This is a genomic window from Niveispirillum sp. GW835-FHT14G11, assembly GCF_058793615.1.
Genome location: NZ_JBXAFZ010000012.1, coordinates 1 through 55,111, shown reverse-complemented (window position 1 = coordinate 55,111; position 55,111 = coordinate 1). Strand labels below are relative to the sequence as shown.

General features: G+C 65.9%; 56 protein-coding genes and 1 pseudogene (1 of these 57 cut by a window edge). 28 read left to right on the top strand and 29 right to left on the bottom strand.

Annotation, left to right across the window (positions count from 1 at the left end; genetic code table 11):
- On the bottom strand, positions 1–46 hold the 5' portion of the coding sequence (sdhD, locus tag AC1Q7F_RS21430; protein WP_492510575.1) for a succinate dehydrogenase, hydrophobic membrane anchor protein. It extends 350 nt beyond the left edge of the window; only the first 46 of its 396 coding nucleotides appear in the window; the start codon lies at positions 44–46; the stop codon falls past the left edge of the window.
- Between the two features lie 11 nt (positions 47–57).
- The gene (gene sdhC, locus AC1Q7F_RS21425) at positions 58–456 is read right to left on the bottom strand and encodes a succinate dehydrogenase, cytochrome b556 subunit (RefSeq protein ID WP_492510574.1); all 399 of its coding nucleotides are present in this window, start codon (positions 454–456) and stop codon (positions 58–60) included.
- A gap of 259 nt (positions 457–715) precedes the next feature.
- Here sdhC and AC1Q7F_RS21420 point away from each other — a divergent pair, with 259 nt between their 5' ends.
- Positions 716–1,474, top strand: coding sequence for a GNAT family N-acetyltransferase (locus AC1Q7F_RS21420; protein ID WP_492510573.1), 759 nt, complete (start codon positions 716–718; stop codon positions 1,472–1,474).
- Between the two features lie 89 nt (positions 1,475–1,563).
- On the opposite strand, the gene AC1Q7F_RS21415 is transcribed toward AC1Q7F_RS21420, so the two are convergent.
- From AC1Q7F_RS21415 to AC1Q7F_RS21390, 6 genes are all read right to left on the bottom strand, one after another.
- Complete coding sequence (locus AC1Q7F_RS21415) at positions 1,564–2,547, bottom strand: cobalamin biosynthesis protein CobD/CbiB (protein ID WP_492510572.1); 984 nt, start codon at positions 2,545–2,547, stop codon at positions 1,564–1,566.
- A 64-nt stretch (positions 2,548–2,611) separates the two neighbouring features.
- The gene (locus AC1Q7F_RS21410) at positions 2,612–3,901 is read right to left on the bottom strand and encodes a heme biosynthesis protein HemY (protein WP_492510571.1); all 1,290 of its coding nucleotides are present in this window, start codon (positions 3,899–3,901) and stop codon (positions 2,612–2,614) included.
- On the bottom strand, positions 3,901–5,049 hold the full coding sequence (locus tag AC1Q7F_RS21405) for a COG4223 family protein (RefSeq protein WP_492510570.1): 1,149 nt from the start codon (positions 5,047–5,049) through the stop codon (positions 3,901–3,903). Before AC1Q7F_RS21405 ends, AC1Q7F_RS21410 begins: the two co-directional genes overlap by 1 nt.
- Positions 5,050–5,052: 3 nt before the next feature.
- Positions 5,053–5,748 (bottom strand): uroporphyrinogen-III synthase, encoded by a 696-nt coding sequence (locus tag AC1Q7F_RS21400; protein WP_492510569.1) that lies wholly within the window; start codon positions 5,746–5,748, stop codon positions 5,053–5,055.
- Positions 5,745–6,695 carry a hydroxymethylbilane synthase gene (gene hemC, locus AC1Q7F_RS21395; protein WP_492510568.1) on the bottom strand — a complete coding sequence of 317 codons (951 nt, stop codon included), beginning with the start codon at positions 6,693–6,695 and terminating at the stop codon, positions 5,745–5,747. The genes AC1Q7F_RS21400 and hemC overlap by 4 nt, the downstream gene beginning before the upstream one ends.
- 50 nt (positions 6,696–6,745) lie before the next feature.
- Positions 6,746–7,369, bottom strand: a complete 624-nt coding sequence (locus tag AC1Q7F_RS21390; RefSeq protein WP_492510567.1) for a glutathione S-transferase family protein — start codon at positions 7,367–7,369, stop codon at positions 6,746–6,748.
- 150 nt (positions 7,370–7,519) lie between these two features.
- On the opposite strand from AC1Q7F_RS21390, the gene tsaD reads away from it, so the two are divergent.
- Positions 7,520–8,590, top strand: coding sequence for a tRNA (adenosine(37)-N6)-threonylcarbamoyltransferase complex transferase subunit TsaD (gene tsaD, locus AC1Q7F_RS21385; protein WP_492510798.1), 1,071 nt, complete (start codon positions 7,520–7,522; stop codon positions 8,588–8,590).
- A gap of 20 nt (positions 8,591–8,610) precedes the next feature.
- Here tsaD and gpmA read toward each other — a convergent pair whose 3' ends face one another.
- Together gpmA and AC1Q7F_RS21375 are read right to left on the bottom strand one after the other, a co-directional pair.
- Positions 8,611–9,300, bottom strand: a complete 690-nt coding sequence (gpmA, locus tag AC1Q7F_RS21380; protein WP_492510566.1) for a 2,3-diphosphoglycerate-dependent phosphoglycerate mutase — start codon at positions 9,298–9,300, stop codon at positions 8,611–8,613.
- A 139-nt stretch (positions 9,301–9,439) separates the two neighbouring features.
- Positions 9,440–10,468, bottom strand: a complete 1,029-nt coding sequence (locus AC1Q7F_RS21375; protein ID WP_492510565.1) for an aspartate-semialdehyde dehydrogenase — start codon at positions 10,466–10,468, stop codon at positions 9,440–9,442.
- 155 nt (positions 10,469–10,623) lie between these two features.
- Between AC1Q7F_RS21375 and AC1Q7F_RS21370 the strand changes: the two genes are divergently transcribed.
- The 5 genes from AC1Q7F_RS21370 to AC1Q7F_RS21350 all read left to right on the top strand — a co-directional run bounded on the left by AC1Q7F_RS21370 (position 10,624) and on the right by AC1Q7F_RS21350 (position 16,231).
- Positions 10,624–10,959 (top strand): Mpo1-like protein, encoded by a 336-nt coding sequence (locus tag AC1Q7F_RS21370; RefSeq protein WP_492510564.1) that lies wholly within the window; start codon positions 10,624–10,626, stop codon positions 10,957–10,959.
- A gap of 38 nt (positions 10,960–10,997) precedes the next feature.
- Positions 10,998–11,258 (top strand): hypothetical protein, encoded by a 261-nt coding sequence (locus AC1Q7F_RS21365; RefSeq protein ID WP_416575308.1) that lies wholly within the window; start codon positions 10,998–11,000, stop codon positions 11,256–11,258.
- A 181-nt stretch (positions 11,259–11,439) separates the two neighbouring features.
- Positions 11,440–12,729, top strand: coding sequence for a pentapeptide repeat-containing protein (locus tag AC1Q7F_RS21360; RefSeq protein ID WP_492510563.1), 1,290 nt, complete (start codon positions 11,440–11,442; stop codon positions 12,727–12,729).
- Positions 12,730–13,040: 311 nt separating this feature from the next.
- A complete protein-coding gene (locus AC1Q7F_RS21355; RefSeq protein WP_492510562.1) occupies positions 13,041–15,128 on the top strand; it encodes a TonB-dependent receptor in 2,088 nt (695 codons plus the stop codon).
- An 89-nt stretch (positions 15,129–15,217) separates the two neighbouring features.
- Positions 15,218–16,231, top strand: coding sequence for a hypothetical protein (locus AC1Q7F_RS21350; protein WP_492510561.1), 1,014 nt, complete (start codon positions 15,218–15,220; stop codon positions 16,229–16,231).
- Between the two features lie 70 nt (positions 16,232–16,301).
- Here AC1Q7F_RS21350 and AC1Q7F_RS21345 read toward each other — a convergent pair whose 3' ends face one another.
- Positions 16,302–16,706, bottom strand: coding sequence for a hypothetical protein (locus tag AC1Q7F_RS21345; RefSeq protein ID WP_492510560.1), 405 nt, complete (start codon positions 16,704–16,706; stop codon positions 16,302–16,304).
- Between the two features lie 82 nt (positions 16,707–16,788).
- Positions 16,789–17,649: a pyridoxal kinase PdxY gene (gene pdxY / locus AC1Q7F_RS21340; RefSeq protein WP_492510559.1), complete on the bottom strand. Its 861-nt coding sequence runs from the start codon at positions 17,647–17,649 to the stop codon at positions 16,789–16,791.
- 243 nt (positions 17,650–17,892) lie between these two features.
- Between pdxY and AC1Q7F_RS21335 the strand changes: the two genes are divergently transcribed.
- Positions 17,893–19,599 carry a methyl-accepting chemotaxis protein gene (locus AC1Q7F_RS21335; protein WP_492510558.1) on the top strand — a complete coding sequence of 569 codons (1,707 nt, stop codon included), beginning with the start codon at positions 17,893–17,895 and terminating at the stop codon, positions 19,597–19,599.
- A gap of 19 nt (positions 19,600–19,618) precedes the next feature.
- Here AC1Q7F_RS21335 and AC1Q7F_RS21330 read toward each other — a convergent pair whose 3' ends face one another.
- Positions 19,619–20,848, bottom strand: coding sequence for a DUF2336 domain-containing protein (locus AC1Q7F_RS21330; protein ID WP_492510557.1), 1,230 nt, complete (start codon positions 20,846–20,848; stop codon positions 19,619–19,621).
- A gap of 192 nt (positions 20,849–21,040) precedes the next feature.
- Between AC1Q7F_RS21330 and AC1Q7F_RS21325 the strand changes: the two genes are divergently transcribed.
- Positions 21,041–21,835 (top strand): substrate-binding periplasmic protein, encoded by a 795-nt coding sequence (locus AC1Q7F_RS21325; protein WP_492510556.1) that lies wholly within the window; start codon positions 21,041–21,043, stop codon positions 21,833–21,835.
- A 111-nt stretch (positions 21,836–21,946) separates the two neighbouring features.
- On the opposite strand, the gene AC1Q7F_RS21320 is transcribed toward AC1Q7F_RS21325, so the two are convergent.
- Positions 21,947–22,741, bottom strand: a complete 795-nt coding sequence (locus AC1Q7F_RS21320; RefSeq protein WP_492510555.1) for a substrate-binding periplasmic protein — start codon at positions 22,739–22,741, stop codon at positions 21,947–21,949.
- A gap of 161 nt (positions 22,742–22,902) precedes the next feature.
- Here AC1Q7F_RS21320 and zapE point away from each other — a divergent pair, with 161 nt between their 5' ends.
- Both zapE and AC1Q7F_RS21310 read left to right on the top strand, forming a co-directional pair.
- Positions 22,903–24,021, top strand: a complete 1,119-nt coding sequence (zapE, locus tag AC1Q7F_RS21315) for a cell division protein ZapE (RefSeq protein WP_492510554.1) — start codon at positions 22,903–22,905, stop codon at positions 24,019–24,021.
- 17 nt (positions 24,022–24,038) lie between these two features.
- Positions 24,039–24,257 carry a ribbon-helix-helix domain-containing protein gene (locus AC1Q7F_RS21310; RefSeq protein ID WP_492510553.1) on the top strand — a complete coding sequence of 73 codons (219 nt, stop codon included), beginning with the start codon at positions 24,039–24,041 and terminating at the stop codon, positions 24,255–24,257.
- On the opposite strand, the gene AC1Q7F_RS21305 is transcribed toward AC1Q7F_RS21310, so the two are convergent.
- The 4 genes from AC1Q7F_RS21305 to AC1Q7F_RS21290 are packed head-to-tail and all read right to left on the bottom strand — an operon-like array spanning position 24,247 to position 25,196.
- Complete coding sequence (locus AC1Q7F_RS21305) at positions 24,247–24,396, bottom strand: DUF1192 family protein (protein ID WP_492510552.1); 150 nt, start codon at positions 24,394–24,396, stop codon at positions 24,247–24,249. The genes AC1Q7F_RS21310 and AC1Q7F_RS21305 overlap by 11 nt on opposite strands.
- Positions 24,393–24,701, bottom strand: a complete 309-nt coding sequence (locus tag AC1Q7F_RS21300) for a type II toxin-antitoxin system RelE/ParE family toxin (RefSeq protein WP_492510551.1) — start codon at positions 24,699–24,701, stop codon at positions 24,393–24,395. Before AC1Q7F_RS21300 ends, AC1Q7F_RS21305 begins: the two co-directional genes overlap by 4 nt.
- Positions 24,702–24,707: 6 nt before the next feature.
- Positions 24,708–24,995: a hypothetical protein gene (locus tag AC1Q7F_RS21295; RefSeq protein ID WP_492510550.1), complete on the bottom strand. Its 288-nt coding sequence runs from the start codon at positions 24,993–24,995 to the stop codon at positions 24,708–24,710.
- 12 nt (positions 24,996–25,007) lie between these two features.
- Positions 25,008–25,196, bottom strand: coding sequence for a DUF1192 domain-containing protein (locus tag AC1Q7F_RS21290; protein WP_492510549.1), 189 nt, complete (start codon positions 25,194–25,196; stop codon positions 25,008–25,010).
- An 85-nt stretch (positions 25,197–25,281) separates the two neighbouring features.
- Between AC1Q7F_RS21290 and AC1Q7F_RS21285 the strand changes: the two genes are divergently transcribed.
- The 6 genes from AC1Q7F_RS21285 to AC1Q7F_RS21260 all read left to right on the top strand — a co-directional run bounded on the left by AC1Q7F_RS21285 (position 25,282) and on the right by AC1Q7F_RS21260 (position 31,775).
- Positions 25,282–26,277 (top strand): NAD(P)H-quinone oxidoreductase, encoded by a 996-nt coding sequence (locus AC1Q7F_RS21285; protein ID WP_492510548.1) that lies wholly within the window; start codon positions 25,282–25,284, stop codon positions 26,275–26,277.
- A 190-nt stretch (positions 26,278–26,467) separates the two neighbouring features.
- Complete coding sequence (locus AC1Q7F_RS21280) at positions 26,468–27,070, top strand: DUF1013 domain-containing protein (protein ID WP_492510547.1); 603 nt, start codon at positions 26,468–26,470, stop codon at positions 27,068–27,070.
- Positions 27,071–27,189: 119 nt separating this feature from the next.
- Positions 27,190–28,203, top strand: a complete 1,014-nt coding sequence (locus AC1Q7F_RS21275; protein ID WP_492510546.1) for a TIGR00266 family protein — start codon at positions 27,190–27,192, stop codon at positions 28,201–28,203.
- A 173-nt stretch (positions 28,204–28,376) separates the two neighbouring features.
- Positions 28,377–28,730: a hypothetical protein gene (locus AC1Q7F_RS21270; protein ID WP_492510545.1), complete on the top strand. Its 354-nt coding sequence runs from the start codon at positions 28,377–28,379 to the stop codon at positions 28,728–28,730.
- Positions 28,731–28,974: 244 nt separating this feature from the next.
- Positions 28,975–30,420: a M16 family metallopeptidase gene (locus tag AC1Q7F_RS21265; RefSeq protein ID WP_492510544.1), complete on the top strand. Its 1,446-nt coding sequence runs from the start codon at positions 28,975–28,977 to the stop codon at positions 30,418–30,420.
- Positions 30,420–31,775 (top strand): M16 family metallopeptidase, encoded by a 1,356-nt coding sequence (locus tag AC1Q7F_RS21260; RefSeq protein ID WP_492510543.1) that lies wholly within the window; start codon positions 30,420–30,422, stop codon positions 31,773–31,775. The genes AC1Q7F_RS21265 and AC1Q7F_RS21260 overlap by 1 nt, the downstream gene beginning before the upstream one ends.
- 206 nt (positions 31,776–31,981) lie before the next feature.
- Here AC1Q7F_RS21260 and purF read toward each other — a convergent pair whose 3' ends face one another.
- From purF to radA, 3 genes are read right to left on the bottom strand one after another with little or no spacing between them, the layout of a single operon-like run.
- The gene (gene purF / locus AC1Q7F_RS21255) at positions 31,982–33,433 is read right to left on the bottom strand and encodes an amidophosphoribosyltransferase (RefSeq protein WP_492510542.1); all 1,452 of its coding nucleotides are present in this window, start codon (positions 33,431–33,433) and stop codon (positions 31,982–31,984) included.
- A 53-nt stretch (positions 33,434–33,486) separates the two neighbouring features.
- Positions 33,487–34,209: a CvpA family protein gene (locus AC1Q7F_RS21250; protein WP_492510541.1), complete on the bottom strand. Its 723-nt coding sequence runs from the start codon at positions 34,207–34,209 to the stop codon at positions 33,487–33,489.
- 10 nt (positions 34,210–34,219) lie between these two features.
- Complete coding sequence (radA, locus tag AC1Q7F_RS21245) at positions 34,220–35,620, bottom strand: DNA repair protein RadA (protein ID WP_492510540.1); 1,401 nt, start codon at positions 35,618–35,620, stop codon at positions 34,220–34,222.
- Between the two features lie 274 nt (positions 35,621–35,894).
- On the opposite strand from radA, the gene AC1Q7F_RS21240 reads away from it, so the two are divergent.
- The gene (locus AC1Q7F_RS21240) at positions 35,895–37,136 is read left to right on the top strand and encodes a threonine ammonia-lyase (protein ID WP_492510539.1); all 1,242 of its coding nucleotides are present in this window, start codon (positions 35,895–35,897) and stop codon (positions 37,134–37,136) included.
- A 46-nt stretch (positions 37,137–37,182) separates the two neighbouring features.
- Here the strand turns inward: AC1Q7F_RS21240 and AC1Q7F_RS21235 are convergent, their stop codons facing one another.
- From AC1Q7F_RS21235 to AC1Q7F_RS21225, 3 genes are all read right to left on the bottom strand, one after another.
- Positions 37,183–37,731, bottom strand: coding sequence for a hypothetical protein (locus AC1Q7F_RS21235; protein WP_492510538.1), 549 nt, complete (start codon positions 37,729–37,731; stop codon positions 37,183–37,185).
- Between the two features lie 15 nt (positions 37,732–37,746).
- The gene (locus AC1Q7F_RS21230) at positions 37,747–38,199 is read right to left on the bottom strand and encodes a hypothetical protein (RefSeq protein ID WP_492510537.1); all 453 of its coding nucleotides are present in this window, start codon (positions 38,197–38,199) and stop codon (positions 37,747–37,749) included.
- 263 nt (positions 38,200–38,462) lie between these two features.
- Positions 38,463–38,876: a dihydroneopterin aldolase gene (locus AC1Q7F_RS21225; RefSeq protein ID WP_492510536.1), complete on the bottom strand. Its 414-nt coding sequence runs from the start codon at positions 38,874–38,876 to the stop codon at positions 38,463–38,465.
- A 224-nt stretch (positions 38,877–39,100) separates the two neighbouring features.
- On the opposite strand from AC1Q7F_RS21225, the gene AC1Q7F_RS21220 reads away from it, so the two are divergent.
- Positions 39,101–39,628, top strand: coding sequence for a hypothetical protein (locus AC1Q7F_RS21220; protein WP_492510535.1), 528 nt, complete (start codon positions 39,101–39,103; stop codon positions 39,626–39,628).
- 7 nt (positions 39,629–39,635) lie between these two features.
- Here the strand turns inward: AC1Q7F_RS21220 and AC1Q7F_RS21215 are convergent, their stop codons facing one another.
- Together AC1Q7F_RS21215 and AC1Q7F_RS21210 are read right to left on the bottom strand one after the other, a co-directional pair.
- Positions 39,636–41,660: a putative bifunctional diguanylate cyclase/phosphodiesterase gene (locus AC1Q7F_RS21215; protein ID WP_492510534.1), complete on the bottom strand. Its 2,025-nt coding sequence runs from the start codon at positions 41,658–41,660 to the stop codon at positions 39,636–39,638.
- 236 nt (positions 41,661–41,896) lie between these two features.
- A complete protein-coding gene (locus AC1Q7F_RS21210) occupies positions 41,897–42,088 on the bottom strand; it encodes a hypothetical protein (RefSeq protein ID WP_492510533.1) in 192 nt (63 codons plus the stop codon).
- Positions 42,089–42,375: 287 nt separating this feature from the next.
- Here AC1Q7F_RS21210 and pabB point away from each other — a divergent pair, with 287 nt between their 5' ends.
- Complete coding sequence (pabB, locus tag AC1Q7F_RS21205; protein ID WP_492510532.1) at positions 42,376–43,836, top strand: aminodeoxychorismate synthase component I; 1,461 nt, start codon at positions 42,376–42,378, stop codon at positions 43,834–43,836.
- The gene (locus tag AC1Q7F_RS21200) at positions 43,833–44,582 is read left to right on the top strand and encodes an aminotransferase class IV (RefSeq protein ID WP_492510531.1); all 750 of its coding nucleotides are present in this window, start codon (positions 43,833–43,835) and stop codon (positions 44,580–44,582) included. The genes pabB and AC1Q7F_RS21200 overlap by 4 nt, the downstream gene beginning before the upstream one ends.
- A 10-nt stretch (positions 44,583–44,592) precedes the next feature.
- Here the strand turns inward: AC1Q7F_RS21200 and AC1Q7F_RS21195 are convergent, their stop codons facing one another.
- Positions 44,593–44,940 (bottom strand): DUF2200 domain-containing protein, encoded by a 348-nt coding sequence (locus tag AC1Q7F_RS21195; RefSeq protein WP_492510530.1) that lies wholly within the window; start codon positions 44,938–44,940, stop codon positions 44,593–44,595.
- Positions 44,941–44,949: 9 nt separating this feature from the next.
- Complete coding sequence (locus AC1Q7F_RS21190; RefSeq protein ID WP_492510529.1) at positions 44,950–45,315, bottom strand: hypothetical protein; 366 nt, start codon at positions 45,313–45,315, stop codon at positions 44,950–44,952.
- A gap of 482 nt (positions 45,316–45,797) precedes the next feature.
- On the opposite strand from AC1Q7F_RS21190, the gene AC1Q7F_RS21185 reads away from it, so the two are divergent.
- The 5 genes and pseudogenes from AC1Q7F_RS21185 to AC1Q7F_RS21165 all read left to right on the top strand — a co-directional run bounded on the left by AC1Q7F_RS21185 (position 45,798) and on the right by AC1Q7F_RS21165 (position 50,325).
- Positions 45,798–46,520, top strand: coding sequence for a glutathione S-transferase family protein (locus AC1Q7F_RS21185; protein WP_492510528.1), 723 nt, complete (start codon positions 45,798–45,800; stop codon positions 46,518–46,520).
- On the top strand, positions 46,504–47,340 hold the full coding sequence (locus AC1Q7F_RS21180; RefSeq protein ID WP_492510527.1) for a MerR family transcriptional regulator: 837 nt from the start codon (positions 46,504–46,506) through the stop codon (positions 47,338–47,340). The genes AC1Q7F_RS21185 and AC1Q7F_RS21180 overlap by 17 nt, the downstream gene beginning before the upstream one ends.
- 142 nt (positions 47,341–47,482) lie before the next feature.
- Positions 47,483–47,659: pseudogene (locus AC1Q7F_RS21175) on the top strand (heavy metal-binding domain-containing protein); the annotation flags it as partial.
- Positions 47,660–48,589 (top strand): hypothetical protein, encoded by a 930-nt coding sequence (locus AC1Q7F_RS21170; RefSeq protein WP_492510804.1) that lies wholly within the window; start codon positions 47,660–47,662, stop codon positions 48,587–48,589.
- A 542-nt stretch (positions 48,590–49,131) separates the two neighbouring features.
- Positions 49,132–50,325, top strand: coding sequence for an ankyrin repeat domain-containing protein (locus tag AC1Q7F_RS21165; protein WP_492510526.1), 1,194 nt, complete (start codon positions 49,132–49,134; stop codon positions 50,323–50,325).
- Positions 50,326–50,340: 15 nt separating this feature from the next.
- On the opposite strand, the gene AC1Q7F_RS21160 is transcribed toward AC1Q7F_RS21165, so the two are convergent.
- The gene (locus AC1Q7F_RS21160) at positions 50,341–50,829 is read right to left on the bottom strand and encodes an Lrp/AsnC ligand binding domain-containing protein (protein ID WP_492510525.1); all 489 of its coding nucleotides are present in this window, start codon (positions 50,827–50,829) and stop codon (positions 50,341–50,343) included.
- A 132-nt stretch (positions 50,830–50,961) separates the two neighbouring features.
- Between AC1Q7F_RS21160 and putA the strand changes: the two genes are divergently transcribed.
- Positions 50,962–54,078, top strand: a complete 3,117-nt coding sequence (gene putA / locus AC1Q7F_RS21155) for a bifunctional proline dehydrogenase/L-glutamate gamma-semialdehyde dehydrogenase PutA (RefSeq protein ID WP_492510524.1) — start codon at positions 50,962–50,964, stop codon at positions 54,076–54,078.
- Positions 54,079–54,310: 232 nt separating this feature from the next.
- Positions 54,311–55,033 (top strand): response regulator, encoded by a 723-nt coding sequence (locus AC1Q7F_RS21150; protein WP_492510523.1) that lies wholly within the window; start codon positions 54,311–54,313, stop codon positions 55,031–55,033.
- Positions 55,034–55,111 lie beyond the last annotated feature (78 nt).

The window sequence follows — 55,111 nt, the reverse complement described above, 5'->3', positions numbered from 1 at the left end:
GGGCGCGGCCGATGGGCGTGCGGAAACTGTTGGTATCGTTGGCCATCATGTCCCCCGTCAGACCGCGAAAGCCACAACCCAGGTGGCCACGGTGGCGATGATCGCCGCCCCGATGACCAGCTTGGCGCTGCTATAGGACTGTTCCAGGGTCAGCATCCTGACGCCGTCCCAGATCAGGTGGCGGATGCCGTTGAACAGGTGATACCAGAGGGCCGCCGTCCAGCCGAACATCAGCAACAGGCCGATGGGCGAGGCGATGAAGCCGCTGGCCGTCTCATAAGCATCCGGACCGGCGGCGGCGGCAACGAGCCACCAGACCAGCAACAGCGTGCCGACCGTGAGGCCGATCCCGGTGATGCGGTGGACGATGGAGGTCAAGGCCGGCAGCGGCAGCCGGTAGACCTGCAGGTGGGGGGACAAGGGCCGTTGCCGTTTGGCCGCAGGCGTATCGGTCATCTCTCTTTCGTCCTTGGTGCGTGCCGGGGTTTGCCCGTGCTCCCGCCCCCGCCAGGGGTGGGGATACCCGGTGGACGGACCACCGGCGGCTTATGAGACAAAGAAATCGCCCGAGTGACTTACGCCGAACCCCCGTCCCCGTCAACGCTTCGGCACTGCGGCAAAGGGCGTGACCGCCCCCCGACCTTGGCATGGCGCCCTTGTTTTTCAGCATGGCAGCATGTTGTTCTTCCGCTTTCTGCCCAGGGACCGCCATTCCATGCTGTCGTATGATCGCATCCAGGACATTGCCTTGTTGGAGGATCTGTCGATGACCGCCTGGCCGGCGCCGCGACGCATCGTCCATGGCGGCTGGGCGCTGTACTTCGCAGCCGGCCACACGGGCCGGGCGAATTCCGCCAATGCCGTCGTGCCGCTGGCAACCATCGATGATGCCACGATCGACCTGTTCGAGGCGGAATATCGCCGCCAGGGGCTGGCGCCCATGTTCCGCCTGACGCCCCTGTCACCGCCCGACCTGGGGGGCCGGCTGGCGACGCGCGGGTACAAGATTGCCAGCGAAAGCAAGGTGCAGTTCCGGTCGCTGGACGGGTTGGCCGGGGCGGCGCCCGATGCGGCGGTGCGGGTGCAGGACAAGCTGGACCAGGCCTGGATGGATGCCTATCGTCGCATGGTGCCCGTGCCGGAGGCGGAGATGCCGGCGCTGCTGTCCATCCTGACCGGCATCGCCGTCCGTAAGCAATTTGCCACCCTGTGGCAGGACGGGCAGCCGGTGGCGGCCTGCCTGGCGGTGCTGGATCGCGGCTGGGCAGGATTCTACAAGGTTGCCTGTCGGCCCGACCGCCGCGGCCAGGGCCTGCCGCGGCGCCTGATGGCGGATATGATGGCCCGTGCCGCGGGCGAGGGGGTGGCGGGTGCCTATCTCCAGGTCGGGGCCGCCAACGCGTCGGCGCTGGCGCTCTATGCGCGGCTGGGGTTCCGGCACCTGTATGATTATGCCTATGCGAAGCAGTCGTAGGTCAGGTCGAGGGCGTCAGCCCGAGCCCTGACATTCTTTGGTACTGCCGCTTGTCAGGGCTCGCCTTCGCTCGACCTGACCTACGGCTCTTACGCCGCCAGCACCCCCGCCCCCACCACCAAGCCCGCCGCGATCAGGGCGGAAATGGCGTAGAGCGCCATGGCGGCCCGCAGGTCGCGGGGCATGGCGCGGGCGCGGCCATTGCCCAGCCAGGGTTCCTTGACCACCCTTTCCCCCTCCCGCCGCGGGCCGGCCACGGCCAGATCCAGCACGCCGGCGAAGGCGGCGACCGGCAGGGCGTCGGCACCCATCGGATGGCCCTTGGCCCCCCTGGCATCGCGCAGGCCGCGCAGGGCATTGGCGCGCGGCACGAAGCTGGCGGCCAGCAGCACGACCAGGGCGGCGATCAGGGCCGCAGGCAGGCCCAGGATGGAGGTCAGGCGGCGGGCCAGCGCCCCGAAATGGGCATGGCGCGGTGTGTCATGGCCGATGATGCGGGCGGTACCGTCCAGGGCTGCCCAGGCCAGCAGCCCGGCCAGCCCGAACAGGGTATAGAACAGGGCGGGCGCCACCACCCCATGGGTCAGGGCACGGGCCGCCCCCTCCACCCCGGCGCGGACGGCACCATGCTCGTCCAGGCTCCAGAGCTGCCGGTCGGTCAGGGGGCCGACGGCATTGCGCGCCGCCTCAATATCATGGCCTTCCAGCGCCGCCACGGTACGCCCCATAGCGCCCCAGGGCAGGCGCAGGGTCAGGCAGCGGACCAGCACCAGCAGTTCCACGAAGCCACCCGCCGGGATATGGCGCACCACCACCGACAGGCAGAAGCCCACCAGTGCCCCCAGGAACAGCAGCGCCAAGGCGATCACCGACCCGCGCGCCCGGCGCACCCCGTCCGTTCGGTCGATGCGGTTCAGGCGGCGGTCATAGCGGACCACGGCGCGGGCAGCCAGATCGGCCGGCCCCGGCAGGAAGCGGCGAAGCCAGGCGCTGTCGCCCACGCAGGCATCGACAACCAGCGCGATAACCAACAGCAGCAGGGCATCCACCCCGCCGGAATAGGGCAGCAGCATGGGGACTTCCACGCGGGACAAGGGTGGATAGGGTGTATCCGCCCGGGCGCGGCGGGGGAAGGGGTTACCGCCCCGCCTTCGGCCAGGTGATCGTGTCCACCGATTTGCACTGATCGCAGACCGCGTGCCAGTCGCCATGGGTGGTGCCGCAGGACGTGCAGCGCCAGCGGGGATCGGGGGTGGCAGACATGGCTTGGTTCAGGAAGGCCTGGACCTCCGGCCCTTCGCCCTTTTCCGCCCGCGCTACATCGGCCAGGCGGCGATAGACGCGGGTGGTGGGGGCCAGCTCGCGGGCTTTTTCCAGGTGGCTGCGCGCCACGCCCCACAGTTTGGCATTGATCGCCGCCTCGCCCAGGGCGAAATGCGCGTCGGCCTGACCGGGTTTCAGGGCCACCATCCCCTCATACCGCTTGACCAGCGACAGGGGATTCTGGTCAGCCGATGCCTCCCCCCAGGCCTTGGCCAGGTCGGGATGCGGCGACAGGCGCCAGGCCTGTTCCAGCACCTTGCCGGCCTTGGCATGTTTGCCGGCCTTGGCCAGCAGGCGGGCCAGCAAGGCGGCTGCCGGTACCCGCGCCGGGTCCAGATCGAAGGCGGCCTGGGCCGCCTGCAGGGCCGACTCGGGCCGGCCGGATGAGGTGGCCTGACGCGCCTCCTCGATCAGCAGGGCGGCGCGGCGATGGCCGGCATCACTTTTATCGATGGCCTTGGATTTCTGGGCCTTGACCAGGGCGGCATCGGCCTCCAGCCAATTGCCGCCGCCGGCCTCCAGCTCCGCCAGGGCCTTGGCGGGCCAGTCGGCCTTGGGGCGCAGTTCCAGGGCGCGGCGGGCATGGTCCAGCGCCGCTGGCCGGTCGCCCTGTCCCATGGCCTGGGTCAGCAGCGCCCGCCGTGCCGCCAGTTCCGTGGCCGGCTTGTCCAGCATCGCCTTGTAACAGGTGGCGGCCCCGGCGGCATCGCCGCGCAGTTCGGCGGCATGCGCGGCCAGCGGCAGGGTCAGGGACGGTTCGCGCAGCAGCTTCTCCGCCGCCCGGACCGACTTGGTGGCAATGTCGGCATCGCCGGCCGCAACGGCCACCCAGCCCTGGGACAGCGCGCGGAACCCGCCCTCACGCCGGTTGCTGTTGCGGCGGCGGCCCAGCGCGCCCGGCCCGCCACGCAAGATGCGCCAGACCCGGCCCAGCGTGGCGGCGATCCAGGCCAGCAGCAGCACCAGGATGGTGGCGATGCCCACTGGCATTTCCGCCACATAATCCAGCCATTCGATGGTGACTCGGCCCGGCCGTTGGGCCAGCCAGACGGCCGCGGCGACCAGGATGCCGATCTTCAGGAAGAAAAGCAGGGATTTGCGCATCAGCGGTTCTCCCCGTCCTTGGCGGTGCCGGCCATGCGGGCCAGCGACAGGTCGGCCAGGGTGGCGGCGGCGGCCTCCGCGGCCATGCGCGCCTCGGCCAGCCGCAGCCACTCGGCAGCGGGGGCGGCAGCGTGGGCAGGCAGCTTCTCCATCTCCTCCACCGCGCGCGGCAGGTCCCCGGTCAGCAGTGCACCCTCGGCCCGCGCCAGCACGGCGTCGGCATCGTCGCCCGCCACCTCACCCGAGGCACGGCGCAGGGTGATGACGCTGGCCAACCGGCCCAGCACCCGGTCGGTCCAGTGCGCGCCCTCCCGGTCGCGGTCGGCGCGCAGTACGGCAGGGGCCAGCAGGCGGAACTTCTCCCGCAGCTCGATATCCCCGGCCAGGCCGGTCTCCGCCGTGGCGGAAAGCGGGGCCAGCAGGTCCAGCAGGCCGGTATCGTTGGCGGCCAGCGCCTGGGCGGCGCGCAATTCCCGGCCATAGGGCCGGCCGGCGCTCAAGGCCGCCTGCAATTGCCCCACGGCGATGATCAGCGCCTCGCCCACGGCACCCATCTGGCGACGGGTTTCCAGCATGGTCAGACGGGGGATCACCTCCGCCGACACTTCCTCCAGCGTCTGCACGCGGTGGGACAGCGGGCCCAGATCCACGGCCTCGGGCTTGCGATCCTCCAGGGCGGTGATGCGGTCGGCCAGCGCCTCCGTCGCGGAGATATCCACGCCGCCCTGGGGGTCAGGGCCGGTGTCGGGCACCGGCTCCCGCGTCACGACATTGGTGTCGCCCGACAGCCGGGCCTCCAGCGCGTCCTGGCGCCTGGACAGGCTGTCCAGCGAGGCCAGCAATGCCTGCTGGCGCGTCTCCACGGCGGCGACGCGGGTTGACAGGGGCGAGATGTCGGTGCCGGCCGGCGGCGGTGCGGTGTGGTCCAGCCAGACGCTGTAGCCGGACAGGCCGGCCGCCCCCAGCGCCACCAGCAGCGCGGTACCGCCCAGCAGGCCGCCGCCACGCTTCACCACCACGGGGGCGGTAGGCGCCGGCGGGATGGGCTTTGCTGCCGGCTTGGGTTCCGGTGCGGGCTTCTGGCTGGCGATGTCGCGCTCCAGGTCTTCCAGGCTCATGCCTTTGCCCGTCTTCTCATTGTCACTCATTTCTCAAAACTCCCCCTTCACCGCCGGCAGCAGGGCCAGCAGGCTGGCCGCGTCCGGCCAGGCCGCGACGCGGATATCGGCGAAACCGAAATCCATCGCTTCCCCGGCCACGACGGCCGACAGGCACAGGGCCGTCCATCCGCCAGACAGCGGCGACAATCCGGCCATTTGCGCCAGCCTAACAAACAGACCGGCCGTGCGCGGCGAAAAAAGCGTCACATAGGCCACCCGACCGTTGCGCAGGGCATCCAGCGCCTCGGTTGGAAACCCGGTGGCCGCCACCGCCTGATAAGCGGTCACCCTTGTGACAACAACGTCGGCGGGTAGGAGTTCCCCCGCGACATCCGCCCCCGCCACATGCAGGACATGGCCCTTGCCGGCCAGCAGCCCGGACAAGGACGCCACGTCACCGTCGGCGCTGTACACATCGGTGAAACCCAGATCCCGTGCCAGCCCGGCGGTGCGGGCACCGACGGCGTAGAGTGGCGTGCTGCGTTGATCCGTGCGTGCCGCCAGGGCTCGCACCCCGTTGGCCGACGTAACCGCCACCGCATCGAATCCCGACAGATCGATGGCCGGGCCCGGCAGGGGTTCGATGGTCAGCATCGGCGCCAGGACGGGGCGATAGCCAAGGGCGGACAAGGCTGCCGCCGTCTCCACGGCGCCGGGTTCCGGTCTGGTGACGAGGACGCCCGTCACACCACCGGCCCGTCGGGGGTCGCGTGCTCGAAGAAGGCGGCCGGCAGCTTGGCTTTCAACTCCTGCCCGGCATCGATACCCATGGAAAGGGCGTCGGCCTTGTTGCCGGCGCGGCCGGTGGTGAACCATTGCTGGCCGTCGGGCCGGATGACCAGCGCCGTCAGAGACAGGGCATCGCCGTTGATCAGGGCGAGTGCGGCGATGGGCGTGCGGCAGGACCCGTCCAGCGTGGCCAGCACCCCGCGCTCCGCCATCACCCGCAACGCGGTTTCCGCACAGTTCAGCGCGCGGATGTAGCGATTGGTACGGTCGTCCCCGATCCGGGTTTCAATACCGATGGCCCCTTGTGCCACGGCCGGCAGCATCTGGTCTTCGGACAGCACACCCGTTGCCTTGGATTCCAGGCCCAGACGGTTCAATCCGGCCATGGCCAGCAGGGTGGCATCGACCAGCCCTTCCTCCAGTTTACGCAACCGCGTCTGCACATTGCCGCGCAGGGGTATGACGCGCAGGTCCGGGCGGCGCATCAGCACGATGGCCTGTCGACGCAGGCTGGCCGTACCGACCAGCGCGCCGGGGGCCAGCTCATCCAGACTGGCGGCCTTCGGGCTGAACCAGGCGTCGCGGTGATCCTCACGCGGCAGATAGGCGGTGATTGCCAGTCCGTCGGGCAGGCTGGTGGGCACGTCCTTCATGGAATGGACAGCCAGATCGACGGAGCCGTCGATCAGCGCCTGCTCGATCTCCTTGGTGAACAGGCCCTTGCCGCCCGCCGCACTCAAGGTGCGGTCGAGGATGCGGTCGCCCTCGGTCTTGAAGGTGACAATCTCCACGGCGCCATCATCCGCCAGTTCCGGAAAGGCGGCGGCAAGGCGGTCGCGGGTTTCGATGGCTTGCGCCAGCGCCAGGGGGCTGCCGCGCGTGCCGATGCGGAGAAGGGCTTTCATGATCCTTTCAATACCGCTTCTGCGCGCCGTGGGGAAGCCCCCGGACCGGTTCAGCGCTTGTCCGCCGCCTGTGCCACCGCGCGCTGGTACGCCGGGCGGGCCTGCATGGCCTTCAGCACGCGCCAGATGTTGGGGTGGCTCTGCGCCGTCACGCCGGCACGCAGGGTGGAAACCTCCAGCGGGAAGCTCATCATGATGTCGGCGGCGGAGAATTCCGCGCCGGCCAGCCAGGGGGAACGCCCGGCCTCCTTCTCCACATAGTCCAGCTGCAGCGCCACCTGTTCCTTCACCATGCCGCGGATCGGCAGGGCCAGCAGGCCCATCTTGTCGGCGATCAGCTTCAGCAGCAGCTGGGGCATCAGCGAGCCCTCCGCATAATGCATCCAGTAGCGATAGCGCCAATGCGCGTCCGTGTCCGACGGGGTGGGGGCCAGATGCGGGGCGCGGGTCGCCAGCAGATATTCAATGATCAGGCCGGTTTCGGCCAGGACCTTGCCATCCACCTCCACGATGGGCAGCTTGCCCAGCGGGTGCAGGTCACGCAAGGCGGCGGGGGCCCGCATGGTCTTGGCGTTGCGGCGGTGACGCACGACCTCGTATTCCACGCCCATCTCCTCCAGCAGCCAGAGGATGCGCAGCGAGCGGGAGATGTTCAGGTGATGGACGCGGATCATGTGGTGCCCCCCATTGGTTGGTTATCACAGCGGAATAGCACGGTCGTGCGCCTTGTCAATCAGCCCAATGTCATCGGCATTCTTTCCGGCAATGGCAGGGATGCCGTGGCGTGCTTGCAGGCAAGGGCCGCAGCCCCTAGTTTCTGGTCCATGAAAGTCCTTGGCATCGAAACCAGCTGTGATGAAACCGCCGCCGCCATCGTGGAAGATGATGGGGAGGGGCCGGGCCGTGTCCTTTCCAATGTGGTGCTGAGCCAACTGGACGACCACCGCCCCTATGGCGGGGTTGTGCCGGAGATTGCGGCGCGGGCACACCTGCAGCATCTGGACCGGCTGGTGCGTCAGGCGCTGGACGAGGCTGGCGTCGGTTTGGGCGAACTGGACGGCATTGCCGCCACGGCCGGGCCCGGCCTGATCGGCGGGGTGATGGTGGGGGTGATGACGGGCAAGGCGCTGGCCGCCGTCACCGGCCTGCCCTTCATGGCCGTCAACCATCTGGAAGGCCACGCGCTGACCGCGCGGCTGACCCATGGGGTGGCGTTCCCCTTCCTGCTGTTGCTGGTGTCGGGCGGGCATTGCCAGTTGCTGGCGGTGGAAGGGGTGGGCCGGTATCGCCGCCTGGGCACCACCATCGATGACGCGGTGGGCGAAGCGTTCGACAAGTCGGCCAAGATCATGGGCCTGGGCTATCCGGGCGGGCCCTTGATGGAAAAGGCGGCGGCCGGCGCCACCGATCCCGGCCGTTTCGACCTGCCCGTACCCATGAAGGGGCGGCCGGATTGCGATTTCAGCTTCTCCGGCCTGAAGACGGCCGTGAGGCGGCATGTGGAAATGCTGGGGGGGACGCTGTCGGATGCCGACCGTGCCGATCTGGCGGCATCGTTCCACAAGGCGGTGGGCGACAGCCTGATCGACCGCTGCACCAAGGCCATGAAGCATTTCAAGGCGGCGTTCCCCAACGGGAATACGCTGGTCGTGGCCGGCGGCGTGGCGGCCAATCAGGTGCTGCGCGCCAGGTTGATGGATCTGTGCCGGCGGCACCGGTTCGACTTCGTGGCCCCGCCCCTGGGCCTGTGCACCGACAATGGCGCCATGATCGCCTGGGCCGGGCTGGAACGGCTGCGGCTGGGCCTGACCGACGGGCTGGATTTCGCGCCGCGGCCAAGGTGGCCGCTGGACCCGAACGCCAAGGCGGCCCCATTCGCGGGGGTGAAGGCGTAACGCCTTCACCCTTCGTCAGATCAATCCATGAAATACCGGTCCAGCGCCTTCAGGTCGGCATCCAGCTCATAGACGATGGGCTTGCCGGTCGGGATTTCGAACTGGACGATCTCGTCATCGCCCATGTTCGACAGATACTTGACCAGACCGCGCAGGCTGTTGCCATGGGCGGCGACCAGCACCCGCTTGCCGGCCTTCACCTGCGGCGCGATGATTTCGGTCCAGTAGGGCACGACGCGCGCCACGCAATCCTTCAGGCTTTCGGTGCGCGGCAGCTGGTCCTTGGACAGGTCGGCATAGCGCGGGTCGGCGTCGGGCAGACGCTCGTCATCCTCCGCCAGCACCGGCGGGGCGATGTCATAGGAACGGCGCCAGATCTTCACCTGATCGGCGCCATGCTTGGCCGCTGTCTCCGTCTTGTTCAGGCCCTGCAGGCCGCCATAATGGCGCTCGTTCAGCTGCCAGCTCTTGAACTGTGGCACCCAGATGCGGTCCATGGCCTCCAGCGCCAGATTGCTGGTCTTGATGGCGCGCTTCAGGACCGACGTATGACAGATGTCGAAATCCAGCCCGGCCGCCTTCAGCTTGACACCGGCCTCCTTGGCCTCCTCCACGCCCTGGGCTGAAAGGTCCACGTCGGTCCAGCCGGTGAACAGGTCCAGCTGGTTCCACAGGCTCTGGCCGTGACGGATCAGGACAAGCTTCGTCATCTCCCACATTCCCTTGTGCTTTGCCCCGGCGGTGGGGGCGTTATCGATACTGGCCTGCGTCCTACCATACGGGAACGGCGTTGGCCAAATAGCAGGGCGGCGGCTTGTTAGGCCGCCGCTGAAATCACTTTATATCCGATCAATCCGCCGGGCCGATATGGCCGTCGCGGATCATGACTTCGGCGATCTGCACGGCGTTCAGGGCCGCACCCTTGCGCAGATTGTCGCCCACCACCCACAGGTTCAGGCCATTTTCCACCGTGCTGTCCTCGCGGATCCGGCTGATGAAGACATTGTCCTCGCCGGCGATTTCAACCGGGGTGATATAGCCCTCGTCGGCGCGGTGATCGACGACGGAGATGCCGGGGAAGGCACGCAGGGCGCGGCGGGCCTCGTCGGCGGTGATCGGGTTCTCGAACTCGATATTGATCGCTTCGGAATGGCCGATGAAGACGGGCACGCGCACGGCGGTGGCGGTCACCTTGATGGCAGGGTCGAGGATTTTCTTGGTCTCCACCACCATCTTCCATTCTTCCTTCGTCATGCCATCATCCATGAAGACGTCGATATGCGGGATGACGTTGAAGGCGATCTGCTTGGTGAATTTCCGCTTTTCCACCGGATCGTTGACATAGATGGCGCGGGTCTGGGTGAACAGCTCGTCCATCGCCTCCTTGCCGCCGCCCGACACCGACTGGTAGGTGGAGACGACGACGCGGCGGATCTTGGCCAGGTCGTGCAGCGGCTTCAGCGCCACGACCATCTGGATGGTGGAGCAGTTGGGATTGGCGATGATGCCCTTCTTGCGCCAGCCCGACAGATGGTGCGGGTTCACCTCCGGCACGACCAGCGGCACGTCCGGGTCCATGCGGAAATGGCTGGTATTGTCGATGACGCAGGCGCCGGCGGCGGCGGCCTTGGGCGCGAACTGGGCGGAGATCTTGGCGCCGGGGGAGGACAGCACGAAATCGGTGCCGGCAAAGTCGAACTTGGCCAGGTCCTGGACCTTCAGCACCTTGTCCTCGCCGAACGACACCTCTTGGCCGATGGAGCGTTCCGAGGCCAGGGCAACCACTTCCGACACCGGGAATTTCCGGTCGGCCAGCGTCTGCAGGATTTCCCGGCCGACATTGCCCGTGGCGCCAACGACAGCGACCTTGTAACCCATTTTCCCGGCCCTCAATTCCATAAGGTGAAACAGCGGGGCGACGGCGAAACATCGTTGCGCCTTGACAAGCCCCGGCGAACGCTTTGACTTATTCGCTGGGCGTCAAGATGGCAAGATAATGAACCAAGCGCCCATGTTGCGGGAGGAATGCAGCCATGGCACAGCGCGAATATCAGACGTTCGAGGCCTTCTGGCCCTTCTATCTGCGCGAACATTCCAAGCCGGTGACACGCGCGTTTCATTATGTCGGCAGCACCATCGCGCTGGGATGTCTGGTGATGTTCGGTACGACCATGGACCCGCTCTGGCTGATCGGCATGCCGCTGTCGGGCTATTTCTTCGCCTGGCTCTCCCATGCCGCGGTGGAACATAACAAGCCCGCCACCTTCACCTATCCGCTTTGGTCGCTGATCGCCGATTACCGGATGTATTTCCTGTTCGTGGCCGGAAAGCTGGGGCCGGAATTGCGCCGGGCGGGGATTGATGGTTAATAGTTCGGCAGACCTTTGAAGCCCCGGGGACCCGTTCAGTGCCATCCATCCAGGAGATCATCGCCCAGTCCATCAAGGACGCGGACAAATCCTTCTTCAACGAGGATTATATGAAGCAGGCCAAGTCCGTGGTCGATGCGCTGCGCAAGGCGGGGCTGGAGGTGGTGCCCGTCAAGCCGCCGGATGAGCTTGTCACCTACGCGTCGGAGAACATCCCCTTCGGCCGGCTGCGGCCCACCGATTTCATCCGCACGATGTATTCGGTGATGGTGGCCAACGCCCGCAAGTTTGTAAGCTGACAGCCCCCTGGAACGGGCGCGGAAACGTTTTTTTTGGCACAGTTTGCAAAACGAAAAGCTGTGGATATGACCGTTTGCGTCCCATACTTGGGTGTGCAAGCGGCAAAAGCTCTGTCATAGTTGGATGATCAGGGTGCCGGATCGGCCCCTTCACGTAACGTCCTTGGGAAGGTGGGCAGGCTTGACGGCGGAGGCGGCACAACCGGCGGACCCGACATGGCGTCGCCCCTCCCCGGAGGAGTTGGTCGAGGCCCTACGCCGTCACGTCAAGTTGATGGACGGCCGCATCGGTGGCCAGCGGGCCATCTTCGTGCTGTGTGACCTGCGCGGTGTCAACCTTTCCAATATGGATCTGCGCAGTGCCGAACTGACCGGGTCGCGCTTCGACCAGGCGCAGATGGTGAAGACGCGCCTGGTCGGGGCCAACCTGTTCGCGGCCGACCTGCGGCTGGCCAATTTGCAGCAGGCCGACCTGTCCAAGGCGGATATGCGCGGGATCACCATGCGCGGCGCTGACCTGACCAAGGCCAAACTTCGCGATACCGACGTGCGCGAGGCGGTGCTGGCCGTCTATCGCGGGGGCAAGCCCTTGCCCCAGGCTTTTGACGGGCGCATCCCCAACCTGGCCGCCGTCATCGCCGCCCATGCCGATTTCTCCGGTTCCAAGATGAACGGGGCCATCACGCTGAAGGCCGATTTCACCGACGCCAATCTGCGCCATGTCGATCTGCGCGGTGCCGACCTGCGCGGGGCCAATTTCAAGGGGGCCATGCTGGATGGTGCCAATCTCCAGGGCGCGCAGTTGCAGGAGGCGGATTTCGCCGGTGCCGTCCTGACCGACGCCATCCTGCGCGATGCCCTGGCGGAGGGGGCGAATTTCCGGGGTGCCATCCTGGACCCGCACGCCATGAGCGACCTGAAGCGCACGGGCGCCCTGCTGCCCGGCACCTTGGACGGGGCGGAACCGTTGGATATCCTGCTGGCCGCCCATACCGAATGGGTGATGACGGCCGGGCGCGGCGGCAAGCGCGGTGATTTCAGCGGCCGCGACCTGATGGGCCAGGATTTCCGCGGACGCAACCTGACGGCGGCCAAACTGCCCTATGCGCTGGCCCGCCGGTCGCTGTGGACCAATGCCTGCATCGTCATGGCCGATCTGGAATGTACCGACATGCGCGACACCCAGATGGGTAATGCCGATCTGCGTGGCGCCAATCTGGAACGCGCGCATCTGGGCGGCGCCTTCCTGCAAGGCGCCAACCTGACACCGCTGGTCAGTGCCGACATGCCCGATCGCCGCTGGCCCACCCGCCTGTCGGGGGCCCGGTTCCAGGGGGCGGACCTGCGCGGTGCCGACCTGCGCGGTGCCATCGCCCATGGCACCGACTTTACGGGCGCCGATCTGCGTGGTGCCAAGCTGGACGGCGCGGAACTGGAAGGCGCGAATTTCGCTCAGGCCCGGCACGATTAGTTTTTTGTGAGGCACAAAGAGAAACCCTTTCTCGCCTTCCCGGCGAAAGCCGGGACCCAGGGGCCAAGTGCCCGAGATTTCCGCCGCCTTGATCCAGGCCGCGTCGAGGTTTGATCCTGTGCACTTGGGTCCCGGCCTTCGCCGGGAAGGCGGAAAGTCGGCTATCTCAACAGCCCGTGATCAGCCTCAATCATCCACCGAACCATTCACCCACCCCTGCGACAAGGCTACCCACCTTCACCGCTTGACCGATCCATATTTCCGCGCCTATGAAGCGTTACGTTATAACATACTTTATTGAGGGTTCTGTGATGGGCAAGGACAAGGTGCCATTCTGGCTGGCGGCGGCGATGATGGGCGGCATGGTGGCTACGTCGCCGGCCCTGGCCCAGCAGGAACCCGTGGCGGACAGCTCCGCCCATGACCGGGTGGATGAGATCATCGTCACCGCCTCTCCCATTGGGGCCAAGCGGTTCGACATATTGCAGGGCACCTCCAGCCTGTCGGGAGAGGCGCTGGACCGGGCGCTGTCAACGACGCTGGGCGAGGCGCTGGACCGGCTGCCGGGCCTGTCGCAGTCAGGCTTCGGTGCCGGTGCCTCGCGGCCGATCATCCGCGGCCAGGGCGGGGACCGGATCCGCATCCTGTCGGGTGGCATCGGCAGCATCGACGCCAGCACCACCAGCCCCGACCACGCCCCTGCCCTGGACCTGGCCACCGCCAAGCGGGTGGAGGTGGTGCGCGGGCCGGCCACCCTGCTCTATGGCAATAATGCCGCGGGCGGTGTGATCAACGTCCTGGACGGTCGCATCCCCATCGCCGCGCCTAAGGACGGGGTGGACGGGTTCGCCCGCATCGGCCTGGGCAGCAACGCCAATGAGCGGTCGCTGGCTTCCGGCATCGACGCGCGCCTGGATGGTCCTTTTGTGCTGCACCTGGACGGGTTCTACCGCCAGACCGACAACTACAAGGTCCCCGGCACCCTGGAATCCCGCATCCTGCATGAGGCGGAGGAGGAAGAGCACGGCCACGCGCATGAGGAGGAGGAGGAGGCCAAGGGCACCGTTCCCAACAGCGACCTGCGGCAGAAGGGTGCAACGGCCGGCCTGTCCTATATCGGCGACTGGGGCTTCTTCGGGGCCTCCGCCAGCCGGCTGGACAGCAATTACGGCATCTCCGCGGGCCATTCCCATGCCGAGGAGGATGAGGAAGAAGCGCATGAGGAGGAAGGTCCCGTGCGCATCGACCTGGGCCAGACGCGCCTGGACCTGATGGGCGAGGTCAACCAGCCCTTCGCCATCTTCGAGACGACCCGCGTGCGCTTCGGCTGGGCTGACTACAAGCATACGGAGTTGGAGAATGGCGAGGCCGGCACGCAGTTCCTGAACAAGGGTTGGGAAGGCCGCGTGGAACTGGTGCAGCGCGCGATGGGCGACCTGTCGGGCGCCGTCGGCGTGCAGGCCTCCACCCGCGAATTCCAGGCCATCGGGGAAGAGGCCTTCGTGCCGGCCAGCGATACCGACCAGATGGGCGTCTTCACCTTGCAGCGCCTGGACCTGGCGCCGTTCTCGCTGGAAGGCGGGGTGCGGCTGGAACGGCAGAATGTGCAGGCTGACAGCGTCAGCTTCGACCGCGACTTCACCACGGTCTCCGTGTCGGCGGGTGCTTCGCGGCAGTTGGGTGACGGCTGGATGATGGGTGTCAGCCTGTCGCGCACCGAACGCGCCCCCAATGCGGAGGAACTGCTGTCCGATGGCGCGCATCTGGCCACCAGCACGTACGAGCGCGGCGATCCCACCCTGGACAAGGAGACGGGTCTGGGCGTGGAGGCAACCCTGAAGAAAAGCGGCGGGCCCGTTACCGGCTCCGTCAACCTGTTCCTGACCGATTACAACAAGTACATCTATGAACACGTCACGGGGGCGGAGGAGGATGGTCTTCCCGTCGCCCAGTTCGCTGCCACTGATGCCCGTTTCTGGGGCGTGGAGCTGGAGGCGGAGACGGTACTGATCCGCAACGAGCAGGTAACGGTGACCCTGGATGGCGGGATGGATTATGTCCGCGCCACCGATCGCGACAATGACACGCCGCTGCCGCGCATCCCGGCCCTGTCGGCCCGTGCCGGCCTGGGCTTCGAACTGGCGACGGTAGCGGCGCGGGTCGAGGGTGTGTGGACCGATAAGCAGAAGCGCATCGCGGAATTCGAGCTGCCGACCGACGATTCCATGGTGTTCAACGCCTCGCTGGACTGGCACCCGCTGCCGGAACGGGACATCACCGTGCTTCTGGAACTGCGCAACCTGACGAATGAGGAAGTGCGGCTGGCCACCTCCTTCCTGAAGGATGTGCTGCCACAGCCGGGTCGCGATTTCCGCGTGTCACTGCGAACGGGCTTCTGATCTGGGTAGCCTTCGGCTCTTCTCTTGCCAACATTGGACAGGTGTGGGTAAGCCTCTCCAATAGCGGTTTCCGGGGGGAAGGGTTGGGCATGCATACGGATGAGGCGTTTGCTCTGGCGCTGCAGCTTCAGGATGTGGGGCGTGGCAAGGAGGCCGACGAGCTTTACAGGAATATCCTGTCGGCAGATCCGCGCCACGCCGGTGTCCGCAACCAGCTCTACCATAACAACGTGCTGGGACTGCTGCACGGCATGACCCAGACCCTGCACGGCATGACCAAAACCCTGCACGGCATGCATATCCTGATGCTCAATCAGGCCATGATGCAGGCGAGGGCGGAGATCGCTGCGGTGCTGGCCGATCCGCGTTACGCCGACCCCAGGCGTCTGGAACGATCCGGCCACAAGATCTATTCCCAGAATGATGAAGACGGCATCATCGCTGAGATTTTCCGGCGCATCGGAACCGGGAACAAACTGTTCGTGGAATTTGGCTGCGGCTCCGGCGCCCAGAACAACACGCTGCTTCTGCTTCTGAAAGGATGGGGCGGCCTGTGGCTGGAGGGGAGCGACCGGCATGTCGAGCAGATCCGGCAGAATTTCAAGAGCGTGCTGGATGAAGGCCGGCTGAAGGTTGGCCAGCATTTCATCACGCGGGAGAATATCAACGATCTGATTGGCGGCGCCGGCATCAAAGGTGAGATCGATCTGATCAGCATCGATGTCGACGGCAATGATTATTACATCATGGAAGCGCTGGAGGTGGTTTCCCCCAGGGTCGTGGTCATCGAGTATAATGCCAAGCTGCCCGTGTCGGAGGCGCTGGTGGTGCCCTACCGCGCGGATTTCATGTGGAACGGCACCGATTATACCGGCGCCTCGCTGAAGGCCATGTGCAACATGGCCGCCCGTAAGGGATATTCACTGGTCGGCTGCAACATCACCGGCGTCAACGCCTTCTTCGTGCGCAACGACCTGTTGGGGGACCATTTCCAGGCGCCCTTCACGGCGGAGAATTTCTTTCAGCCGCCGCGCTTCCACCTGACTTCGATCGGCTTCGTCTATGGCCACCCGGCCAGCTTCGGGCCTTACGACCGGGTGTGATGGCTGGCCCATGGCCCGTGTCGGGCACCAGGCGGTCCATCCACCACATCGTCCCAGCCGTCAGGCGCTGTCAGGACAGGCCCACCGTCAGATCGCAGGTGGTTGAGCCGATGCCGCGGCTGAAGAACCGGATGACCATGCCGCCGGCATCGCGCACGGCCAGGACCTGGTTCTGGCCGGGACCCAGAGACAGCTGCCGGCCGGTGGCGGCCAGTGTGCTTTCGGTGATGGAATATTCCAGCACGCAGCGCTTGTTGCCCTTATTCTCGAACGTCACGTCACCGGGTCCGGGGATCTTGAATTCAAAGCTCTTGCCGATGTTGAAATCGACGCGGCCCTGGCAGGGATTGCTCTTCTGCACCTCGCACCCATACTCCCCCTGCGCGGGGCGCTGGATGGCCTGTTGAGCCAGACTGGCGGGGGCAGACAGCAGGCCGATACCGAGGGCGAGGCTGGCGATGGACAGGCGGGACATCCGGTTGGCGCTCCTTGATGGCGGCACGAATTCAAATAGGCCTGCCGCGCGGCGGCGGCAAGCCCGCCTTTGGATCGGCGTATCAGCTGACACGTTCGGCGGGGAAAAGTCTGGCGGGGTGGACCAGCTGATCCTGCGCGGCGATGATCTGCAATTCCCGCTGTCCACTGTCGCGCGTTGCCTTGAACACGGCGTAGATCGCGGATGCCGCATGCGACAGGGCCAGGGCGCCGTCGCCGGTTTCCAGGAACTTGGCCAGGAACAGGGCCGCCACGCAATCGCCGGCCCCGTTGGGTGGCGGCGTCAGGTCCAGGCGGGGTGTGACCACCAGGAAGGCCCCGATCGGCCCATCCAGCAGCATCTCGATCCGGTCGGCCGGTGCATCGGCGCGGGTCAGGCTGGTCACCATCACCCAGCGCGGGCCCAGGTCACGCGCGGCGCGGGTGGCGGCCAGGGCCGATGCCAGGTCGGTGACGGTGTGGCCGGTCAGATATTCCAGCTCGAACTGGTTCGGTGTGATGATGTCGGCCTGTGGCACGGCGCGGTCGCGGAAGAATTCCGGGATGCCCGGCCGCACGAAGAAGCCGCGCCCCACATCGCCCATCACCGGGTCGCAGCAATAAAGCGCGTCGGGATTGCCGGTCTTGGCCCGCGCCACGGCCGACAGCACCACATCGCCCAGCGTTGCGTCCCCCATATAGCCGGTCAGCACGGCGTGCAGGCCATCCATGGCGCCGCGTGCCTCCACCCCCGTCAGGACATCGGCGATATGGTCGGGCGGCAGCACCATCCCCGTCCAGGCGCCATAGCCGGTATGGTTGGAGAACTGTACCGTATTGACGGCGATCGCGTCGAAACCCAGCCTTTCTAACGGGAAAACAGCGGCCCGGTTGCCGACATGGCCGAAGGCGACATGGGATTGGATGGTCAGGATGGTCCGCAATTTGTCATCCTCTTGTTCCCTCTGACGCCGGGCTGGCGGCCACTGGCCTGCTGCGCCACGCAACAAAATCCATGCCACTGCACCCCTTCCTTGCTACGCCGTGCGGCGACAGGGCTGCAATGCCAAAAACGTGAGGGGGACACTGTGCGGCGCGTCACTGCCGATCCATGATCTTCGGCCCTCCCTTGGGATGCGATAAGGTACCCAATCCGGGTTAGCCCCAAATCATCAAGAGAGCGTCCGATGCGCAGTCTGCGTGATGCCAAAATCAAGACCCGCGTACTGATCGGGTTCGGGGTGCTTCTGGCCCTGCTCGTCGTGCTGACGGGCATCGGCGTTCAGAAGGTCAGCCTGATCAACGAAAGCCTGACCCAGATCAATGAAGTGAATGGCGTCAAGCAACGCTATGCCATCAATTTCCGCGGCTCCGTCCATGATCGCGCCATTGCGTTGCGCGATGTGGTGCTGGTCAAGGACATGGCCATTGTGGAGACGATCGTCGGCGATATCCGCAAGCTGGAAGCCGCCTACACACAGTCGGCCAGGAACATGGATGCCATGTTCGCCACCCGCAAGGACATCATGCCCGAAGAACGGCAGATATTGAATTCGATCAAGGAGATCGAGGCCAAGACCCTGCCCGGCATCAACCGCGTCATCGACCTGCACAAGGCCGGACAGACGGCTGAGGCGCAGGAATTGCTGCTCAGCACCGTGCGCCTGGACCTGACGGAATGGCTGGCCCGCATCAACCGCTTCATCGACAAGCAGGAGGCCGACAATACCCTGATCGGCGGCGAGACCCGGGCGCAGGCGCGCGGCTTCTCAGAACTGATGCTGATCGTCTGTGCGGTCTGTATGGTGGTTGGGGTCGGCATCGCCTGGTGGACGGTGGGGTCGCTGGCGCCGCTGCGCCGCCTGACCGATGCTATGCTGCGCCTGGCCGATGGCAACCTGCAGACCGAGATTCCGGCCAGCGTTGCTGCCAACGAGGTGGGCGAGATCACCCGTGCGGTCGAGGTGTTCAAGCATAACGCCGTCGAGGCCGATACCCTGCGCCGCGAGCAGGCTGCCGCTGAACTGCGGGCGACGCAGGCCCGCAAGGTGGAGATGCAGGCCCTGGCCCAGCGGTTCGAGGATGAGGTGAGCGCCGTGGTCGCCGCCGTCGGCACCTCGTCGGACCATATCAAGCAGTCCGCCGAGCTGCTGCTGACCACGGCCGGCAGTGCCGAGGAGCGGGTGGACACGGTCGAGTCATCGGCCAGCCAGGCCACGGACAATGTCCAGGCCGTGGCCACGGCGGCGGGCCAGCTGGCCTCCTCCATCCAGGAGATCGCCCGTCAGATCGAGGAAAGTGCCACCCGGACCCGCCGTGCGGCTGAACAGGCCGATCACACCAACAGCATCGTCGATGGCCTGTCGACCAAGGCGGAGCGTATCGGCGACGTGCTGGGTCTGATCAGCGACATTGCCAGTCAGACCAATCTGCTGGCGCTGAATGCCACCATCGAGGCGGCGCGGGCCGGCGACGCCGGCAAGGGTTTCGCCGTGGTGGCATCGGAAGTCAAGATCCTGGCGGCCCAGACCGCGCGCGCCACCGACGATATCGCCCAGCGCATCGCCGAGATCCAGAAGGCCACGGGCGATGCGGTAAAGGCGATCAAGGAGATCGGAGCCACCGTTGCCCAGGTGAATCAAATCTCCGCCTCCATCGCGTCCGCCGTGGAGGAACAGAACGCCGCTACGACGGAGATCGCCCGCAGCGCCCGCCATGCATCGGACGGGGTGGATACGGTGACCATGGCCGTGGTCGACGTCCGCCGGGGCACGGCACAGACCGGCGCCGAGTCGAAGCAGCTGCTGGGGGCATCGGCCGAACTGAGCGGCCATGCCAGCGCCCTGCATGCCCAGGTGGACCGGTTCCTGGCTTCGGTGCGCTCAGGCACGTGATGTCGTCGCGGGTTGGCCGTCACTCCACCCCGAACAACCCCAGCTGCCAGCGCATCTCCGCCTCCGTCATCGGGTAGTCCACCCCGTGGCGGGCGTTCAGCAGCTTGGGCGGCGGCAGGCCGGATTTCAGCTGCAGCAGGCGGGCGCAGCGCATCGACAGCCCGGCCCGCCAGGCCAGGGCGGTAATGGCGCGGGCACTCTGCGTGTCGATCACCCGCTGCACCAGGTCGGCCGGCAGGTCGGCGCGCAGGGCCAGCGCCTCGCGTACGAAGGGCTTGTCGCCCCAGGACAGCGCGTCCCAGATCGCCGCCTCGTCCAGCTTGCCTTCCGCCTTCATCCGGGCGGCCTTGGCGTCGGGTGGCTCTCGCTTCACATAATCGCGGGCCCAGTCCAGGCGGCGCTGGGTGACGGCCACCACCTCCTGCCGGTCCTGCTTGTCGAAGCCCTGGCCGGCCAGCTCGCCCCGGATACTGTCCTCCACGATGCGGGCCAGCTTGCCCAGCAGGGTGGGGGGCAGCAGCGGCTTGGCCGTGGCCTTGTTCAGGTCGATGGTCGCCAGCGGCTTGGCCACCATGCGCGACATGGCGCCATCCGACAGCGACGCACCGGGATTGGCCAGCAAGCTGGCCGTGGCCACGGGATCGCCCGCCGCCGCCACCGCCTCCGCCACCGGGGCGGAAACGCGGTCGCGCCGGGCGATGGCCTCCAGCACCCAGGGCACCGGCTGGGCCGCGATGATCGCGACGATTTCCTCATCCGCCAGGTTGACGCAACCGCGCAGGATGGGCTCCGCCACCTCCCGCGCCACGTCGCGGGCCAACTGCGCGATCAGGCCGGGCGGGGCGGACGCCACGTCGCGCAGAGCCCCGGCCAGGGCAGCACGCACCCGCACCACCTGATCGGCGGCCAGCATGGTCAGCGCATGATGGGCCAGATCGCGAATGGCCGTATGTTCGGCCCCCGACAGGTGCGGCAGGGCGCGGGCCAGCTTGCGCGACAGTAGCACGCGAACATCGGTGTCCAGGTCGCGCGCCAGACGCGGAGCGGCCTGCACCGGCGTTTCGGCGCGGAAGGCGACGGCGCGGCGGACCAGCGCGTCATCATCATCGGCCAGGTAATAGAGCAGTTCCGGCGGCGTTTCCGGCTGCAAGGCCAGTTCGGCGCGCTGTGCCGGATCGCGGCTGGCCGCGATTTCCTTGGCCCGTTCATAGGCTTGGGGCCCCAGCTTGGGGTCTGGCCGGTCGGTCATCGCGGGGGACGGCAAGGCGGGGCGGGGTGCGGCATGGCGCCACGATCCCTTATCCGTCCCCGGCTTTCAACCCCTCGCTTTCGCACCTTCTTCAACGGTGAAACGCGGCGGCCGGCTAAAACTGCAACATCGGCGTGTCATGATGCGTCTGCTGCGTTGCAGCGAGGATGGATCCCCACCCCGGAGTTCGCGATGCGCCGTCCCCTCCTTGCCATTTTCAGCCTTGGATTGACAGCACTGGGTGCCGTCCTGGTGCCAATCGCGCCGGCGTCGGGGGAACCACTTCGCCTGCGTGCCGATGCCTGGTGCCCCTATAACTGCCAGCCCGGAGCCGAAAAGCCCGGTTATATGGTGGAGATCACCCAAAGGGTGTTCGCCGATCATGTGGATTACCAGCTGATGCCCTGGAGCCGGGCGGTGGAGGAGGCGCGGAGCGCCCGCATCGACGCGGTGGCCGGCGCCACCGCGGAGGATGCCGAGGGGCTGGTGTTCGGCAAGGAAAGCATGGGCATCACCACCAATGTCATCATCACTCGTCGCGGGGAGAAATGGCGCTATGCCGGGCCGCAGAGCCTGGAGGGCAAGCGGCTGGCCGCCGTTCTGGACTATTCCTACAACGAGGCGTTGGACACCTATATCCAGGCCCATGCCGATGACAGCAGCCGGCTGGAGCTGGCGGCGGGTGAGGATGTCACGGACCAGAACCTGAAGAAGCTGCTGGCCGGCCGAGTGGACGCGGTGGTGGAGGATATGAACGTCGCGGAATTCGCCCTGGCCGCCCAGGCCATGGACGGGCTGGTGGAGATACAGGCCATCGATGGCGGCACGCCGCTTTACGTGGCCTTCGCGCCGGGCGGGGAGAGTGCGGCCAATGCCGAGAAGCTGGATGCCGGCATCGTGGCGTTGCGCAAATCGGGCGAGCTGTCGCGCATCCTGGCCCGGTACGGTCTGGGCGATTGGGCGCCTGTCATGGCCAACGCACGGTAATTTTATTTATGTTCCCTCAAGCGCCGGGCGGGCGCATCCGCGCCCTTGGCTTACGCGCCACGTGGCGCGGGCCGGCAGTCGCCGGCCTTTAGCGGCGCAAGGGGGAGCGGGTCAGCTGCCGTAATTGCTGATGATGCGGGTTGTGCTGCCGTCGGCCTGCATGCCCAGCATCACGGCGTTGAAGCGGGTGATGGTGGCCGGGTTGATGCCCGACGCGCGGCTGAACAGGGCGAAGGCCTTGTGTTCGTTGATGAACATGGGATGCACATCGATATCGTCGCGCATGGCCATCTGTTCGGCGCGGTCAATCGCGATCCGGTAGCCGTCCAGGAACCCGTCGATGCGGTCGCGCAGCAGCATGGCCATGGCGCTTTCCCCGTTCTGAACGGTGACGATATTGTCGGCCAATGCCCCGCTGCGGGCCAGATCTTCGAACTCCTGGCTGTATTTCGTTCCCGAGGTGACGGCCAGGCGGAAGCCGGTGGCAGCCAGCTCCGTCAGGCTGTTGTACGGGTAGCGCTTGATATCGCCCTTGCGCACGATCAGGACGTTGCGTCCCTCCCGGATGGGCTGGGAGAAGATGCCGAACGCCTCCCGCTCCGCCGTGCGCGCCACGCCGACAATGGCATCGGCCTTGCCTTCCTGTACCAGCAGCACGGCACGGGCGCGCGGCGCCAGTTCCCAGTCGATGGTGCACGGCATGCGACGCGCGGCCTCCATCACCAGCTCAATATCGATGCCGGTGGGTTTGCCATCCGGTCCCAGCGTCTGGTAAGGCGGAAGTTCCGCCCAGACGAACTGCATGTGGCAGGCGCCGATGCCTTCCGCGGCCGCAGCCGGTAGCCCGGCGGGCAGCGCGAAAAGGGCCGCAAGGGCGGCCAGCAGGGGACGGACCGACGTTTTCATGGTCGTTACAAATTCACACGGATATATTTAAAATGTAACGACCAATTTCGGCATGCCCGACCATGCCACAAGGCAGGGTCGTTGATGCCGCACTTGCGAAGAGTCTGGGCTGCCGTTACCTCTTCCGGGTGGAAGCCCTTGACCTTGCTGATGATCGCGCCATGACCGACGGCCCCCTTTCCGTCTACCGCGCCCGCCGCGGCACCGGCACGCTGAAGGCCGACCCGGCGCAGGAACTGGCGGCGGAGAAGCTGGAAAGCCTCTGGCACGCCCTGAAGGATTACCGCCCCTCCTCGGGACAGACGGGCTGGCGCGCCCGTTTCGGCCTGACCCGGCGCCCCGATCCGGCGCCGCAGGGCCTGTACATCTATGGCGATGTCGGGCGCGGCAAGTCCATGCTGATGGACCTGTTCTATGAGACCGCCCCGGTGGAACAGAAGGTCCGCGTGCACTTCCATGCCTTCATGCTGAACGTGCATGAGCGCATCCATGCGCTGCGCAGCGAAGGCCGCGCCAAGCCCGGCGAGGAGGTGGTGGAGGTGGCGAGGGAGATCGCGGCCGAAGGCTGGCTGCTCTGCTTCGACGAGTTCCATGTCACCGACATCACCAACGCCATGATTCTGGGCCGGCTGTTCACCGCCCTGTTCGAGCTGGGCGTGGTGGTGGTGGCGACCAGCAACTGGCCGCCGGAAGACCTCTACAAGGACGGTTTGAACCGCCAGCTGTTCCTGCCCTTCATCGCGCTGCTGAAGGAGAAGCTGGACGTGCTGCATCTGGCGTCGGCGCGCGACTATCGTCTGGCGCGGCTGATGGGGGCCAAGGTCTATCATTACCCGCTGGGTCCGGCGACGGCCGAAGCCATGGCGCAAACCTTCGCCGACGTGACCGATGGGGAGGCGCCGGTATCCACCTCCCTGACGGTGCAGGGCCGCAAGGTGGAGGTGCCGCGCAGTGCCAAGGGTGTCGCCTGGTTCACCTTTGACGAGCTGTGCGCGCGGCCGCTGGGGGCCGGCGACTATCTGGCCATCGCCACGCATTACCATACCGTCCTGATCGACATGGTGCCGCGCCTGCCCGAGGCCCTGCGCAACGAGGCCAAGCGCTTCATGACGCTGATCGACGCGCTGTACGAGCATAAGGTCAACACCATCATCGCGGCGGAGGTGGCGCCCGAACGCATCTATGCCGAAGGCAGCCACGCGTTCGAGTTCCAGCGCACCGTCAGCCGCATGATGGAGATGCAGGCCGAAGATTATCTCGCGCGACCCCACCTGACCTGAACCCGGGAGAGAGGCCCATGACCGAGGTCCGCAAACGCTCCGTCATGATCGCCGGCCACCCGACCAGCGTGACGCTGGAGGAACCGTTCTGGGAGGCGCTGAAGGAACTGGCGGCGGGGGAGGGGGTCTCCGTCAACAGCCTGATCGAACGGGTGGACGCTACGCGGACCGGCAACCTGTCCAGCGCGCTGCGGGTGCATGTGCTGGCGGCGGTTCGGTCGGCCCCTACTTCTTGAAGAACGCCGCGGCCGCTGCATGGACGTCCTGCTTGTCCTTGATGGCGGCCTTGATGCGGACAATCTCCGCCTCCAGCGCGGCGTGATGATCATGTGGGTCACTATCGATTGGCTGGCTGTGGGAGTGGCATCTGGTCAAAGGACTGCGCGGTCCTGTCCAGGGCCAAACACACGCAGAATCCGTACATTACCCGCCGTCTCAGTCTCGCCTGTGTCGGGATCAACGTCGTAGAGGACGCGATAACCATCGACAGGAACCTCGCGGACGCCATCATGGTTGCCCACCGGCCAGGCGACAGGCTTTAATTTGAGGTCGTGTATAGCTTTGCGGATATTATGGAGTTTTTTCCTTGCCCGCTCCCCGGCGCCGGGTTGGCGCAACCATCTCCGGATCGCGGCAAGGTCACGTAGCGCGAACCGAGAATAGTCCAGCTCTCTGGGCAAAGCTGTTCATCTCCGTAACGCGGGGCGCCCATGGACTGCAGGCAGCGGCAATTCCTCGTCGCCGTCAAGTGCCTCCAACCAAGCTTCGACCTCGGCACTGTCCATGTAAAGGCCTTGCGCGAATTCCGCGCGCGCTTGATCAAGCAGCACCTTTTCGTGCGCGATACGGCTTGCCCGGCTTGTCGTGGTCTCTGTCGATGCAGCCCGTCGCGTTGGCTGGATCAGCGTGGGAATTGAGTTCGCCATTCGCAACCTCCTGACAAGAACATAAACCGGATGGCGTTTGTCCGCCACGATCTTAACATCCTATTTCTTAAAGAACGCTGCCGCCGCTGCGTGGACATCCTGCTTGTCCTTGATGGCGGCCTTGACGCGGACAATCTCCGCTTCCAGTGCCACGATGTAGTCGTTCAGATCGTCCACGGACAGGGTGGCCAGTTCCAGCGGCTTGGACACTTTCTTGGTGGGCAGCAATTCGTCCAGGTCGAAAGCCATCGGGTCTCTCCCTATCTTTGTCTTGGGGGCCATTCTGCTGTATCAGCCGGATGACCGCCACCCCCAAGCGAGAGGTACCCCTGCCATGACCCTGCCCGCCACCATGCGCGCCGTGGAGATCACGCAACCCGGCGGACCGGAGGTTCTGGTGCCCGCCACCCGGCCCGTGCCCATGCCGGCAGCGGGGGAGGTACTGATCAAGGTGGAGGTCGCCGGGGTCAACAGGCCAGATGTGGTGCAGCGTCAGGGTCTTTATCCGCCGCCGCCGGGTGCTTCCGACCTGCCGGGGCTGGAGGTGGCGGGCACCATCGCCGCCCTGGGCCCCGATGTCGCCGGCTGGCGGGTGGGCGACAAGGTCTGCGCGCTGCTGGTTGGTGGCGGCTATGCCGAATATGCCACGGCTCCGGCCGGACAGGTGCTGCCCGTGCCGGACGGTTTGGACATGGTGCAGGCGGCAGCATTGCCGGAGACTTTGTTCACCGTCTGGACGAACATGGTGGAGCGGGCGGGGCTGACGGCGGGGGAGAGCTTTCTGGTGCATGGCGGCACCAGTGGCATCGGCACGATCGCCATCCAGATCGCCAAGGCCCTGGGCGCCACGGTGTTCGCCACGGCGGGCGGGGATGAGAAGGTGGCGGCCTGCCGTGAGCTGGGCGCCGATCATGCCATCGACTACAAGTCCCAGGATTTCGTCGCGGTGGTGAAAGAGGCGACGGACAGGCGCGGCGTGGATGTCGTGCTGGACATGGTGGGCGGGGACTATGTGCCCCGCAATATCGACTGTCTGGCCATGGATGGCCGCCATGTCACCATCGCCTTTCTGCGCGGGCCCAAGGCGGAACTGAACCTGGCGCCGGTGATGATGAAGCGGCTGACCCTGACGGGGTCGACCCTGCGCAGCCGGTCGGCAGCGCAGAAGGCGGCGTTGGCGGCTGCCGTCAAAGCCCATGTCTGGCCGATGGTGACCGCCGGCACGGTTCGGCCGGTGATCGCCAGGATTTTCCCGTTGGAGCAGGCGGCCGATGCCCACCGGCTGATGGAAAGCTCCGCCCATATCGGCAAGATCATGCTGCGGGTGTAGTTGGACCGCACGGATCGTTGAAAGAATCCCGTGGCTTGTCGCGTGACGGAACGCTATAGGGATAAGGGTCGTTGACTTGTCCGTCCGGTTGGCTGCGCGGGGCCCCTCCCGCGCGCGACGGGCGGCTTTTGCGTTCACGGATCGATTTTCCGCCGGTTTCAGCCCGGCGAAGCGTTTTTGAGGAGGAAGCATGGCACTGCCCCTGATGCCGAAGGCCACCGCCGTCTGGTTGGTCGAGAACACCAGCCTCACCTTTGAGCAGGTCGCGGAATTCTGCGGCATGCATGAGCTTGAGGTGCAGGCCATCGCCGATGGCGAGGTGGCGGTGGGCATGGTCGGCCGTGACCCGGTTGCCGGTGGTGAGCTGACGGCCGAGGAGATTGCCCGGGTCGAAGGCAATCCCAACCTGAAGCTGCGGATGCGCCATCAGGATCTGCCGCAGCCGGTGGCCCGTTCCAAGGGCCCGCGCTATACGCCGGTCACCAAGCGCGGTGACAAGCCCGACGCCATCGCCCACCTGATCAAAGCGCATCCGGAACTGTCCGATGCGCAGATCTGCAAGCTGATCGGCACGACCAAGCCGACCATCGCCGCCGTGCGCGACCGCACCCACTGGAACGCCGCCAACATCAAGGCGCGCAACCCGGTGCTGCTGGGCCTGTGCAGCCAGCGCGAGCTGGATGCCTCCCTGGAGAAGGCCCGCAAGGGTCGTCCGGAACCGGAAACCCCGGAGATGGATGCCGAGGACGAGGATCTGGACCCGACGCTGGCGGGGGACGATCAGGAAGACTGATCGGCACCCTATGCCGTTGCGGAATTGGCCGGCTGCCCAGGGGCAGCCGGCCTTTTTATTTTTCGGCGGCGTTACGATATCCTGCGCACCGATCAAGGCCAGACCAGGGGGATGCGGCAATGACACAATGGTTCTTCCATGATGATGACGAACGGGTGGGCCCGCTGGACGGGCAGGCGGCGCTGGATTATGTCCGCGCCCATCCCGACGCCTTCTGCTGGCGCAACGGCATGGCCGAATGGCTGCCCGTGCGCGCCGTGGCCGAACTGTCGCCGCAGCCCAGCCCCTGGGGCGGGGCCGGCGCCCCGCCGCCGCCGCCGCCGCGTGGTGGCGGCCGTTACGGTCGCGCCGACCAGATCGATTTCAAAATCCACGGGCAGGAGATGCAGTTCGTGGAGGTCGAGCTGGACCCCGGCGAAAGCGCCATCGCCGAGGCGGGCGCCATGGTCTACAAGGACGCGCCGGTGGAGATGCACACGATCTTCGGTGACGGTGCCGAATCGGGCGGCTTCCTGGACAAGTTGATCGGGGCGGGCAAGCGCGTGCTGACCGGGGAAAGCCTGTTCACCACCGTGTTCACCCATTCCGGCCGGGGCGGCAAGGCCCGCGTGGCCTTTTCCGCCCCGTTCCCCGGCACCATCCTGCCCCTGAACCTGGCCGATCTGGGCGGCGGGCTGATCTGCCAGAAGGACAGTTTCCTGGCGGCGGCCAAGGGCGTGCAGGTGGGCATCCATTTCCAGCGCCGCATCCTGACGGGTCTGTTCGGTGGTGAAGGCTTCATCATGCAGAAGCTGACGGGCGATGGCTGGGTCTTCGCCCATGTCGGCGGCGCCGTCATGGAACGGCAACTGGCACCCGGCGAGGTGCTGCATGTCGATACCGGCTGCGTGGCTGCCTTCACCCCCGATGTTGATTTCGATCTGGTGCAGGTGGGTGGCGTGAAGTCGGTACTGTTCGGCGGCGAGGGCCTGTTCTTCGCCACGCTGCGGGGGCCGGGTCGCGTCTGGATTCAGTCTCTGCCCTTCTCCCGACTGGCGGGCCGCATGCTGTCGGCCGCGCAGCCGGGTGCGGGCAAGGGGGAGGGCAGCGTGCTGGGCCCCCTGGGCGACATCGTCATGGGGGGCAAGCGCTGATCCGTTCGGGGATACCGGCTGGGCGCATTCTTTCCGTGGGCTATCCGGGGTAGATACATACGTATAGATGTTCCAACGGATAGCTTGCGGACATGCGTGCATCGCGACAGGCTGGGGCATCGGTTTGGCCTTCGGGGCAAGCCGGAACTCCCGGTTTTGACAAGGACGCCGCAATGGGCATCGTTATCCCTTTCATCCGCCGACCCAACCCCATGGATGGCGCCGTTCTGCTGGCGGATCGTCTGGTGGATGCGACGGCGGCGCTGCCGCAACTGGTGACGGCGGTGGACAGTATGGGGCGCACGGCCGAAAGCCTGTGCCGCACCCTGCAGGGCGGCCTGACGGCGATGAGCAGTGCCTTCGATCAGGCGCTGACGGTCAATCGCGCCCATCAGCGCCTGCAGCATGCCGCCCTGGCCGCCATCGATCTGGCCGCCACTGACCCCGAAGCTGCCGCGACGCGGCTGGCCGAATTGCGTGTTGATTATGCCCGGCTGTCGGCCACCGCGGGCCATCGGGCCCGGTAAGCCCCCCGATCAATCCATCGACACCCCATCCTGGGAACGGCCGCCACGGAGAATGCGGTTGATGACGATCATGTCGGGCCTGACATGACGGGTGGTGGTGATCCGTCGTCATGGGCAAACATATCCTGACGCGGATTTACCACCTGCCGCATTACACACCGTTCACCTGAATTCCATTGGCATTCCATCTTCCCCGCGCCACAGTACGGGCAAATTGGCCCTTTGCCGGGAGGAACACGACCTCGTGACCCAGAATCCACGTCCCGCAACGTCCCGCCGCCGCTGGCGCGGGCTGGCCGCCGGGATGGCGCTGTCGGCCCTGGCGGGTCTGACGGCGGTGATGCCCGCCGCGGCCCGCGTCTTCGATCCGGAGACCTTCACGCTGAAGAACGGCATGCAGGTGGTGGTGGTGAACAACCCCCGCGCCCCCGTCGTCAGCCACATGGTCTGGTACAAGGTTGGATCGGCGGATGAGGTGCCGGGCAAGTCCGGCCTGGCGCATTACCTTGAACATTTGATGTTCAAGGGCACGGCGACGATGAAGCCGTCGGAATTCTCCCGCACCGTGGCCCGCAATGGTGGCCGCGACAATGCCTTCACCGCCTATGATTACACGGCCTATTTCGAGAACATCGCCCGCGACCGGCTGGAACTGGTCATGGGGATGGAGGCCGACCGTATGGTCAATCTGCGCCTGACGGACGATATCGTCCTGCCGGAGCGCAAGGTGATCCAGGAGGAACGCCGCCAGCGCACGGAGAACGAGCCTGCCTCGCGCCTCTATGAACAGCTCTACAGCCTGCTGTTCGTGCATCATCCCTATGGCACGCCGATCATCGGCTGGATGCATGAGATCGAGCAACTGACGACCCAGGACGCGCTTGATTTCTACAAACGCCATTATGCGCCCAACAATGCCATCCTGGTGGTGGCGGGCGACATCACGGCCGCCGACCTGAAGCCGCTGGCCGAAAAGACCTATGGCAAGATCAAGCCGGTCAAGGATATTCCGCCCCGCGTGCGGGTGACGGAGCCGCCCACGGAGGGTGCGCGCCGCATCACCCTGACCGATGACCAGGTGCGCCAGCCCAACTGGACCCGCATCTGGAAGGCGCCGTCCTATTCAGCGGGCGAGAAGCAATATGCCAGCGCCCTGGAGGTGCTGGAAAACATCATGGCCGACGGCGCCACCTCGCGCCTCTACAAGGCATTGGTGGTGGACCAGAAGGTTGCGGCGGGCGTCAGCCTTTCCTACAACCCCAACGCATTGAACCTGGGCACGCTGTCCATCTCCGCCACCCCGGCTCCCGGCCAGGATGTGGAGGCCGTGGAGAAGGCCGTGGATGCGGAACTGGCCCGGCTGCTGGCCGGCGGGGTGACGGATGCGGAGGTGGAAGGGGCCAAGGTGCGCCTGCGCCGCGACGCCATCTTCGCCCGCGACAGCCTGCAAGGTCCGGCCTATGCCTTCGGTGTCGCGTTGACCACGGGCCAGACTGTGGCGGATGTGGAGGCCTGGCCCGACCGCATCGCCGCCGTGACGCGTGAGCAGGTGGAAGCCGCCGCCCGTGCGGTGCTGAGCCAGGACAGCCATGTCACGGGTATCCTGATGCCTGCCGCCATCGCTGCCCCGGTTACCGCTTCCGCCCCGGCTCCGGCCGCCCCTGCCGCCAAGCAGGGGGGCACCAAGTGATGGATGCCATGAAGATGATCCGCCGCACGGGCGCGCTGCTGCTTACGGCATTCGCCCTTGCCTTCACCAGCCTGCCCGCCGCCGCCGTCGATATCGAGAAGGTGGTCAGCCCCGGCGGGGTTGAGGCCTGGCTGGTGCGCGACGCCAAGAACCCCATCATCGCCCTGCAATTCACCTTCGAGGGCGGGACGGAGCGCGACCCGGCGGAGAAGCTGGGCTTGGCCGTGATGGCCGCCAGCACCATGGATGAGGGGGCGGGCGACCTGGACAGTCAGGCGTTCCAGGGCAAGCTGGATGATAATTCCATCACCCTGTCCTTCAGCGCCGGCCGCGACGGGTTCGCGGGCCAAGTGACGACGCTGCGGGAGACGAAGGACACCGCCTTCGACCTGCTGCGTCTGGCGCTGACCAAGCCCCGCTTCGATGCCGAGGCGGTGGAACGCATCCGCAACCAGCTGCTGACCAGCCTGCGCCGGTCGCAGGCCGATCCCAATTACTGGGCGCAGCTGGCCTTTGGGGAGACCGTGTTTCCCAGCCATGTCTATGGCCGTCCGCAACGCGGCACGCCCCAGACCCTGGCTGCCGTCACCCGCGATGATCTGGTGGCTTTCGCCCGCACGCGCCTGGCACGGGAGGGGCTGAAAGTGGCGGTGTCGGGTGACATCACTGCGGCGGAGCTGGCGCCACTGCTGGACAGCCTGTTCGGCTCCCTGCCGGCCAAGGCCGATCTGGCGCCGGTGGCTGACATCAAGGCCGCCGCCGCGGGTAAGACCATCCTGGTTCCGCGTCCCATACCGCAGACGGTGATGATCCTGGCCCATGGCGGGCTTGACCGGTCCGATCCGGACTGGTACGCGGCCACCATCCTGAACTATGTGCTGGGTGGCGGCGGCTTCTCCTCCCGCCTGATGGACGAGGTCAGGGAAAAACGCGGCCTAACCTATGGCATCGGGTCTTCACTGCAAAGCTATGACCATGCCAACCTTGTCACCGTCAGCGGCTCCACCGTCAATGAAAAGGCGGCGGAGGCCATTTCGGTCACGAAACAGATATGGGCTGACGTGGCGACGAATGGCATCACCGAGGCCGAGCTGAGCGATGCCCAGACCTATCTGACCGGTTCGTTCCCGCTGCAATTCACCAATAACGGCGCCATCGCCGGCCTGCTGCTGCAGGTGCAGCGCGATAACCTGGGCATTGACTATCTGAACAAGCGCAACGACCTGCTGAACGCGGTGACCATTTCGGATGTGAAACGGGTGGCGGCCCGCCTGCTCGATCCGACCAAGCTGACCACCATCCTGGTGGGCCAGCCCACGGGCATCACGCCGGACGCGACGCTGTACAAGCCGTAAAGCAAAAAAGGGCGGGGCGATATCATCGCCCCGCCCTTTCTCCATTAACGTGATGATGCTTATACCCGTTCCCGGTGATCGTGACCGATCACCGGGCCTCAGTCGCCGGCGCCCACATCCGTGGGCTTGGCTACGCGGCACGGGCCGCGCGGCGGCGGTCGCCGCCGAACCAAATCCCGATGAGTCCAACTCATCGGGATTTGGTATTACGCCCGCTTGGCACCGATATAGGCCACGTCCGGGCGGGCCATGTCGTGGTCGGTCAGGGCGATCGGGTATTCTCCCGTGAAGCAGGCGTCGCAATATTGCGGCATGTCGCCATCGCGCTTGGCATGGTTCAGTGATTTGTAGAGGCCATCCAGGCTGATGAAGGCCAGGCTGTCGGCATTGATATAGTCGCGCATCTCATCCACCGACATACGGTGGGCCAGCAGCTTCTCCTTCTCCGGCGTGTCGATGCCGTAGAAGCAGGCATTGTTGGTCGGCGGGCTGGAGATGCGCATATGCACTTCCTTGGCACCGGCATCGCGCATCATCTCCACGATCTTCACCGAGGTGGTGCCGCGCACGATGCTGTCATCGACCAGGATGATGCGCTTGCCCTCGATGAAGTGCCGGTTGGCATTGTGCTTCAGCTTCACGCCCAGGCGGCGGATCTTGTCCGTCGGCTGGATGAAGGTGCGGCCGACATAATGGTTGCGGATGATGCCCAGGTCGAAGGGGATTTTGCTCTGTTCGGCATAGCCCAGTGCCGCCGGCACGCCCGAATCCGGCACCGGGATCACCAGGTCGGCATCGACATGGCTTTCGATGGCCAGCTGCGCGCCGATCTTCTTGCGCACGCCATAGACGGAGTGGCCTTCCATGAAGCTGTCGGGCCGGGCGAAATAAATATACTCGAAGATGCAGAACTTGGACGCAGTCTGCTGGAATGGACGCAGGCTCTGCACACCGTTCTTGTCCAGCACCACCATCTCGCCCGGCTCGATATCGCGGATATAGTCAGCGCCGATAATGTCCAGCGCCACCGTTTCCGATGCCAGAACATGGCTGTCGCCGACACGACCCAGCACCAGCGGGCGCACGCCATAGGGATCGCGCACACCCACCACCTGATCCTTGGCCATGCAGACCAGGGAATAGGCGCCCTCAACCTGGCGCAGCGCGTCGATCAGGCGCTCAATGACGCCGCCGAAGCGGCTGGTGGCCATCAGATGGATGATGGTCTCCGTGTCCGACGTCGATTGAAACAGGCAGCCGCGGCGCACCAGCTGGCGACGCAGCTGCATGGCATTGGTCAGGTTGCCATTATGGGCCAGCGCGAAGCCGCCGAACTCAAACTCCGCGAACAAAGGCTGCACGTTGCGCAAGGACCGTTCGCCGGTGGTGGCGTAGCGGACATGGCCGATGGCGATGTCGCCGGTCAGGTTGCGCATCACCGCTTCGCTGCCGAAAATATCGCCGACCTGACCGAGCGCCCGGTGCTGCGGGAAATCCTGGCCGTCGAAGCTGACGATGCCAGCCGCTTCCTGCCCGCGATGCTGAAGCGCATGCAGGCCCAGCGCCACCAGGGCCGCCGCGTCCTGGGGACCATACACGCCGAAGACGCCGCACTCCTCGCGCAGCTTGTCGTCGTCGAAGGGATGGGTCGTCAGCATGGGAAGGCGCCTTTCACGGGGGGTGTCCGGTACGGTCAGGTCAAAAGGCCGGGTCAGCGTTGGTCCCCTTCGGGACGTCGATCCGGTTGGTTGGGCTGCTGGTCTGTGCTCTTGATCACCTGGTCCAGACGGCCGAGGTCTTCGACATTATAGCCGCGATCGGCCTCCGGCACAGCCGCGTTCCCCGCAGATGTGGGGCGCGGATTGGCCAGCCGGTCCAGCGTACGCTTCGCATTCTCCGCCTCCTCCAGCCGGTTGTGGGCGCGCTGCGCCTCACGCTGGGCCGGCGACAGGTCGGCATTGGGCAGGAAGTCGCGCAGGATGTCGGCACCCGTCTCCAGGAACGGCCGCGACTTCGCCTCGCGCAGCCAGACCGGCTGTTCCGGCCACAGCCAGGCGGCGAAAAGATAGGCCAGCGACACCAGCACCGCGCCCCGCACCACGCCGAAGGCAAAGCCCAGCGACCGGTCGATGGCCGACAGGTTGCTTTCCTGCACCTTGCCGGAAATGGTGCTGGTCACTACCGACAGCACGATCAGGGACAAGGTGAACACGCCCAGGATGGTGACGCCATCGGCCACATACTGGGTGCTGATATAGGTACGGGTATAGGGGGCGGCATGCGGGAACAGCCAGAGCGTGGCCAGGGCCGCGCCGATCCAGGCCGCCACCGACAGCACCTCGCGCACGAAACCGCGCGCGAATGCCATCAGGGCCGAGATCAGCAACACCACGATAACGGCGATGTCGACGGGGTTCAGGCTGCTGCCTTCCATCATGGTCCCCTCAATCCCGGCTGCGCGGCGGGCGCGGGGCCGGGTCCGCCTGGAACAATGGCAGCAGATCGGACAGATGGTCCAGTTCCACGCGCCGCAATCCATCGGCCGAGCCGTCACCGCGCGACCGGCGCGGCTGCGGCATCAGCGCCCGGTTGAAGCCCAGCTTGGCGGCTTCCTTCAGCCGCTGGTCGGTCTGGCTGACGGCGCGGATATCGCCCGACAGGCCGATTTCGCCGAACACCACGGCGTCAGCCGGCACCGGCTCCCCCGTCAGGCTGCTGATCAGGGCGGCGGCCACGGCCAGATCGGCGGCGGGTTCGGAGATTTTCAGGCCGCCGGCCACCGACAGATAGACATCGTTGGCGCCGATGGCCACGCCGCAGCGCGCCTCCAGCACGGCCAGCACCATGGCCAGCCGCGCGGTGTCCCAACCGACGACGGCCCGGCGCGGTGTGCCGAGCGGGGAGGGGGCGACCAGGGCCTGCACCTCCACCAGCACCGGCCGTGTGCCCTCCAATCCGGCGAAGACGGCAGTGCCGGTGATGTCGCGGCGGCGGTCGGCCAGGAACAGCTCGGACGGATTCGGCACCTCGACCAGCCCATCCTCCCCCATCTCGAACACCCCGATCTCATCGGTGGCGCCGAACCGGTTCTTCACGGCGCGCAGGATGCGGAACTGGTGGCCGCGCTCGCCCTCGAAATACAGCACGGTGTCCACCATGTGCTCCAGCACGCGGGGGCCGGCGATCTGCCCGTCCTTGGTGACATGGCCGACGATCAGCAGGGTGATGCCCCGGCGCTTGGCCACGCGGATCAACTCGGCGGCGCAGGACCGCACCTGCGCCACCGTGCCCGGCGCGCTGTCCAGCGTGTCGATATACATGGTCTGGATCGAATCGATGACGGCGACCTGCGGGCCGTCGGCGGTCTCCAGACTGGCCACGATGTCACGGACATTGTTGGCGGATGCCAGCTGCACCGGCGCATTGGCCAGGCCCAGGCGGGACGCGCGCATGCGCACCTGATCCACCGCCTCCTCGCCCGAGATATAGGCGCAGCGCGTGTCCTGGGCCAGGCAGCAGGTGGCCTGCAGCAGCAGGGTGGACTTGCCGATGCCGGGATCGCCGCCGACCAGCAGAGCGGAGCCGTTGACCAGCCCGCCGCCGCAGACCCGGTCGAATTCCTGAATGCCGGTCATGCGCCGCGGCGCATCGCTGGGCACACCCGACAGTGCCACGAATTCGATTCTGCGCCCGCCACCGCCCTTGCCCAGCCCCTTGGGCACGGCCTCGGCCACCTGTTCTTCGACCAGGGTGTTCCATTCACCGCAGGCGTCGCACTTGCCCGACCATTTGGGGTAGCTGGCCCCACAATTCTGGCAGACATATTTGCTGGGGGCGCGGGCCAAGGTCGTGACGGCTCCAGGGGATAACGGACGCGGCCCCTATATAGACGCTGCAAGCGCCGCTGGGGAGCCCTTCATAACACGAATGCAACATGCGCAGGGGCAACCCGGAGGGTTATGCCGGGAGGGCGGGGGCAGTGCTGTGAAAAATCGTCTCGCCAGCCACGATGGGAAGTGCGAGCAAGAATGGGAGAAGTGCCTGGACCTGAACGGGCATCCATCGGCCCGTCGCCCTATCGCAGCCGGGCCGCCGCTTGCGTCCAAGGAGACAGCAACCATGACCGCCGCTTCCCCCGTTCTTCCCGTAACCCTGGCCGATGTGAAAGAGGCAGCACAGGCGCTTGCCGGGCACATCATGGAAACGCCCTGCGTCCCGTCGCGCACCCTGTCACAGCTGACGGGTGCTGAAATCTGGGTGAAGTTCGAGAATTTGCAGTTTACGGCCGCCTTCAAGGAACGCGGTGCCCTGAACAAACTGCGCAAGCTGACCGCCGACGAGCGGGCGGGTGGCGTGGTCGCCATGTCGGCGGGCAATCACGCCCAGGGCGTGGCCTATCATGCCGGGCGCCTGGGCATACCCGCCACCATCGTCATGCCGGAAGGCACGCCCTTTACCAAGGTGGAGCGGACCGAGGAGCATGGCGCCCGCGTCGTGCTGAAAGGCTCCGTCCTGGCCGAGGCGGCGGCGGAAGCCGAACGCCTGAGCCGGGAGGAAGGGCTGGTCTTCGTCCATCCCTATGATGATGCCGACGTCATCGCGGGGCAGGGGACCATCGGGCTGGAAATGCTGATGGCGGCCCCGCATCTGGACACGCTGGTCGTGCCCGTTGGCGGCGGCGGCCTGATCAGCGGCATCGCCGTCGCGGCCAAGGCCCTGAACCCCGCCATCCGCATCATCGGTGTGGAGGTGGAAGCCTATCCGGCCATGGCCCAGGCGTTGAAGGGCGAGCCCATCCAGGTCGGCGGCGACACCATTGCGGAAGGCATTGCGGTGAAGAATGTCGGGGCCAAGACGCTGGAGATCTGCCGCGCCCTGGTGGATCAGGTGGTTCTGGTCTCCGATGTCGCGGTGGAAGAGGCGGTGGCCCTGTTCCTGAACATCGAGAAGACGGTGGCCGAAGGGGCGGGTGCCGCCGGCCTGGCCGCCATCCTGACCCATCCGGACCTGTTCCGGGGGGCCAAGGTCGGGCTGGTCCTGTGCGGCGGCAATATCGACAGCCGTCTGCTGGCACAGGTGATCATGCGCCAGTTGGTCCGCGAAAGCCGTCTGATTGCGGTGCGTATCGCCATTCCGGATCGGCCTGGCGTGCTGGCCCGGATCACCGGCCTGGTGGGCGATGCCGGCGGCAACATCATCGAAGCCTCCCATCAGCGCCTGTTCACGACGACGACAGTGAAGGCCACCGACATCGACCTGACCATCGAATGCCGGTCTAAACGCCACGCGGAACGGGTGCTGGAGATGCTGCGCACGACCGGGGGGTTGACGGTGCAGGTGCTGGCGGGCGGGGTGGTGTAGGAAACGCGACCGGCTGACCCGGTACTGGCCAGCCGGTCGCACACTCTCAGGGCGCAGGCTTCGCGGATTTTACCGCCCGCAATGCTTCGCCCAGGAACTTCTCGATATTGGCGCGCATCGAGCCTTCATTGGCCAGACGCGCCCGCTCCCCGCCTACGAAAGCATCGGAGAATTTAGCCGTGTAGGGGGCGGTGACGCGCTGTTTGAACAGCGCACCATCCCCCTGCAGCGGCCGGATCGAATAATCGACAATGGATGTGACCGTAAAGTCGACGCCAAAGATCGGCTGATCAGTATCAATCAACACTACATCGACGATATAGGCTGGTGTTCGATCCGTGGCCAACAAGCCTGTGGCAGCCAGCGACTGCTGCAAGGCCTCCCGAAAAAGGCCCTCCTCCACGAATTCCCAGGAATAGCCCTTTTCCTTGCCGATTGTGACACTGCCTACGCTGGCCGATTGGAACAGTGGGGAACTGTGGACCAGCCCCCGTGCCTCGGCGGGGGCGGATGCGACCATCGCCTCCGGACGAGATGCACAGGCCGTCAGCGGCAACAAAAAGGCGGCAATTGCCAGGGAACGCAGCAGTCGCATGGGATATTCGTCCTCTTACTTGTTGCCGGACGGCGTAGCGGGAGTGGTGGCTGCACCTGCGGCGCTACCCGACACGTCGCCGGTGGCGGGTGGGGTCATGCCTTCGGGGATCAAGGTGATATTGACCGGAGAGGTATATTTATTGTCGGCACCGGTAGCACTGTCGATGGCCCAACCGATGCCACCGCCCAGAATGATATTGCCGAAAGTATTGGCGGCGACACCCGACTTGTTCATGAAGGTGGCCTGCTGAAAGCCTGTCTTCGTGCAGATGATCGTGATGTCATGCTTCGTCTTCTGCACCATGGCCGCTCCCGGGGCGGGGTTGACGCGGGCGACCGCTACTCCCTCGCGCATCAGGGCGCAGTTGGCGCCTTCCGGATTGGTGTTGACGACAATTTCCTGGGTGGTGCCATCTGAAATGGTGGAGCAGGCTGACAACAACGCCATTGCCGCCAGTGGCAGCATTATCTTCTTCATGTTGGTCCCTTTTTTATTTTGGAATTGGTCAAGAGGTGGGTTTGAAAGAATGTTCTTTTGTCGATTATTTTGTCAATTTTTGTTGGATATTTATGTATTGGCTGGTAAACCATAAGTTACATCCCGCCGCCCAAGCATTCACATGTATGGTTCGGGTCGCGTAATGCCACCGAATCGTCACACCCTACCGCTTTAGGGGTAGCTGCCTCGGCTGCTATTGAGGAATTAAGCTCGATTGACTGACCAGGGTGTCACGCGGCCCGAACAATCTCCACGCCCACCGCCTCGCATTCTTCGAAGGCGTCGAGCTTTTCGACGCGGATCAGGGCGGTGATGGCGCGGCCGCCGGCCAGCAGGGTGGCGGCCAGTCGTTCGGCAACGCATTCCAGCAGGTTGGTATGGCCTTCCGTGGCGATGCGGCCGGCGGTTTCCACCAGTTCCGCATGGGTCCAGGGCATAGACGTTACCTGCGCCAGGGACAGTTCCAGGTTCAGGCGCAGGCGCTGCGGCTTCACATGCTCGTAATCATAGATGCCGATCAGCGTCGTGACCACAAGGTCGCGCACGACCAGCACCACCTGCCCAGGCAGCACCACCGGTCCGGGGTCGCGTACGGGCGAGCCGGTGACGGGATGAGGCAAGGGGCGAAGCGCGGGCTGCATCATGCGCTTGGCTCTACCACCGGCCCCAACCGCCGACAAGTCACGCAGACGCCGGGGCTGACCCGCCGCATTGGCGCGGGGTGCCGGAGGACAAGGTAACGCGGGCGCCAGCGGGGAGGGTTACGCGGGGCCCCGACTTTCGGGGCCATCCTTTCGGTGTGGTGGTGCGGCTTGCCTTCCATGGATAGAGTGCGCGAAAGTTGTGAAGAACGCATACGGGGACATTCATGCGCTACGAACAGGATGCGGCACAGAGGGCGACGGTCTTGCGGCATCTGTCGCAATCGCTCGCCGGCGCCGTCAGCCTGTTTGAAAAGCAGGAGGGCGTGAAGCTCGCCACCTTTCCCGATTTCAAGAAGGCCCGCGCCCGATACCTGGAAATCCAGGCCCTGATCTTCACCATCACCGACAAGGCGGAGGAAGCGCCCAACCGCGGCGTGCCGGCCGACCTGAAGGGCTGGCTGGTGCGCATGCGTCTGCGCTCCATCACCAGCTTCACCCGCATGAGCCTGACTTTCTTCCGCGACCCGCCGGAACTGCTGGTCCATGCGCTGGGCGCCTATGACATCTTGCAGCAGGAGCGCGAGAGCCTGATGAGCCTGCTGAACGATTTCGACATGATGCTGATGGAGGCAGCCCTGGACGACAAGACCTCCATGGAGCTGGACAAGGTCCGCCAGCAGATGGAGGAGATCGTCACCCTGCTGGACAAACATTTGAAGGGGGCGCCGGCGGCGCTCCGGACGTTCGATTGAGGTTGAGTTAACCCACCGCCCGCGTACGCTGGGCCAGGAACCGTTCCTCGAATTCCGGCACCGGCACGGGGCGGGAGATCAGGAAGCCCTGGATGGTCTGGCAGCCCATGCTGCACAGCCAGTCGCGCTGCGGCTCCGTCTCCACCCCTTCCGCCACGATTTCCAGGCCCAGGCGCTGGCCCAGTTCCAGGATGGTGGCGGGGATGGCCACATCGTGCGGCACCGTCTGCATGAATCCGCGATCGATCTTCAGCACGGTCAGCGGAATGCGCCGCAGATGTGACAGCGAGGAATAGCCTGTCCCGAAATCATCGATGGCCATGCCCACGCCAATATCGCGCAGCAGGCGCAGCATGGCGAAATCGCCCGCCGCCGCCGTCATGGCCACGGTTTCGGTGATTTCCAGCGTCAACAGGTGCGCCGGCAGGCCGGAACCGGCCAGGGCGGCGCGCACGCGGTTGGGGAAATCCAGATCGGCCAACTGTCGGGGGCTGACATTGATGGACACGGGCAGGTCGCCATGCAGGCGCCGCCAGCGGGCCGCCTGCTGGCACGCATCCCCCAGCACCCAGTCGCCGATCGGGCCGATCAGACCAGTTTCTTCCGCCACGGGGATAAAATCGGCGGGGGCGATGTAGCCTTCCTCGGTCTTCCAGCGCAGCAGGGCCTCCGCCCCGCGCAGGGTCAGGCTGCGCGGATCGACCTTGGGCTGGTAGAACAGCTCGAACTCCCCGCGCAGTTCCGCTGCCCGCAACCTCGCCTCGGTCCGCAGCCGGGCCATGGCCTGTTCCGACATCTCGGCGGAGAACATGCGCCAGCAGCCCGTGCCGGCAGCCTTGGCCGCATACATCGCCACGTCGGCGCAGCGCAGGATCTGGCGTGCATCCTGCCCGTCGCCGGGCCAGAGCGAGATGCCGATCGATGCGCTGGGATGCAGCAGATGACCGTCCAGCTCCAGCGGCCGGGCCAGCGAGGCAAGGATACGGTCGGCGACCTGGATCGCCTCCTTCGGTTCCTTCACATCCTCCACCAGCACCAGGAACTCATCCCCGCCCAGGCGGCCCACCGTGTCGGAATGGCGCAACGTATCGTCCAGGCGACGGGCGATGCCCTGCAGCATGCGGTCGCCCATATCGTGGCCCAGACTGTCATTCACATGCTTGAACCGGTCCAGGTCCAGGAACAGCACGGCCAGCCCGCGCTTGCTCCGGCGCGCACGGGCCAGGGCATGTTCAAGCCGTTCCAGCAGCAGGGCGCGGTTGGGCAGCTCGGTTAGCGGGTCGCGCGTGGCCAACTGGCGCAACTGCCCCTGGCTCTCGTCCAGCTTGTCCAGCGTCTCGTTAATGCGCAGGGTCAGGCGGCCCAGCTCGTCATTCTCATGCCCCGCAGGCATCGACAGGCGCGTGTCGCGGGGATTGTCCGGGTCGATCCCAGCCACCGCCTGTTCCAGCTCCACCAGGGGCCGTGTCAGGAACCGGTGGAACACCCAGGTCAGCAACAGCCCCAGCAGGATGTTGCGCGCCAGCCCGCCCAGCAGTGACGAGGTGACGAAGGCGATATAGTCGGCCGACACCTGCGCCATATCCAGGTCGATGCGCAGGATACCGATGGGCGGCTTTTCCCGCCCGTCGGCCAGGGGGCGGTAGAGCAGGCGGGTGCCCCGCGCCAGATCACCGAACACCAGCCGCCCGATGGTGCCATTGCCGCCCGATGGCGTCGGCAGGGCGCGGTGGCGGGACCAGAGCGGCTGTTCTTCCGATATGCGGATGTCGATGCCGGCGATGGCGCCGATGGACAGGGCGGAATTGCCGATCTGCTGGGCCAGCGCCTCATCCACGTTCCAGGCGGCGGCGGCGGCACTGCCCTCCGTCAGGTCGAGCATCTGTTCGACAAGGTCGCTGGCCTTGCCGCGCTCGCGCCACGTCGCCCAGGCGACCTCCAGCCCGCTCAGCACCAATCCGATGATGCAGGCGGCCAGCACGGCGCGCGCCGCCTGCCTTGCCGCCAAGGAACTGCCCAGCCCTTTCAGCATCGCCCTCCCCGGAGGCTTCGCGTCGGCCGTTCAATCATCGGTACCGTCCCCGACACCCAGGAGGCCGCCGGACGGTACTGCGATATTCCGTCGCGGGCATCATGCACGAAACAGGGTCGGCCTGTACAAGCAAATATCGGTGGGCGGTCGGTTGCATCCCAACGCAAAAGGGCCACCCCCGGATGGGGGCAGCCCTTGCATATATTGCACCCATGCCCCCGGGGTGGGGGCGGGGATCAGGCGGTCTTCAGCTTGCGGAAGCTCTTCCACATGTCGGACGGGTTCTTGTCCAGGTCGAAAGCACGGGCATTCTTGGGGTCCAGACCCTGGCGGTGGCATTCCAGCGCGAAGATATTGGTGTTGGCCGGGTCCAGGCCCAGCTCCTGGCAGGCGGCGTTGAAGGCGTTTTCGAAATCGGCGCTTTGCATCTGGTCACCTTCTGCGTTGAACAATCTCGGGGCCATCGGGCCGGGTCCGGTGTCGGTCAGCAGCCCCAACGGCGCTGTCCTTCACGCATCGCAGCATCGCCGGCCATTGCGGCCAAATTGCGAAGCCGTTGATCCAAAACGATGGCATTCACATGACCAGATCAAATCATCCGCTGATCTGTTGCAACCGCGAACAACGCATGGCCGTCCCTTCCGCATCGCGGGATCGTTGAGGCTTGCAAACGCGGCCGGTTGTTGCGCGGCGCGGCTGCGATTATGGTCCGGCCATGATGGTGACACGCCCGCTCCACATCCTGTCCCTGGACCTGCCCGATTCCCTGGCTGCCTTCGCGGTGCTGGCGGGGGAAAAAGGCGCCATGCTGCTGGATGGCGGGGCGGCAGAGGGCGGGCGGGCCCGGTTTTCCATCCTGGCGGCGGACCCGTTCTCCTGGATCGAGGTGGCGGGCGATGGGCGGGTGACGCGTGACGGGGCGCCGCTGGCGACTGACCCGTTCACGGCGCTGCAGACGGCACTGACGCCGTTCGCCCGGCCGGTGCCCGCCGGCTTGCCGCCCTTCACCGGCGGGGCCGTGGGGGTGATGGGGTATGAGCTGGGCCGGTATTTGGAACGGCTGCCCCTGCCGCGGGTAGGCGGGCTGGATCTGCCCGACATGGCGTTCGGGCTGTATGACACGGTGGCGGTCATCGACCATGGTACCGGCCAGGGCTGGGTGGTTTCGGGGGCGGAACGGGAAGCCGATGCCTGCGCCCGCCCGGCCCTGGCCCGCCGGCTGGCGCAGGCGCTGCATGACAGGCTGCGGGCCGCCCCGCCCCTGGCCCGCGATTCGGGCGACGGGTTGCTGCACCGGCCGGGATGGACGGCGGAGCTGGCGCCTGCCACCTATCGCGCGCGGGTGGCACGCATCCTGGACTATATAAGGGCCGGCGACATCTATCAGGCCAACATGACCCAGCGCTTCCTGGGCCGCTTGCGCCCCGGTGTCACCGCCTGGGATGCCTATCGCCGCTTGCGGCCGCGCACGGCGGCGCCGTTTTCCGCCTTCCTCAACCTGGGCGCGGGCAGGGCGGTGGCTTCGGGGTCGCCGGAGCGGTTCCTGTCGCTGACGGCCGACGGCGCCATCGAGACGCGGCCCATCAAGGGCACCCGCCCCCGCCATGGGGATGCGGCGCGCGACGCGGCCCTGGCCGCCGAACTGCTGGCGTCGGAGAAGGACCGGGCGGAAAACCTGATGATCGTGGACCTGCTGCGCAACGACCTGTCGCGGGTGGCGCAGATCGGCAGCGTCAAGGTGCCCAGCCTGTGGGGGTTGGAAAGCTATCGCACCGTCCATCACCTGACCTCGGTTGTGACCGGACGGTTGAAGCCCGGCCTGGGGCCGGTGGATCTGCTGCGCGCTGCCTTCCCCGGCGGGTCGATCACCGGCGCGCCCAAGATCCGGGCCATGGAGATCATCCATGAGCTGGAACCCGCCCGGCGCGGCCCCTATTGCGGGTCGGTGATGTGGATCGGCTGGGACGGTTCCATGGACAGTTCCATCATCATCCGCACCGCCGCCATTGCGGGCGATATGGTGCAGGTGCAGGCCGGCGGCGGCATCGTGGCCGACAGCGAGCCGGAGGCGGAATATCAGGAGAGCCTGACCAAGGCCAAAGCCCTCCTGACCGCTTTCGATCCCGCCATGGCCTGGCCCCCCGCCATCGCGGTGGATGAGGAGCGCGCGGCATGAGCGTGATCTGGTTGAACGGCGATTTCGTCGCCGCCGACAAGCCGGCCCTGCTGGCCCATGACCGGGGCCTGACCCTGGGCGACGGGTTGTTCGAGACCATTGCGGTGAAGGCCGGCGTGCCGTTGCGGCTGGACGCCCATCTTCGCCGTCTGCGTGACGGGGCGGATTTTCTGGGCTTGGCCGTGCCGACCGATGACCAGGTGCTGCATGACGCCATCCTGGGGCTGCTGGGCGCCAACGGGATGGAGGGGGAGGCAGCGGTGCGCCTGACCCTGACCGCCGGCGCCGGTCCGCGCGGCCTGCCAAGGCCGGAGGTGCCCACCCCCACCTTGATGCTGGCCGCGGGCCGCATCCCGGCAGAGGCACCGCCGGCCCGGCTGGCCATCGCCCGCACCACCTGCCGCAACGAGAAGTCGCCCTTGTCGCGGCTGAAGACGCTGAACTATCTGGACAGCATCATCGCCCGGCGGGAGGCAACGGCGCGCGGGGCCGATGATGCCGTGATGCTGAACAGCCAGGGCCGCGTGGCGGAGGCCACGGCCGCCAACATCTTCCTGTCGCTGGACGGGCATTGGGTGACGCCGTCGGTGGCCGAAGGCGCCCTGCCCGGCACCATGCGTGCCGCACTGGTCCGGAACTGGCGGGCGGAGGAACGGGCGGTGGGGGTGGCGGAGCTGCGCCGGGCGGATGATATCGTGCTGACCAATGCGCTAGGTCTGCGCAAGGTGGCGCGGGTGCTGGATTGAGCCCGCGGCCCTATCGGCGCAGGATTTTCGTCATCGCCTTGCCCTTCGCCAACTCATCGATCAGCTTGTCCAGATAGCGGATTTCCCGCATCAGCGGTTCTTCCACCTGCTCCACCCGCACGCCGCAGACGACACCGGTGATCAGGCTGCGGGCCGGGTTCAGGGCCGGGGCGCGGCCCAGGAAATCCTCAAGGTTTGTCCCGGCCGTGATCTCCGCCTCCAGGCTGTCCTGGCTGTGGCCGGTGAACCAGCGGATCACCTCATCCACCTCCGCCTTGGTGCGCCCCTTCTTTTCCGCCTTGGCGACATAGAGCGGATACAGGCTGGCGAAGCGCATGGCATAGACCCGGTGCGTCATGCCGGCCCCTCACGCGTTCGGCTTGGGCCCCAGCAGCGGCATGACATCGACGCCGTCGCAGGGGAAGATGGTGAAATGCGGATGCCCGGCAAACATCTCTGCCGCTGCCTGATGCGAGGGGGCCCGCACCACCAGGAACACCGTCAGCTCATTCACCACATCGGCGATCCCATCGGGCGAGGTGCGCTTGGTCGGCCCCAGCGGCCCGCCGCCATAGACGATCACATCCTTATGCGCCGCGTCCCAGGCGGCCAGTGCGGCCAGCCCCTTCTCATCCGTGGCCCGTCGCTCCGCCTCGCTCATCGCGAACCAAGCCCGCCAGCGCGGACTGTTCTTGTTGCTGGTGAAAACTGCGAGATAGGTTGCGTCCGCCATTTTTCAGCCTCCCGGCTTTGGGGTTCATGCCGGCAACCGGGCCGCCTGCCGCCACCGTCAATGTGACCATTGGCAATCCTCCAGCCGCGACAAGGTAAGGCGGAATGACCCTATCGACAAGGTGGGCGCCCCCGTGACGGGTCAGGCAGCGGTCGGAGCGGATGTCGGCCTTCCTCCGAATGGACCGACTGATCGCGCCCCGTGCAACGAAGTGAAACATAAAATCAGGGTCGGTTTCAGAGCGGGCGGGCACACGGCTCCGAATGGTGGCACCACAGCGGATAAGGACCGGTGGTGCATTGGCCGGAAGCGAGACGTGGCTATGGCGTTGATTGGGTGATTGTAGCGTAGTTCGCGGGAGAAGTCAGCAATGCGCCCTATTTTATCTTGGTTCGCCGATCGCGGCGTGACGCCGAAAGGCGCTTGACCCTCACACTACGGCAAAGTTGATAATCCCGGCTCCCTAACTCCAGGAGCCCGCCATGCTCACGATCTACGGTGTCGCCATCTCGGTCCACACCCGCAAGGTCATCTTCTCGGCCGAGTATAAGGGACTAGACTATAACCTCGTTCGCGTCATCCCTGTCGATCCCAGCAGCCTGCCGGCTTCTTGGGACGAGATCAGTCTCACGGGCAAGATCCCCGTCATCACCGATGGCGACTACCGCCTGTCGGACTCAGCGGCCATTTGCGCCTATCTCGAAAAGCTGCATCCGCAGCCGTCGCTGTATCCGACCGAGGCCCGCGCCTACGGCCAGACCCTCTGGTTGGAGCAATATGCCGGCGTGATCTTCGCCGAGGTTGTTCGCCCCCTATTCCACGAGACCTTCGTGCATCCGCGCCTGAATGGCCGCGACGCCGACGCCGCTGTCGTAGAGGCGGCCTTAAGCCAGGCCCTGCCCAAACATTTTGGCCATCTAGAGACGGCGATGGGCCAAGACGATTTCGTCATCGGGCCGGCGCCCACGATCGCGGACATCTCAATCGTCTCCAATCTGCTGACCTTCGGTCACCTGGGCTTCGAGCTCGACCGTGTGTGCTATCCACGGCTGGCCGCGCTGCAAGACCGCATCACGCGCCTGCCGGCCATGCGCAGGACGCTTGAACGCGAACGGCTTGTGGTCCAGGCCATGGGCCTTGATCCCAGGGCGCTTGACGCAGCGCTGGCCCAGCCTACGGAGAGCCAGCTTGTTCCGCATCGGTGAGTTCTCGCGGATCGCCCGCGTCTCGGCGCGCCAGTTGCGCTTCTACGAGGAGATCGGCCTGTTCGAACCTGTCGAGGTCGACGCGCGCTCGGGCTATCGTTCGTACGCCCTCGTCCAACTCGCCGATCTGAACCGGATCCTGGTGCTCAAGGACCTTGGATTCAGCCTCGATCAGATCGGTGACATCCTCAAGTCCAAGATCGGCCCCGACGAGCTAAGGCGTATGCTGCTGTTGCGCCGGAACGACGTGGAGCGCCAACTTGAGCTGGAGTCGTTGCGCCTGCGCCAGATCGAGGCCCGGATCGCCCAGTTGGAGACCGACGGGGCTTTCTCGGCCGACGACGTCGTGGTGCGGCCGGAACCAGCCCAAACCCTGCTCTCCCTGCGGTGCACAGTGTCATCGTTCGACGCCGCGCGCGGCTTGATCGGCGAACTGATAGGTCTGGCGCGTCCGCTGCTCAAACGCGCTCCGCCGCCGGTCCTGGTGGCCGTCGCCCACACCGAGCAATTCGAGACTGACATTCTGGACATTGAGTTCGGGATACGCCTGAATCCCGGTGAACGTATCCGGGTGGAAGGCCTTGCCATGCGCGAACTGCCGGCTGTCGATCAGATGGCTATTTGCGTCCGCGCGGGCCTGCCCGAGCACGCCCACTTGGTCACCGCCAAGGTCGGCGCCTATCTGGCCGCCTCTGGCCGGAGGCTGGACGGCCCCGGCCGGGAGGTCTTCCTGCGGTTCCCCGATCTTGATCGAATGCATGAGGCCGTGGTCGAGATGCAGTTTCCCGTCCGCGCCGCCATGGAAATCAAGGACGTATGAATTTCCTTTGAGCGCCGCGCATCTAAATTCCTACCTAGGCCGTATAACCGAGTCAGAGCTCTGCGCACTGGAGGGCTGCGCCTAACGCTCATGAACCCGCCCGCTCAACCGGGACGACGGCTCAAGGCTCTTTTGAGGTGATATGATGACCACGCTTCCTCGACGGACTCTCGGTTTGGCCATATTGGCTGCACTCTTCTCCGCGCCCCTGAGTTCGAACGCGCGCGCTCGAGGCTTCGCCTGCCCGGCATGCGGTTGTTCCATGGATGGGAAAGTCTTCGAGGCGGCGGGCTCCTGCCCAGACTGCAAAATGCGACTCATGCCCATCGCCGATGTAAAGCCAATGACGGGCGCGCCGCAGACCCTTACGGTTGGCGCGGGCCTCTTCAACGTTCCTGGTGGGATCGGTCACGAAAACCAGATGATTGAGGTCGCCTACTACAGGCCCAACTCATTTGGTCCAAAGTCGCCGATCCTTCTCGTCCTGCCCGGCTCCGGTCGAAACGCGGCCGACTATCGCGACGCATGGATCAAGGCCGCCGACGCCAAGGGTGTATTGGTGGCAGCCCTTGGCTATCCGGAAGCGGGTTACGATTTCGCCGCCTATCAGCTGGGCGGGGTCGTGCGGGACCTGCAGCTGCGTAACCTAAAACTGACCGCTGACGGCAAGGTGCCGGACAGCCTGTACCTGCGCGATGAAGATATCGTCTTCAAGCCGAACGACCACGCGGAAACCTGGCTTTTCAACGACTTTGATCGAATTTTCGCGACCCTCGCCCAGGCCGCCGGTTCGAGCCGCCAGACTTACGACATCTTTGGCCATTCGGCCGGCGGCCAGATCCTACACCGTTTGGCAATATTCCACCCCAAGTCCAAGGCCCAACGGATCGTCGCCGCCAATGCCGGCATCTACACCCTGCCGGACATTGACCGTCCACAGCCTATCGGCCTGCAAGGCACGGGCATTGGCGCAGAGGGTCTGCGCCAAGCTTTTTCAAGCCCGCTGACCCTGTTGCTCGGTGGCGCTGACAATGATCCCAATCGCGGTGGCCAGCATCTGCACACCCCGCAACTGGACGCTCAAGGCGTCGATCGGCTATCGCGCGGCCACTATTTCTTCGACTTTTCGCGCCACGCTGCGGAGAAGATCGGTGCGCCGTTCAACTGGCACCTGCAGGTGGTCGAGGGCGTCGGGCACGACTACCGCCGTATGAGCGCCGCCGCCGCCCGTCTACTCTATGACGCCTAGACTGTTACCCAGCGTGGAAAAGTGACCCCCTTGTCGGGACTATAGGCGTCCAGCTTTGCCCCTTCTGTTTATGGGTGTTGGACTGCCCGGATCTAGAACTGATCTGGGCGGGCTGGGGATACTGATCGTTCAGCCAATGGATCGGTGCTTTGTCTTTGACAAGGACGGCGACGCCCAGTGGGCGTATTGCAAAGATATCATCGGCCTGAACCCGGCGCCGCGTTGGAACAGCCACGTTTACAAGGATCGGGATTTTATTTTCGCGTGATTTAGCGGGGCATCAGCCCTGTCTAACCCGTCCACCAATCCCCCCCGCTGGTTTCGTCTGCTTTGTCAACTTGCCACAGCGAACCCGCCCGTCCCCATCGGTGCCACGGCGCGAATATGCTGGAGGGGATGGGCCCGCATGCTATGATCAAGGTCGCGTGGGGGACGCAGCCGGTCCGCGGAAAGGGTAGAAGCCCACCCCTGTACATCGTTGCCGCGACACTTCTTTCAGCCCGGATGGCGGACATTGGGCATGGTTTGAAAGGAGTTCGCCCATGCAGGACCAGGCCAGGGGGGCGGTGCGCCCGCTGCCGGAGAATGCCGATCTTCGCCATCTGAAGGACCAGGCCAAGGCGCTGTTGAAAGCCGGCGGTGCGGCGTCCTTGACCGATGCCCAGTTCCGGCTGGCGCGCCTCTATGGCTATGCGAGTTGGCCCAAGCTGAAGGCCCATGTGGAGTCTTTGAGGGAGGTCGGCCGGTTGAAGGCGGCGATCCTGGGCAATGATGTCGATCAGGTCCGGTCGATGATGAAGGCCAATCCCGCCCTGCACTTGGCGCCGATCGGCAGGGATGGCAACGGTCCCCTGACGCTGGTGGCGGAAACTCCGGGCGCGCCGACGCCCGCAAGGCTGGCCATGGCGGCCTGGATGATCGAGAACGGGTCGGATGTGCATCGCGGCGGCGATGCGCCGCTGATGCGCGCGGCGCTGTGGGGGGACCGGGTGCCGATGATGGCGTTGCTTGTCCGGTATGGCGCGGACGTGAATGCCGAGTATGGCGGCGCCTATCCCATCCTGTGGGCGCCGTGCGAAACCGTCGATCCCGTTGCCATGCGATGGCTGCTGGACCATGGGGCCGATCCGAACTGTGCAAAGCAGGGGCGGACGGTCACCGCGCTGGATACCCTGATCGGGGCCTATGTCCGCTCGCCCGATCTGGCCACCTGCATCGATCTGCTGCGCCAGGCCGGGGGGCGAACCCGGTACGACCTGCCGGGCGTGATCGACACGATATGCGACCGTGCCGATCGGCTGGCCTCGCACGTGGATGCCGATCCGTCCGTGGTGCATCGGCGGTTTCCGGAACTGACCTTCGGCAATAGCGGCCTGCGGCGGCTTCAGCTTCAGGGCGCCACGCTTCTGCATGTGGCGGCCGAATATGGCAGCCTGGATTGCGCGCGGCTTCTGCTGCGCCGGGGGACCGACGTGAATGGGCCGGCGCTGATCGGTGCTGCCGGCATCGGCGGGCAGACCGCCCTGTTTCATGCGGCAACACAATCGGGCGACCTGGGGCTGCGGATGGTGAGGCTTCTGCTGGCGCACGGCGCCGATCCGGCATGGCGGGCGACCCTGCCTGGACATTATGAACGGCCGGAGGAGTTTCTGGACTGCACGCCGCTGGATTATGCCATCGCCTTCTCCGGCGATGAGGCCATGGTCGGGATGTTGCGGATACCGGATGCCTTGTGAGACATCTGCCCCCGCCTACCGCCCCGGCACGGGCACCACATGCGTGTTCTTCACCTCCTCCATCACCATATAGGTATGGGTCTGGGCCACCCCCTGGATGGAGGAGAGCTTGTCGCCCAGGAAGGCGCGATAGGCGGCCATGTCGGCGACGCGGACCTTGATCAGGTAGTCGAAGCCGCCGGCCACCATATGCGCCTCCTGGATCTCATCGAAACGGCGGACGGCGTCGGCGAAGATCTGGAAGACGTCGGGGGTGGTGCGGTCCAGGCGGACCTCGATAAAGGCGGCCAGGGACCGGTCCAGCAGTTCCGGGTCCAGCAGGGCCACGTACTGGCGGATATAGCCGTCACGCTCCAGCCGGCGCACCCGTTCCAGGCAGGGGGTGGGGGAGAGGTTCACCCGCCGGGCCAGTTCCACGTTCGAGATGCGGCCATCTTCCTGCAGGATGCGCAGTATGTTCTGGTCGATGCGGTCGAGCTTCGCGGCTGCGGAATCAACGGACATGATATTCTCTGGCAGAATGTCGATCTAGCCGGATGATATCCTGTCAAAACCCTTTCTTTGGAGAAAAATCGTCCAAGATTTTTGCCATACTCCGAGCAATTCAAAACCCCAGCGTTTCTCGGAGTTACGGCGATGTCCGGCACCGTTCTGAATGACCTGCGCAAGGCCAAGCATGCCGACGAGGTCACTGTCGTCACCGGCCTGCTGCGCAGCCATGGGCTGACCCCGGCGGAGCGGACCGGCATCCATGACCGGGCCGTGGCGATTGTCGAGGCGGCGCGGCTGCGCCGGCGCGAGCTGGGTCCGCTGGATAATTTCCTGCAGGAATTCGGCCTGTCGAACAATGAGGGCGTGGCCCTGATGTGCATTGCCGAATGCCTGCTGCGCATCGCCGATCCGGAGACGGCGGACCGTCTGATTGCCGAAAAGATCGCGCAGGGGCAGTGGGATGCGCATCTGGGCCGCAGCGACAGCGCCTTCGTCAATGCCGCCGCCTGGGGCCTGATGCTGACGGGCAAGATCACCGATCTGGAACGCGGCGGGGAGCGTGATGCTGGCAATTTCCTGAAGCGCCTGGTGGCGCGGTCGGGCGAAAGCGTGATCCGCACCGCCATGGGCCAGGCCATGCGCGTCATGGGCGGACATTTCGTGCTGGGCCGCACCATCAAGGAAGCGATGGCCGAGGCGCGCAAGGCCAAGCCCGCCGGCACCGTCCATTCCTATGACATGCTGGGCGAGGGGGCGCGGACCTGGGAACAGGCCACGCGCTATCTGGACGCCTATGTGAAGGCCATCGACGCGGTGGGGGCGGAGGCCGCCGGCCGGGGCCCGATGGCTGCCCCCGGCGTGTCGATCAAGCTGTCGGCCCTGCACCCGCGCTATGTCCAGGCGCAGCACGCGGATGTGATGGCGAAGCTGGTACCGGCCGTGAAGGGGCTGGCGCTTCAGGCCAAGCGCTGGGACATCAACCTGACCATCGATGCGGAGGAGGCCGACCGGCTGGAGCTGTCGCAGGATATCCTGTCGGTGCTGTCGCATGACCCTGATCTGGCCGGATGGAACGGGCTGGGTCTGGCCATCCAGGCCTATTCCAAGCGCACGCATCTGCTGGTCGACTGGCTGGTCGATCTGGCGCGGGCATCCGGTCGCCGGTTGATGGTGCGGCTGGTCAAGGGCGCTTATTGGGACACCGAGATCAAGATGTCCCAGATCGCCTCGCATCCCGATTACCCCGTGTTCACGCGCAAGGCGGCGACGGACCTCTCCTACCTGGTCTGTGCCCGCAAGATGCTGGCGGCCAGGGACGCCATCTATCCGCAGTTCGCCACCCACAATGCCTATACGATCGCCGCCATCCTGCATCTGGCCGGCGACAACCGCGACCTGGAGTTCCAGCGCCTGCATGGCATGGGCGAGCTGCTGTACACGGCGGCGCGCGAGGTGCTGCCGGCGTTCCCGCGGGTGCGCATCTATGCGCCGGTGGGCACGCATGAGGATCTGCTGCCCTATCTGGTGCGCCGCCTGCTGGAAAACGGCGCCAACAGCAATTTCGTCAACGCCTATATGGACCCGGAGGTGCCCGTCAGTGACGTGGTGGCCGACCCGGCCGCGTTCCTGGAGAGAGAAGGCATGCTGCGCCATCCCCGCATCCCCACCCCCGCCGACATCTATGGCGCCGAGCGTCCCAATTCCAAGGGGTTCGACCTGACCGCCCCGGAGAAGGTGGCGGAACTGACGGCGCAGATGCAGGCAGCATTGGCCCGCACCTGGACGGCGGGGCCCATCGTCGGTGGTGTGGAACTGTCCGGTGCAGCCCAGCCGGTGACCGATCCGGCCAACCGGGCGCGTAGCGTGGGCACTGTCGTGCTGGCCGACAAGCAGGCCGTCGAGCGCGCCCTGTCGCTGTCGGTGGCCGCACAGAAGGAATGGGACCGCGCCGGCGCCGATCATCGCGCCGCCTGCCTGGACCGCGCCGCCGACCTGATGGAAGCCGACACGCCCGCCCTGATGGCACTGCTGGTGCGCGAGGCGGGCAAGACCCTGCCCGACGCCATCGCCGAGCTGCGCGAGGCCGTGGATTTCTGCCGTTACTACGCCGCCCAGGCCCGCACGGGGCTGAAGCCTGTGCTGCTGCCCGGCCCGACGGGGGAGCGCAACGAGCTGCACCTGACCGGTCGCGGCACCTTCGCCTGCATCAGCCCCTGGAACTTCCCGCTGGCCATTTTCGCGGGTCAGGTGGTGGCGGCGCTGGTGACGGGCAATGCCGTCATCGCCAAGCCGGCCGAACAGACCCCGCTGATCGCCGCGGAGGCCGTGCGCATCCTGCACAAGGCCGGGGTGCCGGGTGACGTTCTGCACCTGTTGCCGGGTGATGGGGAGACGGTGGGGGCAGCGCTGGTCGCCGATCCGCGCATTGCTGGCGTCTGCTTCACCGGCTCCACCGAGACGGGCCGCGCCATCAACCGCAGCCTGGCCAATCGTGACGGCGCCATCGTGCCGCTGATCGCCGAGACGGGCGGCCAGAATTGCATGATCGTGGATTCGACCGCCCTGCTGGAGCAGGTGGTGGATGATTGCGTGACCTCGGCTTTCCAGTCGGCGGGTCAGCGCTGTTCGGCCATGCGGGTGTTGTTCGCGCAGGAGGAGATCGCCGACAAGCTGGCCGACATGCTGGCCGGTGCGATGGACCTGATCCGTCTGGGCGATCCGATCGATGTGGCCACCGATGTCGGCCCTGTCATCGACGATGCGGCCCGCGACATCCTGATTGCGCATGCAAGCCGCATGGATGGCGAGGCGCGGCTGGTCAAGGCGGTGACGGTGCCGGACGCGCTGGCCGGCGGTACCTTCTTCGGCCCGCGCCTTTACGAGGTCGGCAGCCTGTCGCAGCTGAAGCGCGAAGTGTTCGGCCCGATCCTGCATATCGTGCGCTTCAAGGCGGCGGAGCTGGACAAGGTGGCGGCGGAGATCGCGGCCACCGGTTACGGCCTGACCTTCGGCGTGCATAGCCGCCTGGAAGGCCGCGCCCAGAGCCTGTTCAAGACGCTGCCGGTGGGCAACACCTATATCAACCGCAACATGGTGGGTGCCGTGGTCGGTGTGCAGCCGTTCGGCGGTCAGGGCCTGTCGGGCACGGGGCCGAAGGCCGGCGGCCCGCACTATCTGCACCGCTTCGTCACGGAGAAGACGCTGACCGTCAATACGACGGCCTTCGGCGGCAATGCCTCGCTTCTGGAACTGGGGGCGTAACAGCAAACCGGCGGCGGAAACATCGGCAATTGAATGTTTCCGTTCGCAATAATAATTCAACCTAAAACAGCAATCCACCTGCCGCGCCGTCGGGTGATGGGCTCCCATGCGGGGGAACATCGTCCAACGGCTTCATTTTTCTGTGAAAAAGGACTATAGGCGGAGGGCCGATATTGCCGGGGGGCGTTTCCATCCCGGCTCCCGCGACCCCGCTCAAGGAGTTCGGTTCCGGATGACCGAGATCGCCGATGCCCCGCTGGTTCTGATCGTCGAGGATGAGCCGGCGACGCGCGCCCTGCTGGCTGGCTATTTCCATGAGGCCGGTTTCCTGGTCGCCGAGGCCGAGAATGGCAAGCAGACCCGCGAAGTGATGTTGCGCCAGCCGCCCGACCTTGTCCTGCTCGATATCGAGTTGCCGGACGAGGATGGGTTCACGCTGGCCAAAAGCATCCGCGAGATTTCCAATGTCGGCATCATCATCGTCACTCAACGCGCCAATGATGGCGACCGCGTCTTCGGACTGGAGACGGGTGGCGACGATTATGTGACCAAGCCGCCCAATCCGCGCGAGCTGCTGGCGCGTGCCCGCAACCTGCTGCGCCGGACCCATCCCAGCAAGATGTACAAGGCGGAAGGGGCCGTGCGCTATTTCGCCGGCTGGACCATGGACCTGGCCCGCCGCCGCCTGGTTGACCCGGCCGGGGTGGAGGTGCGGGTGACGCGCGGGGAGTTCGAGCTGCTGGGCCTGCTGGTGCGGTCGGGCGGCCGGGTGGTGACGCGCGACCAGCTGATCGACGCGGTCAGCGGCACCGACCGTAACCCCAACGACCGCACCATCGACGTGCTGGTCAGCCGCCTGCGCCGCAAGATGCAGGATAGCGGCTCGCTGGACGTGATTGTCACGGAGAAGGGGCTTGGCTACCGGCTGGCGGTGGAGATTACGGATCAGCCGTGAGGCGAATGATACCGTAGGTCAGGTCGAGCACCGCGAGCCCTGACAAGCGACGATGCCGAAAGATGTCAGGGCTCGCGG

Bases quoted from the DNA above. Each gene is read 5' to 3' on its own strand.
- AC1Q7F_RS21370 (WP_492510564.1), top strand. From the start codon at position 10,624: ATGGCACAGCGCGAATATCAGACGTTCGAGGCCTTCTGGCCCTTCTAT.
- AC1Q7F_RS21280 (WP_492510547.1), top strand. From the start codon at position 26,468: ATGGCACTGCCCCTGATGCCGAAGGCCACCGCCGTCTGGTTGGTCGAG.
- AC1Q7F_RS21290 (WP_492510549.1), bottom strand. From the start codon at position 25,196: ATGGCTTTCGACCTGGACGAATTGCTGCCCACCAAGAAAGTGTCCAAG.
- AC1Q7F_RS21215 (WP_492510534.1), bottom strand. From the start codon at position 41,660: ATGCTGAAAGGGCTGGGCAGTTCCTTGGCGGCAAGGCAGGCGGCGCGC.
- sdhC (WP_492510574.1), bottom strand. From the start codon at position 456: ATGACCGATACGCCTGCGGCCAAACGGCAACGGCCCTTGTCCCCCCAC.
- AC1Q7F_RS21225 (WP_492510536.1), bottom strand. From the start codon at position 38,876: ATGATGCAGCCCGCGCTTCGCCCCTTGCCTCATCCCGTCACCGGCTCG.
- AC1Q7F_RS21350 (WP_492510561.1), top strand. From the start codon at position 15,218: ATGCATACGGATGAGGCGTTTGCTCTGGCGCTGCAGCTTCAGGATGTG.
- AC1Q7F_RS21275 (WP_492510546.1), top strand. From the start codon at position 27,190: ATGACACAATGGTTCTTCCATGATGATGACGAACGGGTGGGCCCGCTG.
- AC1Q7F_RS21170 (WP_492510804.1), top strand. From the start codon at position 47,660: ATGCCCATCGCCGATGTAAAGCCAATGACGGGCGCGCCGCAGACCCTT.
- AC1Q7F_RS21310 (WP_492510553.1), top strand. From the start codon at position 24,039: ATGACCGAGGTCCGCAAACGCTCCGTCATGATCGCCGGCCACCCGACC.
- AC1Q7F_RS21410 (WP_492510571.1), bottom strand. From the start codon at position 3,901: ATGCGCAAATCCCTGCTTTTCTTCCTGAAGATCGGCATCCTGGTCGCC.
- AC1Q7F_RS21220 (WP_492510535.1), top strand. From the start codon at position 39,101: ATGCGCTACGAACAGGATGCGGCACAGAGGGCGACGGTCTTGCGGCAT.
- AC1Q7F_RS21375 (WP_492510565.1), bottom strand. From the start codon at position 10,468: ATGGGTTACAAGGTCGCTGTCGTTGGCGCCACGGGCAATGTCGGCCGG.
- AC1Q7F_RS21345 (WP_492510560.1), bottom strand. From the start codon at position 16,706: ATGTCCCGCCTGTCCATCGCCAGCCTCGCCCTCGGTATCGGCCTGCTG.
- AC1Q7F_RS21165 (WP_492510526.1), top strand. From the start codon at position 49,132: ATGCAGGACCAGGCCAGGGGGGCGGTGCGCCCGCTGCCGGAGAATGCC.
- putA (WP_492510524.1), top strand. From the start codon at position 50,962: ATGTCCGGCACCGTTCTGAATGACCTGCGCAAGGCCAAGCATGCCGAC.
- AC1Q7F_RS21150 (WP_492510523.1), top strand. From the start codon at position 54,311: ATGACCGAGATCGCCGATGCCCCGCTGGTTCTGATCGTCGAGGATGAG.
- AC1Q7F_RS21405 (WP_492510570.1), bottom strand. From the start codon at position 5,049: ATGAGTGACAATGAGAAGACGGGCAAAGGCATGAGCCTGGAAGACCTG.
- AC1Q7F_RS21200 (WP_492510531.1), top strand. From the start codon at position 43,833: ATGAGCGTGATCTGGTTGAACGGCGATTTCGTCGCCGCCGACAAGCCG.
- AC1Q7F_RS21230 (WP_492510537.1), bottom strand. From the start codon at position 38,199: ATGCTGCCACTGGCGGCAATGGCGTTGTTGTCAGCCTGCTCCACCATT.
- AC1Q7F_RS21320 (WP_492510555.1), bottom strand. From the start codon at position 22,741: ATGAAAACGTCGGTCCGTCCCCTGCTGGCCGCCCTTGCGGCCCTTTTC.
- AC1Q7F_RS21185 (WP_492510528.1), top strand. From the start codon at position 45,798: ATGCTCACGATCTACGGTGTCGCCATCTCGGTCCACACCCGCAAGGTC.
- AC1Q7F_RS21260 (WP_492510543.1), top strand. From the start codon at position 30,420: ATGGATGCCATGAAGATGATCCGCCGCACGGGCGCGCTGCTGCTTACG.
- AC1Q7F_RS21195 (WP_492510530.1), bottom strand. From the start codon at position 44,940: ATGACGCACCGGGTCTATGCCATGCGCTTCGCCAGCCTGTATCCGCTC.
- gpmA (WP_492510566.1), bottom strand. From the start codon at position 9,300: ATGACGAAGCTTGTCCTGATCCGTCACGGCCAGAGCCTGTGGAACCAG.
- AC1Q7F_RS21210 (WP_492510533.1), bottom strand. From the start codon at position 42,088: ATGCAAAGCGCCGATTTCGAAAACGCCTTCAACGCCGCCTGCCAGGAG.
- AC1Q7F_RS21325 (WP_492510556.1), top strand. From the start codon at position 21,041: ATGCGCCGTCCCCTCCTTGCCATTTTCAGCCTTGGATTGACAGCACTG.
- AC1Q7F_RS21390 (WP_492510567.1), bottom strand. From the start codon at position 7,369: ATGATCCGCGTCCATCACCTGAACATCTCCCGCTCGCTGCGCATCCTC.
- tsaD (WP_492510798.1), top strand. From the start codon at position 7,520: ATGAAAGTCCTTGGCATCGAAACCAGCTGTGATGAAACCGCCGCCGCC.
- AC1Q7F_RS21285 (WP_492510548.1), top strand. From the start codon at position 25,282: ATGACCCTGCCCGCCACCATGCGCGCCGTGGAGATCACGCAACCCGGC.
- pabB (WP_492510532.1), top strand. From the start codon at position 42,376: ATGATGGTGACACGCCCGCTCCACATCCTGTCCCTGGACCTGCCCGAT.
- AC1Q7F_RS21190 (WP_492510529.1), bottom strand. From the start codon at position 45,315: ATGGCGGACGCAACCTATCTCGCAGTTTTCACCAGCAACAAGAACAGT.
- AC1Q7F_RS21250 (WP_492510541.1), bottom strand. From the start codon at position 34,209: ATGGAAGGCAGCAGCCTGAACCCCGTCGACATCGCCGTTATCGTGGTG.
- AC1Q7F_RS21235 (WP_492510538.1), bottom strand. From the start codon at position 37,731: ATGCGACTGCTGCGTTCCCTGGCAATTGCCGCCTTTTTGTTGCCGCTG.
- zapE (WP_492510554.1), top strand. From the start codon at position 22,903: ATGACCGACGGCCCCCTTTCCGTCTACCGCGCCCGCCGCGGCACCGGC.
- AC1Q7F_RS21415 (WP_492510572.1), bottom strand. From the start codon at position 2,547: ATGCTGCTGCCCTATTCCGGCGGGGTGGATGCCCTGCTGCTGTTGGTT.
- AC1Q7F_RS21355 (WP_492510562.1), top strand. From the start codon at position 13,041: ATGGGCAAGGACAAGGTGCCATTCTGGCTGGCGGCGGCGATGATGGGC.
- AC1Q7F_RS21160 (WP_492510525.1), bottom strand. From the start codon at position 50,829: ATGTCCGTTGATTCCGCAGCCGCGAAGCTCGACCGCATCGACCAGAAC.
- purF (WP_492510542.1), bottom strand. From the start codon at position 33,433: ATGCTGACGACCCATCCCTTCGACGACGACAAGCTGCGCGAGGAGTGC.
- AC1Q7F_RS21335 (WP_492510558.1), top strand. From the start codon at position 17,893: ATGCGCAGTCTGCGTGATGCCAAAATCAAGACCCGCGTACTGATCGGG.
- AC1Q7F_RS21240 (WP_492510539.1), top strand. From the start codon at position 35,895: ATGACCGCCGCTTCCCCCGTTCTTCCCGTAACCCTGGCCGATGTGAAA.
- AC1Q7F_RS21330 (WP_492510557.1), bottom strand. From the start codon at position 20,848: ATGACCGACCGGCCAGACCCCAAGCTGGGGCCCCAAGCCTATGAACGG.
- AC1Q7F_RS21270 (WP_492510545.1), top strand. From the start codon at position 28,377: ATGGGCATCGTTATCCCTTTCATCCGCCGACCCAACCCCATGGATGGC.
- hemC (WP_492510568.1), bottom strand. From the start codon at position 6,695: ATGAAAGCCCTTCTCCGCATCGGCACGCGCGGCAGCCCCCTGGCGCTG.
- AC1Q7F_RS21420 (WP_492510573.1), top strand. From the start codon at position 716: ATGCTGTCGTATGATCGCATCCAGGACATTGCCTTGTTGGAGGATCTG.